This is a genomic window from Dyella sp. S184 (genome assembly GCF_009766065.1).
Taxonomy (GTDB): Bacteria; Pseudomonadota; Gammaproteobacteria; order Xanthomonadales; family Rhodanobacteraceae; genus Rhodanobacter.
In genome coordinates this window covers 787,200-844,870 of the sequence record NZ_LMUE01000002.1, presented here as the reverse complement: position 1 = coordinate 844,870, position 57,671 = coordinate 787,200, and the positions used below count along the sequence as shown (strand labels likewise).

Here is a 57,671-nt window from a genome sequence, read left to right as displayed (position 1 = left end):
ATGAACGCCTCCATCATGCGATCCTGCGGTAAATCGCAATCATGATCGCGCGCGCATTGAGCCAACGAAGCCAACGAGCTTTCATCCTGCACAGTGGGCTTATGTGCGTTCAGTTTGGCGATCAAGCTGTTCCACCACCCATCTTTCAGTGGCAAATGCATGCGCGCATTCATGAAGATCAGCGCCTGCTCGGGAAGAATGGACGATTTCGGCAGCGCAGCGGCTCTTTCCAGCGGGGCATAGGCCAGTTTGGTGAATGGTGACGTGGGGCTGTAATTTGAATAAATGATATAGGTACGACCCAGCTCGTACTGTGCGCGTGGCGACCGTGGTGCGCGAGTCGCCAGATCTTCTGCCAATCGCAATGGGCTACCCCAGGCATAAGCGGTGAGAGCAGTCAATACCGTCCAGCAAAGCATCAGTCCGGCCAGTAGCGCATAGCGGGGAAGAGCCAACGGTAGGGCGTCGCGTGAGTCTTTTATGTCACAGGAACTGCCTTCTGTCGTGACAGCAGCTGCGGCCGTGATCATCGCGTATTGGTCATGGATATCTTGTGGTGTGCCGGTGGCAGCTGAGGCCGCTCCTGCGTGGAGACAAGGCGGCGCGGCGAGCAGCGGCACGATGGCAAGCAACAAGCCGAAGCTGGCGAAGTAATTGCGATGCTCGTAGACCAGTTCCAACGGAATAATAGTGCCAGTAAGCAGCTGGCAGCCGAGAAACAGTGCTATACCGAGCGCCACCAGCGGCCGGCGTGGACGTAACCACAGTATCAGCGGGACCAGCGCCGCAAGAAACACGATGCTGGCAAGGGTCGTCCACGGTGCCAGCAACCCGGTCGATATCCGGAAATCATCGTGATAGAACGACAGCGCATGCGGCGTGGGCATCAAGGTCCATGCGGTGTAATCGACGACGATGCGCGCTTCGCTGAGCAAGCGCGTGCCCAGCGTGAAGTCACGGGTAGCCCAGAATTCCGGTTTCAGCAGACCGGGTAAAAGCCACGCCAGACCACAGGCCATGGGAAGTGCCAAGACCAGCAAGAACAGTGTAATGATGCGGCGGTCGCTTTTTCTTGTTCCCTCCGGGTGATCCATTGGCAGTCTTGGCGATGGGCGCGGCGCCACCTGCCCCTGAGGCAAGTTATGGGGGGCTGATGAACGAAAACGGAATAGCGCCCACTCGATCAGCAACGCATACAGCGGTAGCATCGCCGCCGTTTCTTTGGCCAGTATGCCGAGTACGCTAGGAACGGTAATGCTGATCAGACAGGTAATGAAGCCACGTGTGTCGGATGAAAAGCGCCTCAGTCCTAACCATCCCCTGCGAACATCAGCAGTGTTAGCAGCGGCAGCGAGGGAGGAGGTGAGCATGCGACGGCGCCCGGCGACGTAGCCGATCAGGCCGAGCAGGACAAACAGATTGGCCATGCTCTCCATGCGCTGTACTACGTACAGAACCGCAGTGAGGTTGATCGGCAGCAGCATCCATCCGGCGGCGATCAGTGCGGCAACAGCACTCTCACGCGCGAATATGGGAGCAACTTCAGTCGAGAGCCCTACTGCATGAGCGGCCTCAGCCGTGACAGCATCGCCCTCCATGGTGGCTGGAGCCGCTCCTGCAACCCAAGGGAGTCTCCGCGGGACAGATTGCAGCAGTACCCGCGCCAGAAAAAACACCAATAACCCATTCAGTAGATGGATGATCAGATTGGTCAGCTTCATCCAGTATGGATCGAGGCCAGTAGCAAGATAGTTGGCCGCAAAACTCAACGACGCCAGTGGTCGCTTGAATTCGCTGGAGGGCAACGACAGTGCGACACGCACCAGCGAGGGTAGGCTTACCTCATGCGGTTGCACGTCATGGTTGTCGATGATGTTCGGGTAGTCATCAAACAAAAATGTGCCTGACAGGCCAGGCCAGTACACGGCCGTCGTGACGATGAACGCGGCCGAAAGAATGAATTTGTACAGTGATGAGCGCATCAGTGAGGTGTGCTCTGGTCGGTATTGGAGTTGGTGTTGCTGGCTTTTGCGTCGAGGTTTAGCTGATTGCGCAAGCGAGAAAATTCGTGTGGCCAGTAGTCTTGTCGGGCAAGTACCCATTCATGCAGCATCGGCATGCCAAAACCCGGTGGCATGGCATTTTTTTCTACCTGCCGGTAATGGTCGAGCAGGCGCAAGCCTTGTGCTGGATAGCCGGCAGCACCCAGCGTGGCCGCTGCTTCCAGCGCCATGCCAGGACGCACCTGCAGATCGAGCGCCTGCTGAAAGTCTGCCAGTGCTGCATCCGGCTGGTGTTGCGCGAGTGCGATGCGGCCGCGCAGGAAGGTTAAGTCCTGCTGGGGCCCTGCCGCAGTCAGTTTTGGATTTTGCAGCCCTGCATTGATCAAGCTGAGCAGATCCCCTGGCCCCAGTCCAGGACAGCTCCCTGACATCGCGACTGGCAATGTGCGGTCGAACCAATGAGCGAAGAGGCCGCCGGTGTTTGGGGTGCCCTGCATGGCCTTGCGTGCCGCAGCGATATCATCTGGTCTGATCCCGCCGATCAAACAGCGCGCACCGATCAGGTTGAAAGCGAGCTGCACCTGATCAGGTTGTGAAGTGAGGAGTGTCTCCAGCCGGCGTACCGCATTCTGCGGATGCCCTGTCTGCATTTCGATTTGCGCGGCATTGGCCTGCGCGCGCGCTGAATCGGGATTGAGTCGCGCCCAGACCAGCGATTGAGTTCGCACGTCGCCCCATACTTCGGCACGTGCATGAGTCATCAGCGCCAGCCCGATCGGTAGAACGATCATCAGCCCACGCTTAAGCGCCGGCAATGTACGCGCGTCAGCCAGCCATAGACCAAGTGGCCAGAACATCAGCAGCGCAGGTACATAATTGCGATGCTCAAAGTACAGCTCCAGTGGCAATGAGCTGGATTCGAGTATGTGGCCAGCAAAGTAAAAAAGCACCGCGAGGGCTAATGCAGGATGGCCTCGACGGATACGCCAGGCAGCGCCGATCAGTGTCAGCATTGCGAGGATGGCAGGCAGGGTGGTCGCTGGATGCAGCAAGGATGTCGATGCGACGTACTGATCGTTGAACAAGCCAGTCGAAAACGGCCGTGGCACCCATAACAGCTGGAGGTAGTCCATCAGCACGCGCGGCTCGGTCAGCAGGCGTTGCGCATAGGTCCATGGGCGAAATGCAGGACCGCCAGTAGCGATGCCATGGACGCCTGTCCAGACCACATAGCTGCAGATGACCATGGTCGGAATGACCCCAAAGGCTAACAGGGTTATCCGATGGGCGCGCTGTATCTTGCCCGCCGGGAATAGTTGCCGCGGGGCAAGCACAATCATCTCGATCAGCAATGCATAGAGCGGCAGCAGTGCACCATTGGCCTTCGCCAGTACCCCCAGCAAGGTGAATCCACCCAGACCGAGTACGCTCCAGCTCAGTCCAGCCGTCATTTTTCCTGTTGCCAGCTGTGCACGCCCGTGCAGCCATATCAACAGGCCGGCAAGCACACAGGTACCCGGCAACATGGCTTCACGTTGCACGATGTACAGCGTTGTGGATACCAGCAGCGGATGCAGCAGCCATAGTGCCGTGGCTACGAGGGCGGCGATCCGGTAACGGGGCGCATCGATCGTCAGCATGCGGCCGAGCCTGATGAGCAGGCTGTATAGCAATAAGCCGTTCAACAGGTGCAAGAGCAGGTTGGTGCGCTTGAACAGGAAGGGATCAGCTGGCCAATTCCGCGCGTCGAGCAGGAAGGACAATAGTGTCAGCGGTCGCCCGGTTGGATCGGCGGTGCCCGAGGTGATGTAGCGCCAGAAGACGGGCCAACTATCTACTGGTCCACTGGCACCCAGGGTGGGCAGGTTGGCGAAATCGTCAAATAGGAAGCCGCCATGTAGACCGGGCCAGTAGGCAGCATAAGTCAACGCAACGATCAGCAGCAAAACGAGCAGCGATGATGTAGTAGCCGTTAAGCGGTAGCGCATCAATGGCCCCGGAAATAAAAGAAGGGCCGCGCGTGGCGGCCCTTCAAGATCCTACGATGACAGGTATCAGCCGCCGGTGCGGCAGGATGTCGGCAGATATTTCGCAGGTATGGTGGTAGTGGCTACATCGCACGACCAGGACATGGAACCAGCACTGGTAATGGGAGAGAAAGCGAGAATCGAACCCGAAATCGCGTTGTTGGCTTGTCCGCCGAAGTCAGCTGTGATTACGCCAGTGGTGGCGACAACAGTCACCTGGGTAACATATTTGCCGCTGATGCTGGCAGGGGTAGCTACGCCGATGCTTGCGTTACCGCCTGCTCCGAAGTGGCCCGTGTTGGAGTAGAACTCTGCATCCGCCGTCTGGACACCGCTGCCCAGTACTGCGCCCTCGGAAACTTGCGAACGAACCAGGTAGTCCTGATAAGCCGGGATCGCGATGGCGGCCAGGATAGCGATGATCGCAACAACAATCATCAGTTCGATCAGGGTGAAGCCTTTCTGCATATTCTTCATGGTGGTTCCTCTGTTTCGGTTAGCTAACCTTGGATGATGCCCCCTGAGCCCCAGTCTCGAATCCCCCTAGGCGGAACCGGTACTCCATACTCGTTGGTCAGGAACGACCAGGAAGCTCGCGGCAGAGTCAAGCAGGTTGTGTGCCACAACTGCCGCCGATGTATTCCCGCATATCGCAGGCTTGCCGATTGTGCCTACCGTCACGAAACCCTGCAAGCGGCGTCGTAACGGCCCGGGAGGTCAGTGAAGTGCGATCAGTATTGCAGTGTCATGGTCTGTCACGTTAAGGCAGGTAGTGACGTTTTTTGTCAGTTTTAATGTGTGCAATGCCGATTTTTTGGATGCCTGCCCATATCAAGTGCGGCAGACTGTCGGCAAGTACTTCGCGTTAAGGGTGCTCTTGGAACAGGTCCAGTTAATGCTGCCCGCGCCTGTGATTGGCGACAGCACCAAGTACTGGCTGGTGGGAGTGATAGCGCTGTTAGCCTGCGGCCCGTCAAACAGCGCCGTGATCACACCACCAGTGACGACCACCTTGGAAACGTATTTGCCGTTGATCGACTGGCTAGAAGCAATGCCGGCACTCCGATTGTTGCTTGGGAACCCGCCGGTGTTGGAGTAGAAGTCCCACACCGCTGACTTGACCCCATCGGCCAGTACGAAGCCCTCAGCTACCTGAGCGCGGATCAGGTAGTCCTGATAGGCCGGGATGGCGATGGCGGCAAGGATCGCGATGATCGCCACGACGATCATCAGTTCGATCAAAGTGAAACCGGCGGAAATGCGCTGGCGCAACATGGTGGACTCCCCTGTGAGTACCCCGGGAGGTAGGCACGTTCCATACCAACTCCGGCAGGAAAGGACTGGCGGCAGATGCTGACGCGGCCAGCTGCGTCCGGACTCCCAGACGTGTGATGAAAGTCACAGAGGTACGGGCTTGCTTCCGCGCTTGGTGTTCATCGATGCAAGCCACCGGCAGCCACGGTAGGCGGCGAAGGTGGCCAGCAGGATTTCCAGTGGCCGATAAGGTATCGAGTAGCGTGGCTCCGCCTGCAACACGCTGTATACCGTGGTGACGAACGCCAGCAGCAGGGTTGCTGCCACCAGGGAACGCGGGATCTGCTGCCGGGGCCATAGCGCAACGATGCCGCCGGCAATCATCAGCAGGAAGAGCAGAGGATTGAGCGTGTGACAGACAGCGATAGCCGAACGATAGAGCGCATTATCCTTGAAGGGTGAATTCCTGGTGGGATAAACGTAGATATCGCCCTGGCCCATACGGATATCCCAGTCCCATAGCAGCGCTGGTTTGCTCAGGTACCAACGGGCATATTCAATCGGATGATGACCCATGCGTCGCATGAGCTCGGCCAAGCCTGCTGCAGGATCGGATTGAATCAAGTCACTTTCCTGGCCGATGCGGGTCATCGTGGCAACAGCAAGCGGATCGTTTTTCATCGAGGCTTGATAGGCCTGATGATAAATGGGCCAGGATCCTTGTACGAGATTGTCCAGAGCCCTCCCGGTGGAAGAGTTGCCAGGAGAGTGAGGTAGCAGGGTATTTCGCATCATCCATGCCGCGGGCAGGATCATGGCGCCGGCCAGCAAACCCGCGAACATGGCGGCGCTGATCTGCCGTCGGCATGCAAAATACAGCCCGAGCAGGGGCGCGAACGGCAGCAACACGGCATTGGTCAAGGCGCCAAGGGCAAACCCGAGACCGCTGGCCATAGCCCATGCGGCGCTGCGCCGATGGAGTGCCTGATCCAGCAGAAACATGCCCAACACGCAAAGAAACCCGAAGAGGGTTTCCGTCAAGAGGAAGCTGCCGATGCTGACGCTATGAGGCCAGATTGCCATGAGTATGCCGGCAGCAGCGAGCCATCGCATCGGCATCCATCGACGACCGAGGCACAAGGCGAGCACCACGCTCAGCGCGCTGAGCAACCCCTGCGACATCAATACAGCTGAATACCACGCGTCCCACTGAGGGGAAAATTTCAGCCAGCCGGCCAGAAACAAGGGATAACCAGGGTCGCGGAAACTGTCTCCGAAGGGCGGCGACTGGCTTTCGGGAGCCTTCGAGAAAACTCCATGGTGGACCAGGTTCTGAGCATAACGGTAGTAATCAACTGCATCCGCGCGTGCATTTGGAAGATCTGCTGGCTGAAATACCTGGGCATGTATGAGGTAGTAGTAGCGGAAACCCAGTGAGAAAAGTCCAATCAATAGCAGTAGCAGCCACCATTGCCAGCCATGGTTCTGCCGTGAAGGATCCGTGGCAAATGATTTTTCATCGGTCATTCGCAAGCTTGTCATTCTCAGGGATTCCGTAGTCTTGCCGTGCTTCAAAGGGTGCAGGGAATCACTGGAATGAAGCTATCCGCCGCGGATATGGCTGCTCAGGAAACAGGGGGCGGCGTGTTGCCCATTGTATCTTCTGGCGATGGGCTACCAGGGATCGATGGACAGTATGCGCATTGGGCGTCGGGTCTTCGGCGACATGATAGCCGTGTAGTAGCGATCACCCCGCTGTAGCGGCAATGCCAGCAACGTGCCGCCATCATCGGCCCCGGCCTGGATCTGCTCAAGCTGTTTGCGCTGATAAGTGTTGACGTTCTTGAGCTGCGACAGAGGCTTGGCCCGCTGCATGAGCTTGTCTACGACCTGATCGTACGGCATGTAGAACCTGGGCAACTGATCGAGGTCCTTGCCACCGGCCAGAACTTGTTGCACAACGTCGAAGCCTTTACCTCCCTTCGGTGGCCATACTCCGACCAATAGCGGCCCCGTCCACGATCGTGTGCGAAAGACAGGCTGGTTACCCTGGGCCAGGTCGGTGTCCGTAAGCTCGTCAGCCGACACCAGCACGAGCCGATCGACCGCCGCTACCACAAACACGGGCCGCGCCACGGCGATAACGTGGACGCCGTAGGCGAAGGCGATCGCCTGCATGACCGCTATGACCGAAAGATCCAGTCTTAGTAGACTTCTCGGCTTGTGCGGACTGACTACCAGCAGCGTCAGCAACGGACCTATCCCGATATCGACTCCCATCAAGACCATGATCAGCTTGCTCGCACCAGCTGCGATGAAATACGGCGATGGAAACCACAGAAAGTAAAGCAGTGTGGCAATCGCCAAGGCAAGAACAAGGCTGACCGTCAAATGGATGGTGGCGGCTTTCCAGCGATTCATGGCTCGATATCAGGGCAGTTCAACTTGGTGATAAATATATATCACAACGATTTTCCACGAGCGCATCGACCCAAACGATTGGTGATTGCGCCGTGTGCCTATATGAGTTTGCTCCTGTTTGATGTTTTCTTATGAGCGAGCCAGAGACTTCCACGATAGAACGCAAAAGTGGCCAGCATGAGCTCAAGCGGTCGGCAAGCTATTGAATAGCGTGGTTCAGACTGGAGCGCGGTATATATCGCAGTGACGAAGACCAGCATCAGCGTTGATGCGACCAAGGAATCAATAGGCCGCTGCTGGGGCCATAGCACGATGATCCATCCGGCAATCATCAGGATGAAGAGCAGAGGATTGAGTGCGTGGCAGAGGGCGATGATCGTGCGGTAGACAACATTGTCCTTGAAGGGTGAGTTGCTGGTGGGGTAGACGTAGATATCACCCACGCCCACGCGGATGTTCCAACCCCATAACAGTGCCGGTTTTCTCAGATACCAACGGGCATATTCAAGTGGGTGATTGCCCATCCGTTGTGCGATCTCAGTTGCGCCGGCTCTCGGATCGTAATTGATCAGAGTAATTTCCTGGACGACGCGGGTCATCGTGGCAACAGCAGCCGGATTATTCTTCAACGATGCGTTATAGGTCTGGTAATAATCAGGCCAGGATCCTATAACCAGGGTATCCAATGCCCTTCCGGCGGATGAATCCCCGTAAGAGGGCGGCAACAGGGCATTGCGAACCATCCATGCTGCCGGCAGGATCATGGCTCCGGCCAGCAATCCTGCAAGCATGCGGGCACTTATATATCGCCGATACGCGAAATACAGGCCGAGCAAGGGAGCGAATGGCAGCAGTACGGCATTGGTCAACGCGCCGAGAGCGAACCCGAGGCCGCTGACTGTGACCCATGCGACGCTGCGTCGATGCAGTGCATAGGTCAGGAGAAACAAGCTCAAGAGGCAAAGAAACCCAAACAGGGTTTCAGACAATATGAAGCTGTTCATGCTGACGCTGTGAGGCCAGATCGCCATGAGCAGGCCCGCACCGGCGAGCCAACGCATCGGCATCCATCGACGACCGATGCACAAGGCGAGTACCACGCTTAGCGCGCCGAGCAGGCCCTGCGATAACAATACTGCTGGATACCATGAATCCCACTGGGGGAAAATTTCCAACCAGCCGGCGAGGAACAGGGGATAGCCGGGATCCCGGTAACTGTCGCCAACGAGTGGCGATCGGCCTTCCGGGGCTTTGGAGAAAACTCCATGGTGAACAAGATTTCGAGCGTAGGCATAATATTCGACGCCGTCAGCACGTGTATGGAGCTGATCATAAAAGGGTTGCAGTACCTGGGCATGTGTCAGGTAATAGCAGCGAAAGCCCAGTGAGAAAACACCGAGCAGTAGCAGCAGTAGCCACCAGCGCCAACCTTGATTCAGAAGCGGCGCTGTCTTCCATTGTGTCGATTCGCGTTCTTCATCTGAATCTGACGGGCGCGTGACTGAAACCGTCGAAGGGTGTGCAAGATTCGACTCAGGGTTGATCATGGCCATCTTGGTTTGGTTTGCCGGGCACGAGTGTAACCATAGTCGTTAGGCTTCACATGGAGTCGAAGCTCGAGCTGTGACATGCGGGCACCTTGCGTGATTGCCTTGGCGATGGGTGTCTTGAGTGAGCTAAATGTGCCCGAAGAAGTCATCGTGCAATATGCATTAGGACTAGATGGCTCATCACATGTCTTGGTGCGCTGCGTTCTGAATATGCGATGGGCTTGCGCCAAGGCTGCCTCACGCTTACCGTCATGATTTCGGTAAGCCAAGGAACTCCCATGAAACCTCTGATTGCTGCGCTGCTGCTTGCGCTGGTAGCTGCGCCCGTGATGGCGGGCGATGCCGTGGACACCACGTTCGTCAAGACCCAGGGCCCACATCCGTTCAACGTGCGCGATCTGGTGATGATGCAGCGGGTGAGCGATCCGCAGTTGTCACCGGATGGCCGCTATGCTGCGTTTGGCCTGCGCAGCACCGACTATGCCGCGAACAAGGGCGTCGATGCGGTGTATGTGCTCGACCTGTCGGGCAAGGGCGGTCAGCCGGTAAAAGTGGTTGACAAGGCCGGCTCGGCTCGCTGGTCGGCGGATGGGTACAGCCTTTACTTCCTGGCGCCGGCCAAGGGCGTGGCGCAGTTGTGGCGACTGGATATGGGCGGCAAGAGTAGGCCGGGTTCAACCGAGCTTGATCTGGCCAAACATGCCGCGCCGGTGCAGGTGAGCCATACGCCGCTGGACATCAACGACTACAAGCTGTCGCCGGACGGCAAGCGGGTGCTGTTGTCTTATGAGGTGTTCACCGATTGTGCCACCTTGATTTGCAGCAAGCAGCGCATCGATGCGCGCGACAAGGACAAGGCCAGCGGCACGATTTACACCAAGCTGTTCGTCCGGCATTGGGGCATGTGGGCCAACGGCCAGCGCAATCAGCTGTTTGTCGGCAGCTTCGATGGCAAGGGCCAGCTGCCACTGGAACCGACCCTGCTGACTCGCGGTATCGATGGCGACGTGCCGAGCAAGCCGTTTGGCGACGAGAGCGAGTTCGCGTTCGCGCCGGATGGGCGCAGCGTGTATTTCGATGTGCGTATCGCCGGCAAGACCGAGCCGTGGTCGACCAATTTCGATGTGTATCGGGTGCCGGTGGATGGTTCGGCCACGCCGCAGAATCTCACCGCCGACAACAAGGCATGGGATGGCTATCCGGTGCCGTCACCGGATGGCAAGACGCTCTATTACCTTGCGATGAAGACGCCGGGCTTCGAGGCCGATCGCTTCGCGATCATGGCGCTGGACGTGGCGACCGGTGCGAAACATGAGGTGGATCCGAAGTGGGATCGCTCACCCGGACAGCTGGGAATTTCCGCCGATGGCAAGACGCTGTATGCCACTGCGGATGACAATGGCCAGCACCCGCTGTTTGCGATCGACACGGACAGCGGCAAGGTCACTCAGATGGTTGGCGACGGTGCGGTGGAAGGTTACTCACTGGCTGCCGGCAAGCTGCTGCTGTCGCGCGATGATCTGAAGCGGCCTGCTGATTTATATGTGGCAACTGCGGAGGGTGGGGATCTCAAACAGGTCACCCATTTCAACGCGGAAGTTCTGAAGAACGCCAAGGTCGGCGACTTCGAGTTCTTCACCTTCAAGGGTTGGAACAATGAGATCGTGCAGGGCTACGTGGTCAAACCGGTCGACTATCAGCCGGGCAAGACCTACCCGGTCGCGTTCATCATCCATGGTGGTCCGCAGGGCGTGATGAGCAACGAATGGAGCTATCGCTGGAACCCGCAGACCTATGCCGGCCAGGGTTTCGCGGTGGTGACGGTGAACTTCCACGGCTCCACCGGTTACGGGCAGGCGTTCACCGATTCCATTTCTGGTGATTGGGGCGGCAAGCCGCTGAAGGACCTGAAGCTGGGCTGGAAGGCTGCGCTGGACAAGTACAGCTTCCTCGACAGCAACCGTGCCTGCGCACTCGGAGCCAGCTACGGCGGCTATATGACGTACTGGATCGCTGGCGTGTGGAACACGCCGTGGAAGTGCCTGGTCGACCACGACGGCGTGTTCGATGCGCGCGCGATGTACTACGACACCGACGAGCTGTGGTTCGAGGAGAAGGAAAATGGCGGCACGCCGTTCGATCATCCGCAGAACTACGAGAAGTTCAATCCGGTGAACTACGTCAAGGACTGGCGCGTGCCGATGCTGGTGGTGCACAGTGGCGATGACTTCCGCATCCCGATTACCCAAGGCCTGGGTGCGTTCACTGCCTTGCAGCGCCGTGGCATTCCCAGCGAGCTCCTCACTTTCCCGGACGAGAACCACTGGGTACTGAAACCGCACAACAGCGTGTTGTGGCATGACACCGTAAATGCCTGGTTGAAGCAATGGACAGTGGATGGGAAAGGCGCCTCTACGCCGTAACGGAGTATGCAATCCGTCTTCGTATCCGGAGTAATGGCGAAGATTGGAAACAAAGAAGCGATGCTTGCGTTGAGCAAGCATCGCCTCCTTTATGGGCTCGCAGTAAATCGGCGATGATGTGGGCTGATTATTGCCTTGTTGTGTACGGATGAGCTTGTTTGGCTAGCCTGAGATTGGCTGTAATAGCATTATCCAGTTTTCTTCGCACGGCGTCCCGCTGCCCTGGTGGGAACATCGCAATGCTTTTTTCCGCATAGGCCCGCGCGTCGTTTTCCTCACCGCTTCGTGCAAGCGTTACTGCAAGCAGCATGGGAGGCTTGGCATCGAAGGGTGCCACGATCATGGCTTCACGCAGGGTGGCTTCGGAATCGCCAAATTTGCCTTGCATCGCCAGCATTTGGCCGGTGAGAGTTAGATAAATTCCGAATATGTGTTGGTCAGACTCTATCCGCTGGGTGTTCTTCAGTACATCCAGTGCCTGCTGAGCGCGTGCTGGGTCGTTCTCATTCAAAGCGAGAAAGGCGGCGCCCAACATGCATTCGGTGCAGGGTACGTGCTCCGCCAAAATCTGATCAGTCAGTTTTTGGGCATCTTTGTAATCGCTGTCGCTGATATAGGCATTCAGCAAGCTGCTCTTGGCAAAGATGGAGGTGGGGTTCATGAGCAACGCCCACCGCCAGAGGGCGATGTCGTTGGACCATAGCGGCACCGTCATTCGAATATCGATTATCGACAACAGCAGCCAAAAACAACCGATGACGATTGCCAGAGGGCGAAGCAGCTTGAGCTCCAACGCCTTGATGCTTATGGGCAGGCGGATCAACGGCAGCATGGCGCACATGACCGCGAGCGATGGAAATACATAGCGATCGTGGTAAAGACTCGGCGCGAAAGGTGCAGGGATGATGTGCAGGACTGGCAGCAGCGTAACGGTCATCGCCAGCACTACGCATGCCACCGGCGATGAGCGTCGAATAGCCAGATAAAGACTTGATGACACGATACCGATGGCTGCTGCATCAGTGAGTAGCGATATCGGCGTGACCGCCAGGAATTGCTGAGCACTGTAATCGTGAATGGGGCTCATGCCATGCATCGGCCAGAACAGCATTTCCCAGTAATGCAAATAGGTAAAAGAGACTTCCTGCAAGCGCGAGAAAGCCGACAATGTACCATCCGATCCGGCCCCAACGAGTTGCCCAAGCGCCCAGTGCCGGAAGGCGAGGTAGGCGATACCTGCGACAAGCAAAGCCACATAAACGTGCCAGTTTCGTGCGATGAAAATGCGGACTCTGGATACTAGGCCGTCTTGCGACTTCCACGGCTGACGCGCCCAATCGAACACCGCCAGTGTCAATGGAAAGGCTGCTGCAGATTCCTTTGTACAGGCCGCAAGAAAGAAACAGATTGCGACAGTGACCGCTCGTCGATTAGCGTGCTCGATGCAGGCGTTGGCCAACAAGCCAAGCAACATGAATAGGGTCACAACCAGGTCGAACTGGCAGCTAATCCACGCCACCGATTCGACCAGCACCGGATGCAGCCCATAGAGCAGCATGGGCGCGATCAGCCACAGCGTTTGTTGCTTGCTATCGCGCATTGCCGTTTGACTACATTGCCGCGCAAGCAGTCCTACAAGCAGCGTATTGATCAGGTGAATGGTGATGGACACCACATGCATGGGGCCTGGCGTCACATTGAACAGTCGAAGTTGCAGCGTGAGGAGTCCAATACCTAGAGGTCGAAAATAGTTAACCCAGTTGTTGAAATCCTTGAAGATGTAGTGTTCCCACGCATCACCCTGACGCAGCCAAGCCATCTGGACAAAGTCCGGCACATCGATCCAAACGAATTTTCCGTGGGTGGCCGGCCAATAGATCAGTGCAATCGCGATGAGCGCGATGCCTGCCATGAGGCCAGGTAACTTGTTGCGCATGTTCAATCCGGAAGCCCTTATCTCGTACGTATACTCGCATAAGCTGGTTGGATCAGGATGGAGGGAGGTGTGCGTTGAGGTCTGCCAGTTGGCGAATTTCTGCACAGGCTCAAAGTCCACGCCAACGCGGCATCCAAGGCAGATTCTGATGCCAAATGCTAGGAAGGAGATGTAGGAGTGTGGCTACCAAGCAGCTGCCAACTGAAGGAGAAGGGTGTTGTTGACGATACACGGGGACTGCAGTTTGCAATGGCACGACACAGTCAACGAGTGGTTGAAGCAATGGATGGTCAAGGATGCGACGAAAGCTACAGCTCCATCGAACCGATTCTTTCGCGTACAGATAAAACGGCTGCCTCCAGGCCGCCGTTTTATCTGTACGGTTCGCTCACTTAGTTGTCGGATATTGATGCACTCGTCGAGTTGGTTCCACGCCTGCTGCAAGAGCTCTGTCAAGCACGCTTTGCGCTGAATCGCGCTCGTCAGGTGGGAGCAGGGCCAATCCGGATTTGCCCATTTCGAGGGCCTCTTCCTTCTTGCCGTGATAAGCAAGCGCCGCGGCGAGTGATAGTCGAGGCTGCGGATCGAGGGGATCCATTTTCACAGTGGCGCGGAGGATATTCTCGGCTTCGTCCCAATTGCCTTGCAATACAAGCATCCGGCCTGTGGTAAGGAGGTATGAGTGAAGCATCAGTTTGTCGGTGAGCAACTCCCTGGAGTTCCTTACAACTTCCAGTGCAGTTGTTGCGCGTGCCGGATCGTTTTCGCTGACGGCCAAGATGGCTGCGTTCAGCATGCAAAGGGAGCACGGCACATGATCTTCCTGCAGTCGGTCGATCAACTTATGGGCATCGGCATGATCACTTATGTCGATATACGCGCTGAGTAGATTATTTTTGGCCGTGATGGAGTCTGGATATTCGGTGAGCGCCCATCGCCAGAGGTGTATGTTGTCTGCCCATAGCGGCAAGGTCACGCGAATGTCGATGATCGCGAATGCCAGCCAGAACAGAAAAACTGTGGCCAAAAGTGGATCGCCGAACCTCTGTAGTCTGTTGAAAGTCGGCCCACGCAGCGACAGGCGGGAAAGCATGACGCAGGTAACTGCCAAAGCGGGCATGGCGTAACGTTCATGGTACAGACTGTTGTCGAACTCCACCGAGGCGATATGCAGCACGGGCAGCAGCGCAGCGGTTACGGCTACTACGATGCACCCCGCTGTCGATGCACGTCGTAGCGCGAGGTAAAAACCCGCCACGACGATTCCAATCGCAGCCAAGTCGGTAAGCGCGGAGGGTATGGAGACTATGTTGAATTGCGTTGTGTCGAGCGGGTGAATCGGGCTCATGCCGGACATCGGCCAGATCAGGATCCTCCAGTAGTGCAGATAGATGAAACAGACTTCCTGAAGCCGTTCTAGCAAGGAGGATGAGCTGCCCGAAAATGGATTAATGATTTTCCCGAGGGCCCAATGGCGGAAGCCGAGATAGACGATGCCTGCGAAGAACATGGCAACGTATACCTGCCAGTTGCGGCGGATTAGCGTGGATATACTGGAGAGTATGTCCTCCTCCCTGCGCCTGCAAAGAAGGAGCCAATCGAAAACGACAAGAATCAATGGGAGCGAGACTGCCGATTCCTTGGTGCATGCTGCCAGAAAGAACAGTGTGGCGACCGCAACTGCACGGGTTGTAGTTCCCCGGATACAGGTATTGGCTAGCACTCCGGACAACATAAACATTGTTACGATGAGATCGAACTGGCAGCTGATCCATGCCACCGGCTCGATCAATACCGGGTGCAGTCCGTAGAGCAGCATGACGGCAGCAGGGAGCCATGTGCGATGCCGCTCATTCATCGCAGTATCGCGACAGCGCCACGAAAGAAGGCCCACAAGCAGGGTGTTGATTAGATGTATCCCGAGAGATACCGCATGCATGGGGCCTGGCGCCAAGTCGAACAGACGAACCTGCAACGTGAGAAGTGCCACGCCGAGGGGCCTAAAGTAATTCGTCCAGGTATTGAAGTCCCTGAAGATGTAGTGCTTCCACTCGTCACCATGGCGAAGCCACGACTGCTGATGGAAATCGAGCCAGTCACTATAGACAAAGTTTGCGTGAATCACGGGCCAATAGACGATTGCAACCACGATGATCGCAATGCCTGCAGCACCGTAGGTCAATCTGCCGCGCATAGGTTCTTCCAGTAGGTATCGTGCAATTGGCGACCATTGGCTGCTTGGCGACCGGCGGTGCATTCGCGGTTGATTGATCAGATCATCAGCACATGATGCCCGGCACCAGAGGGCAGGGCAATTGCTGGTATGGCCAATTATCGCGACGAAATGGATAGGCGCATGGCCAGCAGATATCCCGATCAACCAGTTATCGCTGAGCTATCACTCTGCATCACCGGGAAGTTCAAGGCCAACACCGAGCAAGGGCGTTGTCCACAGATGAGTGGGAACGAATATTGACTGGGCTACCGGAGCGACATTTGAAGGGCGACGATTTCCGCATCCAGATCACTCAGGGACCGAGTGCGTTTACGGTGATGCAGCGCCGCCGTATTCCCAGCGAGTTCCTGACCTTCCCGGACGAGAGCCGCTGGGTACTCAAGCCGCGATTAGTGATCTTTCGTCGATTGATCTGTTGGTCGAGCCGATCTGATACCCGAAGCAATGGTGTCGTCGAGTTTCTTGCGTCTTGCGCCGCGTTCATCCAGTGGAAGCAGTACGATTGCAGATTCACCCACAATAAGCGCTTCGTCCTTCCTACCCTGAAGAGCCAGTGCAATCGCGAGCGATAGCTTCGGTTGTGGGTCGAGTGGATCCATCTTCATCGCGATACGCAGGAGCTGTTCGGCATCTTCTAGATGACCTTGTAATACGAGCGTCTCGCCGGTTGCGAGGATATACATGCGCAACATCTTCTTGTCCGTAGCAACTTCCCTGGAAGTCTTGACTTCTTCCAGTGCAACAGCTGCACGTGCAGGATCATTTTCGGTGACAGCCAGGATCGCGGCATTCAGCATGCAATTGGCGCACTGAACATGATCCGCCAGCAACTGGTCGATCAGCTTGTGGGCGTTGGCATAATCCTTCGTATCTATATAAGCGCTGAGCAAGCTGTCCTTTGCCTCGACGGAATCAGGGTTCACGGTGAGTGCCCATTGCCACAGATTCACGTTGTTGGACCATAGCGGCAACGTTGCGCGAATGTCGATCACTGCAAACACAAACCAGAAAAATATGATCGATGCAGACAAAGGGAAAGCAAACCGTGCCCGATTGCAGGCGATCGGCATGTGCAACCGCAAGAGTGGAAGCATGGCGCAAACTACTGCCAGCGCGGTTATCACGTAGCGATCGTGGTAGAGACTACTATCGAAGTTCGCTGAGGCAACATGCAGTACAGGCAGCAGCGCTACCGTCATGGCTACAATCATGCAACCAGTTGTCGATGATCGTCGAAGTGCAAGGTAAAGACCTGTTGCTACGATACCGATCGCTGCTAAATCGACAAGTACGGACGACGGGGAAGCTAGGTTGAATTGCTGCACATCAACGGGATGGATCGGGCTCATTCCTGACATCGGCCAGATCAAGGTCTTCCAGTAATGCAGGTAGATGAAGCAGGCCTCCTGCAGTCGTGCGAATACGGGGAATGAGCTGCCCGCGAAAGGGTTGACGATTTTTCCGATAGCCCAGTGACGGAAAGAGAGGTAAACAATACCGGCGAAAAGCATGGCGACGTATACCGGCCAGTTTCGACTGATAAGGGCGCGGATGGCGGAACCCAACCTCCCATCATGACGTTTGAAAAAAACCGCCCAGTCGAAAACGACCAGCATCAACGGGAACGAAACCGCCGATTCTTTGGTGCACGCGGCAAGGAAGAAAAGAATCGCGACAACCGTTGGTCGGGCACATGCTCCCTTGATGCATGCGTTTGCGAGCAACCCGAGCAGCATAAACATCGTTACGACAAGATCGAACTGAGAGCTGATCCACGACACCGGTTCGATCAGCGCCGGATGAAGCCCGTAAAGCAACATTGAAACGGCGAGGAGATATGTCCGCTTCGGCACACTCGTTATAGCAGCGCCGCAGCGCCATGAAAGCAGGCCCACAAGTAGCGTGTTGAGAAGATGCATCCCGAGGGACACTGCATGCATGGGGCCCGGTGCATCTCCGAACAGACGGACTTGCAGCGTGAGAAGTGCCACGCCAAGTGGGCGAAAGTAGTTTGTCCAGCCGTTGTAGTCCCTGAATATGAAGTGTTTCCACTCGTCTCCTTGGCGCAGCCATGGCATATCGTGGAAGTCGAGCCAGTCGTCCCAGACAAAATTTGCGTGAACAACTGGCCAATAAACGAGGGCAGTCACGATGAGCGCGATACCCGCAACGACATAGGTCAATCTTTTGTGCATCTTGCATCCCTGATTTTTTGCATCATCGCGTGTACTTATTCCCAGTCAGTGGAGAATGGATCAGCTCACAACCACTTCGCGCGCTTGAGTAGTAGGTAGATGCCGCCGACCACGCTCAGCATCGCCACGATGACGGCCGGGTAGGCCCATGGCTGGCTGAGTTCGGGCATATGGGTGAAGTTCATGCCGTACCAGCTGGTGAGCAGGGTGGGTGCGGCGAGCATGGCGGCCCAGCCGGCGAGTTTCTTCATCACTTCGTTCTGGCCGAAGGTGACCAGTGAGAGGTTGACGTTGATCGCGGCGGTGAGCATTTCGCGCATCGCGCTGATCGACTCGTTGACGTGGAAAACATGATCGTAGACGTCGCGGAAATACGCGCGCAGTTCGTCCGGAATCAGGTTCGGGTGGAGTCTTACCAATTGGCTGATGATATCCTGCAACGGCACCACAGCAAGGCGTAGTGTCATCAGGTCGCGCTGCATGTCGTACAGCCGCCGCACTGTGCTGCGATTGAACGTCTCGGCGAAGATGTCCTGTTCCAGCTGCTGCAGTTCCTCGCGGAAATCACGCACGATCGGCAGCAGGTTGTCGACGATGAAGTCGAGCACGCCGTACAGCGCGTAGCTGGGGCCCAGTGCCAGCAGCGCTGGCGTATGTTCGCAGGTGCGTCGCGCCGGTGCGTAGGACAGCGACGCACCGTGGCGGATACTGACCAGGTAGCGCGGGCCGAGGAACAGGTGGGTCTCGCCGAACTCCAGCTGGCCGTCGACCAGCTGAGCGGTCTGCACCACGAGGAACAGCGAGTCGCCGTAGGTTTCCAGCTTGGTGCGCTGGTGCGCGGTATGCGCGTCCTCGATCGCCAGGTCGTGCAGGCCGAACTCTTCCTGCAGTTTCAACAGCAAGGGCTCATCCGGCTCATGCAGGCCAACCCAGACGAAGGTATCCGGCTGTGCCAGCACTTCGCTGATCGCGTCGAGCGTGATCTCGCCGATCCGGCTGCCATCGTTGCGATAGGCGATGCAGTTGACCACCATCGGCGGGTTGGCGGTCGGCAGTGCAGATGTTGGCGGGGTGATCAGGTTCATTGCAGGCATGATGCCCCGCACTGGAAGGCAGGGCAATTGCAGTTGCCTTACGCGCGTTGCGATTTCAGGCGTTTCAGGATTTCATCGCGCGCCTCGCGCAGGATCGAGTCGCGGTCAAGGCCGGCAACGATCTCGGCGACGGCGCGCTTGGCGCCGGCTTCGCCCCAGGACTTGCCGGCGATCAGATAGCGTTCGGCGGCGCGGCCGATCAGAACGGTGGCGTACCAGCCGAGCGCGCCCTGCGCGGCGGCGGTGACCACCACCGACAGGCCGGCGCTGACGCCCTTCAGTGCCGAGGCGACCAGTTGCATGCCCCAGATCGCACCCATCAGTGCGGCGAGTTGGGCCGAGATTACCACCACCAGTCGACCGGATTCGGCACGGGTCAGGGGCAGTCCATACACTCGCGACAGCTGCACCACCATCGCCGCATCCAGGCCGGCGGCGGCGAGCAGGTCGGCGACCGGAATCGGATTCAACGCGACCGCCACGCCCTTGGCGATGCAGTAATGCCGGATCAGTTTCGCGGCGACCGCCTGCCGCGTCTGCGCGATGCGCGCGCTGACCTGGTCGGTGAGCCGGCCGGCGTACAGCCCGGCGTTGATCGCCGACAGCATCTTGCCTTCGCGCGCCGCGATCGCCAGCAGGCGTTCGCGCAGGGCGGCGACATCGGGTGGACGCGCCTGCTCGTGCGCCTGCTCGCGGCCGTGTGTATCCACCTCGATCACCCGCTGCGCGGCGGGATGTGCGGCCACCGCCAGCACGTCTTCCGCGCGGACCAGCCCGCTCACGCGCAGGCGCAGATGCTCGAGCAGGCTGTCCAATTCGTCGCGGCCGTAGCGATCGGCCTTGTTCAGCGCCAGCAGCAGCGGGCGCTGGGTGGCGGCGAGGGTTTTCAGGGCATCGAGTTCCTCGCGGGTGAGGTCGCCGTCGCAGACGAAGATCACCAGGTCGCTGACCTCGGCTACCTCAAACGCCAGCTGCTCGCGTGCCTCGCCATCCAGTTCGTTGATGCCAGGCGTGTCGATCAGCACCAGGCCATCGTGTTGCGCCTCATCGAGTGTCGCGTGCGCGGCGTCGGTGGTGGTGCCGTGCAGGACGCCGACCGCGAATGCTTCACGGCCGAGCAGTGCATTGCCGAGCGCCGACTTGCCGGTGGACACTCGGCCGAATACGGCGATGTGCAGTTCGCCGCGCTCGAGCTTGTCCAGCATGTGTTCGATGCGGCCGAAGTCGGTAGCGAGTTCGCTGCGTACCGAAGCCGGAATGGTCGGATCATCGAGCAGGCTGCGCAGGCTGTCGGCCACCCGCATCGAGCCGACAGCAGGGTTGCGCGGCGCAGGTGTTGCGATGGTGCCGCTGCGCTCGGGCGTGAGCCAGCCACGCAGGCGTTGCCACAGCTTGTCGCCTGCCATCGAGGTGGCCGCTTACTTCGGCGCGAGCTGCAGGTGTGCGTTGATCTTCACGTCGGCACCGATCACCGAGGTATCGGCGTAGTCGCCGGTACCTATGCCGAAGTCGAGCCGCTTCACCGTACCGGCGACATCCAGCATGGCGCCGTTGCCCTGCGGCTTGAACGTCACGTTGAGGCTGACTGGCTTGGTCACGCCGCGCAGGGTCAAGTTGCCGTCGGCGATCACCTGCGCCCCGTTCTGGCGGAAACCGGTGGTGACGAAGTGCGCCTGCGGAAATTTCGCCACGTTGAAGAAATCAGAGCCGGGCAAAGCGCCGTCGCGATCCTTGTCGCCGGTCTTCACGCTGGCCAGGGTCACCGAAACCTCGAATTTCGAGGTGGCGAGTTTCGCCGCGTCGTAGCTGATCGCCGCGGTCCACTGGCCGAACTGGCCATTGAAGGAAGCGCCCTGGAAAGTGCCGCTGAAACCGAGCGTACTGGTCGCCGGCTGCACGGTGTAGTCGGCGGCAGCAGCGGCTCCGGGGAGGGCAAGTGCGAGCAGCAGGATGGCAAGACGGTTCATCAGGATTCTCCTCGGGGAGTGGAGTCGTTGCGCGGGCGACCAAACGGCAGCATTCGGCGCAGCACGTTGTCATGGTCGAATACATGATGCTTCAGCGCCGCACCGACGTGCGCCACCAACACCAGCACCAGCAGCCAGAACAGGTATTCGTGCACGCCATGCGAGAAATGGCGCAAGGCGTCGTTCTTCGCTCCCAGCGCCGGCAGGTTGAACAGCTTGAACCATTGCAGCGGCTTGCCGGTGACGGAGTTGTACCACCAGCCGCTGAGCGGGATCGCCGCGATCAGCACATACAGCATGCCGTGGATGATATGTGCTGCAAGCTGCTGCCAGCGCGGCCCCGGTTCCTCCGGTGGCCGGCCATCACCCCAGCGCCACAGTACGCGCAGCAGGAACAGCGCCAGCACGGTCAGGCCAATCGACTTGTGCAGGGCCAGCCAGTTGATCTTCTGCATCGGCGAATGCGCCAGATCCATCAGCAAGCCGAAGATGCCGTTGCCGATGATGGCCAGCGCGATGATCCAGTGGAAAAACTTGGCGACCCAGCCCCACTGGTGGTCATTGCTGCGCAGACTCATGGTTGATCCTTTGAAGGTGTAACAGCGTGATCGTCGCGGATCGCTTCAAGCTCCAGCCACACGCTTACCTGGTGCCCGATCGAACCGGAATAGGCGGTTATGCCGAAAGCGTCGCGATCCAGCATCGTGGTCGCCGAGAAGCCTGCTACGTCGTGAAGGCCATAGATCGTTCGTCCGGCGCGGTTGAAGGTGAAGGGAATGCTCACGGATTGGCTCGTCCCGCGCATGCTGAGCTGGCCATGCAGCACGCCATGCTGGCCATCCTTGCGTTCGATACGGGTGCTGACGAAGTGCGCATAGCGATCATGCGCACAGTCGAGCAGGTTTGGCTTGCAAACAGCTTTGTTCCAGTCCGCATCGCCCATGTCCAGGCTGTCCAAGTCGATATCCAGCTCGGTGGCTGCCGTACTCCAGTCGCCCGGATCAAAACGCAGCCAGCCTTTGGCGATATGCAGCCGTCCGAACGGGCGCGAATAGCCGTCGTGGCTGACGCTGAAGACGATCTGGCTATGTACCGTGTCGTAGCGATAGCTGGCGCCGGCGGCATGCGCTGATCCCAGTGACAGCAGGATCACCGCAAGCCACAAGAACCAGTTGATTGAACGCGAACGGAGCATGGGACGAAGTCTGGCCGATTGGCGGCGACGGTGCCAGCATCCATTCGGGAACGATTGGTTTCCCTGGTCAACCCAATGGCTGATTGCGCTTCGCCTGTGGCGGGAATTCCATGGTTCCGTGGGAACGACTGAATCTGCTCCTACACAAAGTCCCGCAGGAACGATCAGAACGTGCGCTGCACCGAGTAGTCGGCCAGCATGGCGAGTGCATCGCGATAGACCGAGGCAGGCAGGGTGCCGAGCGCAGCCTGGGCCGCCTCGGCATGCATCACGGCCCGTTCGCGGGTGCGCTCCAGTGCACCGGAGTCGCGGATCGAGGCGATGATACGGTCGAGCGAGTCGAGTCCGCCGTGTTCGATCGCGTGGCGCAGCGACTGCGCCTGCTCCGGATTCGCCTTCTCCAGTGCATAGATCAACGGCAAGGTGGGCTTACCCTCGGCGAGGTCGTCACCGATGTTCTTGCCCAACGTGCCGGCGTCGCTGATGTAGTCGAGCAGGTCATCGGCGATCTGGAATGCGTAGCCCAGTTCCATGCCGTAGCGGCGCAGCGCGGTCACCTGGGATTCCGGCAGCCCGCCGAGGATGCCGCCGAGTTCGGTGGCGGCGGCGAACAGCACCGCGGTCTTGCGTTCGATCACCGCCAGATAGGCTGCTTCGTTCACGTCGGCGTTGCCGATATTGAGCAGCTGCAGTACCTCGCCTTCGGCGATTGTGTTGGTGGTGTCGGCGAGGATGCGCATGATGCGCATGTCGTCGAGTTCCACCATAAGCTGGAACGAGCGCGAATAGAGGAAGTCGCCAACCAGCACACTGGCCGCGTTGCCCCACAGCGCGTTGGCGGTCTTGCGGCCGCGGCGCAGGTCGGACTCGTCGACCACGTCATCGTGCAGCAGGGTGGAGGTGTGGATGAACTCGATGATCGCCGCGAGCTTGGTGTGGCGGTCGCCGCGATAGCCGGCGGCACCGGCGGCCAGCACATGCAGCATCGGGCGCAGCCGCTTGCCGCCGCTGGCGATGATGTGGTCGGCGATCTGGTTGATCAGCACCACGTCTGAGGACAGCCGCTGGCGGATCAACGTATCGACGCGCTGCATGTCGGCAGCAGCGAGGTCGCGCACATGGGCGAAGTCGGCGGGGCGTCGGGCGTCGGCAGGCATCGAGTTCATGGAGGCTTCAAGGCGGCGTATCGGCAAGATTATAGGGCCCTGCAGCAAATTACGCCGTGGTTTGCGTTATGCCTCAGAGCAACCAGTGGACATTTCCCACGAAAGCAGTAGCCCGGGATGGCGTATGCCGCGTGGCCGCGCGTTCCGGTGGCTGCCGGGAGGGGTTTGCAATAGCCGCTGACTGGCCCAATCTATAGGCACCTGCGGTTTCGCGGAACCGTGCCCCGAGTGCCGATCCGATGGCCCATCAGATCATTGCGCTGATCGCCCAGTACGGCCTGCTGCTGGTGTTCTTCAATGTGCTGGTGGAGCAGGCCGGTGTACCGGTGCCGGCGATACCGACCATGGTCGTGGCGGGTGCGCTGAGCGCCAACGGCAAGCTGCCGCTGGCGGGCGTGCTGCTGGTGGTGGTGCTTGCTTGCCTGTTCAGCGATCTGGTCTGGTACTGGGCCGGCCGCCGTTTCGGTGCTGGCGTGATGCGTACGATCTGCCGCATATCGCTGTCGCCCGATTCCTGCGTGAAGCAGTCCGAGCTGCGCTTCCAGCGCTGGCGTGGGCGGATCCTGCTGATCGCCAAGTTCGTGCCCGGCTTGGCCACGGTGGCGCCGCCGCTGGTTGGCGCGATGGGTTTGCGTGCGGGTACCTTCGTCTTGCTGGACGGCCTGGGTTCGCTGCTGTGGGCGGGCGTTGCGGTGGGGCTCGGCTATGCTTTCGCCGCGCAGGTCGACGATCTGCTGGCTGACCTGGCCAGTGCGGGCACGGTCGCGCTGGAGCTGCTACTGGGGCTGCTGGCGCTCTATATCGCGGCCAAGTGGTGGCAGCGCCGGCGGTTGCTGGTGGCCTTGCGCATGGCCCGGATCACGGTGGACGAACTGAGCGAATCCATCGCGAATGGGCAGAATCCCGTGGTGGTCGACGTGCGCTCGCAGGCGGCACGCCTGCTCGACACGCGGATCATCCCCGGTGCATTGCTGGCTGACCTGGACGGTGTCGACCAGGTGCTGCAGGACATTTCACCCGATCGCGAGTTGGTGATCTATTGCAGTTGCCCGAACGAGGTCTCCGCCGCCAAGGCGGCCAAGCTGCTGATGGCGATCGGTTACCGCAACGTGCGGCCGCTGCTGGGCGGCCTCGATGCATGGGATGCGGCGGGCTACACCATCGACCGGCTGCCGGCTGAGCCCGCGGATGGCTCGCTGCGCATGACGGCCTGATCGCCGGTTCTGCGCGGTCGCCCGCAAAACTTTACGCGTTCTATACGCGCCCCGGCCGAATCGCTACCCCTTTCTTATACGGCACTTCCTACAGTGCGCGTCGCCCTTTCATGGAGTCGACGCCGATGGATTTCGTCTACCTGTTGTTCCTGCTCGTGCTGTGCGCGGCCACGTTGGGCTTTGCGCTGCTCTGCGATCGGCTGAGTCCGCGCAAGTAGACCGGTTGCCGCGTCTGCCTTCCCCTTCACTGCATGAGCTCCCAATCATGAATGTCCTGTATGTCCTCGCCGGCCTGATCGCCGTGGCGCTGGCCGGCTACCTGTGTGTGGCCCTGCTCAAGCCGGAGTGGTTCGAATGACCACCAATGATTTCCTGCAGGTTGGCCTGTACCTGGTGGTATTGCTGCTGCTGGTGAAGCCGGTCGGCAGCTACATGGCGCTGGTTTTCGCCGATACGCCGAACCGCGTCACCCGTTTTGGTAGTGGCGTGGAGCGCGTGATCTATCGCTTGTGCGGCATCCGCGATGACGAAGCCATGGGCTGGAAGCGTTACGCGCTGGCGATGCTGTTGTTCAACGTACTCGGCGTGCTGGTCGTTTATCTGTTGCAGCGCGTGCAGCAGTGGCTGCCATTGAACCCGCAGCACTTCGGCGCGGTGTCGCCCGATTCGGCGATGAACACGGCGATCAGCTTCGCCACCAACACCAATTGGCAGGGCTACGCCGGCGAATCGACGATGAGCTACCTGACCCAGATGCTGGGTCTGGCGGTACAAAACTTCCTCTCCGCGGCAACCGGCATCGCGGTGCTGGTGGCGGTGGTGCGCGGCTTCAGCCGGCGCAGCTCGCTCAGCATAGGCAACTTCTGGGTCGACCTCACCCGCAGCGCGCTGTACGTGCTGCTGCCGCTATCGCTGCTGATAACGATGCTTCTGGTGTCGCAGGGCGTGGTGCAGAACTTCAAGTCCTATGTCGATGTGCCGGTGGTGCAAACCACCAGTTACACCGAGACGGTGAAGGACGCCGCGGGCAATGCGGTGAAGGATGCCGCCGGCCATGAAGTGAGCAAGGAAACGCAGGTCACCACGCAGACCTTGCCGATGGGCCCGGCCGCATCGCAGATCGCGATCAAGATGCTCGGCACCAATGGCGGTGGTTTCTTCAACGCGAACTCGGCACACCCGTACGAGAACCCCACGCCGTTCTCCAACTTCATCGAGATGCTGGCGATCCTGCTGATCCCCGGTGGGCTCTGCTACATGTTCGGGAAGCAGGTGGGCGACCGGCGCCAGGGCTGGGCCATCCTCGCCACGATGCTGTTGATCTTCATCCCGCTGACGATCGGCCTGGTCGCGGCCGAGCAGGCCGGCAATCCGGCGCTGCATGGACTGGCGGTGGATCAGCATGCCTCGGTACTGCAGGCCGGCGGCAACATGGAGGGCAAGGAGACCCGCTTTGGCATCGCCGCGTCCGGCCTGTTTGCGGCGATCACCACGGCAGCGTCGTGCGGTGCGGTGAATGCGATGCACGACTCGCTGACCCCGCTCGGTGGCCTGGTGCCAATGTGGCTGATCCAGCTCGGCGAGGTGATCTTCGGCGGTGTCGGCTCGGGTCTGTACGGCATGCTCGCCTTCGCGGTGGTGGCGGTGTTCATCGCCGGGCTGATGGTGGGTCGCACGCCGGAATACCTCGGCAAGAAGATCGAAGCCTACGAGATGAAGATGGCCAGCCTCGCGGTGCTGCTGCCATGTGCGCTGGTGGTGATCGGCACGGCCATCGCGGTCATGGTGCCGGCGGGTGTGGCGGGCGTGGCCAACCCCGGCGCGCATGGCTTCAGCGAGATCCTCTACGCGGTCAGCTCGGCTTCCAACAACAACGGCAGTGCGTTCGGCGGTCTCTCCGCGAACACGCCGTTCTGGAACGTGCTGCTCGGCATCTGCATGTTCCTCGCACGTTTCCCGCTCGCCATCGCGATGCTGGCAATGTCCGGCTCGCTCGCCGCCAAGCGCCACGTACCCGAATCAGCCGGCACCTTGCCGACGCATACGCCGCTGTTCATCACGCTGCTGGCCTGCGTGGTGGTCGTGGTTGGCGCGCTGACTTTCCTTCCGGCACTGGCCCTGGGGCCAATCGCCGAATCCCTGATGTCGGGACACTGAATCATGACCGCACAAACTCAAGCAGCGAGTGGCTTCAGCCGCGAGCTGGTTCTCACGGCGATGGCCGATTCGTTCCGCAAGCTGTCGCCCCGGTTGCAGTTCCGCAATCCGGTGATGTTCGTCGTCTTCGTCTGCAGCGTGCTGACCACGTTGCTGTGGGTGCAGGCGCTCGCCGGCCACGGCGAGGCGCCGACCGGCTTCATCTTCTGGGTCAGCCTGTGGCTGTGGTTCACCCTGCTGTTCGCGAATTTTGCCGAGGCGCTGGCGGAAGGCCGCGGCAAGGCGCAGGCCAATGCGTTGCGCAGTTCGCGCAAGGATGTGATCGCGAAGAAGCTGGCATCGGCCGATCGCAATGCAACGATTACCTTCATGCCGTCCAGTGAACTGCGTACCGGCCATCACGTGCTGGTCGAGGCCGGCGAGCAGGTTCCCGGTGACGGTGAAGTGGTGGTCGGTGCAGCCAGCGTGGACGAGAGCGCGATCACCGGCGAATCCGCACCGGTGATCCGCGAATCCGGCGGCGACCGCAGCGCGGTCACCGGCGGCACCAAGGTGTTGTCGGACTGGCTGGTGGTGCGCATCACCAGCAATCCGGGCGAGAGTTTTCTCGACCGCATGATCGCGATGGTGGAAGGTTCCAAACGGCGCAAGACGCCGAACGAGATCGCGCTGACCATCCTGCTGGCGAAGTTCACGCTGATCTTCCTGCTGGCCTGCGCCACCTTGCTGCCGTATTCGATCTATAGCGTGCAGGCGGCGGGCATCGGCCATCCGATCACTCTCACGGTGCTGATCGCGCTGCTGGTATGCCTGATCCCGACCACGATCGGTGCACTGCTGTCGGCGATCGGCATCGCTGGCATGGACCGGATGATCCGCGCCAACGTGATCGCCACCTCCGGCCGTGCAGTCGAAGCGGCTGGCGACGTAGACGTGCTGCTGCTCGACAAGACCGGCACCATCACCCTGGGCAATCGCCAGGCGGTGGCGTTTTATCCGGCGCCGGGCATCGATGAAAAGATCATGGCCGAAGCCGCGCAGCTGGCCTCGCTGGCCGACGAAACACCGGAAGGTCGCAGCATCGTGGTGCTGGCGAAGGAGAAATTCGGCTTGCGCGAACAGCAGCTCGAGGCGATGCACGCACAGTTCGTGCCGTTCACCGCGCAGACCCGCATGAGCGGCGTCGATTTTGGTACGCGGCAGATCCGCAAGGGCGCACTCGATGCCGTGGAGAAACATCTGGAGGCGCAGAACAGCCACCTGCCGCCGCTGGTCAAGCGCATGGCCGAGGACATCGCGCGGCGCGGCGCCACTCCGCTGATCGTCACCGAAGGTCCGCGGGCACTGGGCGTGATCGAGCTGAAGGACATCGTCAAGGGCGGCATCAAGGAGCGCTTCGCCGAGATGCGCCGGATGGGCATCAAGACCATCATGATCACCGGCGACAACCCACTCACGGCTGCCGCTATTGCAGCGGAGGCTGGCGTCGACGATTTCCTCGCCGAGGCCACGCCGGAAGCCAAGCTCAAGCTGATCCGCGATATCCAGGCGCAGAACCGGCTGGTGGCGATGTGCGGCGACGGTACCAACGATGCGCCGGCGCTGGCCCAGGCCGATGTGGCGGTAGCGATGAACACCGGCACGCAGGCCGCGAAAGAGGCCGGCAACATGGTCGATCTCGACTCTAACCCGACCAAGCTGATCGAGGTGGTGGAGATCGGCAAGCAGATGCTGATCACCCGTGGCTCGCTGACCACGTTCTCGATCTCCAACGACATTGCCAAGTACTTCGCGATCATTCCCGCCGCGTTCGCGACCACCTATCCGACGCTCAACACGCTCAACGTGATGCACCTGGCGACGCCGCAGAGCGCGATCCTGTCGGCGGTGATCTTCAATGCGCTGATCATCATCTTCCTGATCCCGCTGGCGCTGAAGGGCGTGAAGTACCGCGCGCTCGGCGCCGGTGCGCTGCTGCGCCGCAACCTGCTTATTTACGGCCTGGGCGGCATCGTGGTGCCGTTTCTCGGCATCAAGCTTATCGACATGTTGCTGGTCCTGTGCGGACTGGCCTGATTTCTTTTTGCTCGTCATTCCGGCGAAGGCCGGAATCGCTTCTCGGCAGCCTCCTGCATCACCGAATGTGGATCCGGGCCCCGCTGGGATGATGGTTTCTCTTCATGGAGCTATGTCATGCAAACGCTGAAACTTTCTGTATCCCTTCCTGACGACACCCATCCCGACATGGAGCTGCGCCTGTCGGCCAACGACTCCGATTGCGACGTGGTGATCGCGCTGCCGCTGCGGCCGCGCAGCGAACCAGCCACGGTCACCATCGCTGCGGCAAGCCCCCCTGACGGGGCAAGCAGTGTCGAGGACGACTATGTGCTTGGCGGATACGCCGGCATCTGACAGCCGCATCGTGCGGTTTTCATCAACCATCTCAATCGAAGAAAGTCCGGTGTTGCCGGAGTGCAAGGAAAAACCATGCAGTACAAGAAAACACTGGCTGCCGCTGTTTTGTTGGCAATGATTCCGACCGGGTATGCGATGGCAGCGCCACAGTCGGCGGTCACCGCGTCGGCATCGATACCGGCACAAGTACCGCTGGGTAGCAGTAATTGCGACCCCTACAAGAATTTCGACTGCCTCAATGACTACCTGGGAACGAGTTTCTGGATGCGTCTGACGAACTACTACAAGCTTGAGTGGGGCCAGCCAGCCGCCCCCGCGGACCCGAAGGCACCTGCATCGAGGCGCGCAGATTGGGCGCCGGCCGCGCAGACAACACCCCCGATGCCGTTTACCGAGTGGCCCTATGGCGGAACCACATCATTAGGTGTGACGCGCCCGAATTCGGTCGACAGTCCGTTGATGACCGCACTGGGCAACACTGCTTTCGGCGATTGGCTCACTCGGAACAATTTCCAGCTCTATGGCTGGGTCAATGGTGGCGGCAACCTGAGCACGAGTACGACAAAGCCCGGTGGTAATGCGCCAGCGGCGTATGCGTATACGCCTAATACATTGGAATTTGACCAGTTCGTGCTGTATCTGGATCGTTTCCCCGACACGGTGCAGACCGACCACATCGATTGGGGCATGCGCCTTTCGGTGTTGTATGGCGAAAACTACCGCTACACCACGTCGTATGGGTTGGCCAGCTACCAATTGCTGGACGAAAACAAGGTCAATGGCTACGACTTCCCGATGATGTATGGCGAAATCTACATTCCTTGGGTCGCCGACGGTCTGATGCTGCGTTTCGGACGCTTCATTTCCATACCGGATATCGAAGCACAGCTCGCGCCAAACAACTACATGTACACGCATTCGATGACTTATTCGTTCGATAACTACACCAACACCGGTCTGGAAGGTACCTTGGCTGTCAACAAGAACTGGACCGTGCTACTCGGCGTGACGGACGGTACCGAGGCATTTCCGACGCACTTGAATCAAACGCTGAACAACCCGTATCCGAACGTCCCAGGTACCGGCCCCGGCCAAGTTGGATACAACCCGCTCTATCCGAACTCGACCTTCAAGACGGATCCGGGTTCGATGCCGTCGGTGTCGGCATGCGTTCGCTATCTCAGCGACGATGGCAAGACCGCCTTTATGCCATGCGCGGATGCAATCAACTCGGGAAGATATGGTTACAACAATCTGCAGTGGTATGGCTTCACGTTCTACCATACGTTCGATGAGCATTGGCATGTTTCTTACGAGGCCTATGACCTTTTTGAGAACCGCGTTCCCAACGCACTCAATAGCGATGTGCAAACCATCTATGCAAACGGGGGGGCGCCGTTCTCGTCACGATTCATTCCGTACAACGCCCCCGATCTGGCGATCTGCGCCAGTGCCACGCAGTTGACGTGCCGGGCCAGCACGCTGGCCACTGTTGCCTATCTCAACTACAGCCCAGATCCCTTGGACAACTTTTCGTTCCGGCCCGAGTACTTCTGGGACAAGAATGGCCAACGTACGGGCGTGAAAACTCGTTATGTGAACTTCGCATTTGGTTGGCAACACTTTTTCTCGCCGCAACTCGAAGTGCGGCCGGAAATCGCTACGTACCATTCTCTGAACGGCGATGCATTCAACGGAAATTCGAACGCTGGCATTGCTCCGAACAAGTCCCGCGAGACGATTCTGTCTGGTGACATCATCTTTCATTTCTGAGCAGGGTCCGTCTGCGAGACGATGCTGATGACCCGTCAGCTTTTTTGATTTCCAACTGGTGGTGATGCAATGAGCAGGTTGATACGTAATTCATTAATGTTGCTGCTGCTGATGACGTTGATTACCGGGGTCGCCTATCCTCTGGTGGCCACCGGGCTGGCTCAGCTGGTCTTTCCGCAGCAGGCCAACGGCAGCCTGATCGTGAAGGACGGCAAGCCGATCGGTTCCATGTTGATCGGCCAGTCGTTCACCGACCCGAAGTACTTCTGGGGTCGACCGTCGGCGACCACGCCGCAGGCGAACAATGGCGTCAACTCCGGTGGCTCCAACCTGGGGCCGACCAATCCGGCGCTGACCGACGCGGTGAAGCAGCGCATCGCCGCGCTGCGTGCCGCCGACCCAGGCAACACCGCACCGGTGCCGGTGGATCTGGTCACCGCCTCGGCCAGCGGCCTCGATCCGGAGATCAGCCCGGCGGCGGCGCAGTACCAGCTCGCGCGGGTGGCGAAGGTGCGCGGGCTTAGCACGTCACAGGTGCAGGCCTTGGTGAACGAATACACCAGCGGGCGCCAGTTCGGGATGTTCGGCGAGCCGCGGGTCAACGTGCTGCAGCTCAACCTGGCGCTGGACGCGCCGCAGACGCACGGCAGCTGATCGCGCTAACGTAGCGTCATTCACCGAAACTGGGTAGCGCATGAGTGAACCTTCCCGCGAAGCACGTGCCGATGCCCTGCTGAGCACCGAACACGACGAGCGCACCCATCGGCTGAAGATCTTTCTCGGCGCCGCGCCCGGCGTCGGCAAGACTTACGCGATGCTGTCCGCCGCGCGCGAGCTGAAGCGGCAGGGCGTGGATGTGGTCGTTGGTGTGGTCGAGACACACGGCCGTACCGAAACCGCGGCCTTGCTGGAAGGCCTGGAGGTATTGCCGCGCCGCCCGGTGCGTTACAAGTCGTCCGACGGCAGCGAGCGCGACTTCACCGAGTTCGATCTTGACGTGGCGCTGGCACGCAAGCCAGCGGTGCTGCTGGTCGACGAGCTGGCGCACCGCAACCTGCCTGGTGGTCGCCATGAAAGGCGCTGGCAGGACATCGCCGAGCTGCTCGATGCCGGCATCGAGGTGTACACCGCGCTTAATGTGCAGCACCTGGAAAGCCTCAACGACCAGGTACGGCGCATCACCGGCGTCACCGTGCGCGAAACCGTGCCGGACGTGTTCCTTGATCGTGCGCGCGACATCGTGCTGGTCGACCTGCCGCCACGCGAACTGATCGTCCGGCTGAAGCAGGGCAAAGTCTACGTGCCGGAGACAGCAGCGGCGGCGCTCAACGCGTTCTTCTCGCCGACCAATCTGGCGGCGTTGCGCGAGCTGGCGGTGGACACCATCGCCGGCCACGTCGACAGCGACCTGCGCGAGCACATGCTGGCGCGCGGCAGCGCGATGACGGTGCGCCGCCGCGTGCTGGCGGCGATCGACGGCCATGCGCAGAGCGAATATCTGGTGCGCGTGGCGCGGCGTATCGCCGAGCGTCGCGGAGCGCCATGGAGCGTTGCTTTCGTCGATACCGGCGCGCGACTGGATCCTGCACGGCGCGAGCGGCGGGATGCCGCGATGCGGCTGGCGCGCCGGCTCGGCGGCGAGACGATCATCCTGCGCGGCCATGCGATCGCCGATGAACTGTTGGCGCACGCCGATCGCGAGGGCGTCGGCCAGATCATCCTCGGCCGCACCCGCGAGCGGGTGGTGGCGCGCATGCTGGGCCGCTCGCTGACCCAGTTGCTGCTGCGCCGTGGCGCGCATCTTGAGCTGACCATCATCGCCACGCCGAGCGAGCGGGCGAAGGCGCGCCGCCGCTTGCGCCTGCCGCAGCCTTCCGCGCGCGGTTCGCGCAGCGAATACATCTACGCCACGCTCACCACCCTGGTTGCGTTCGGACTGGCGTTTATCGCCGACCGCTATCTGTCGGTGGCGAACCTGTCGCTGATCTTCCTCACCGCGGTACTGGTGGTGGCGGTGCGCACGCGCATGTCGGTGGCCGTCTATACGGCGATCCTGTGTTTCCTCGGCTACAACTACTTTTTCGCGCCGCCGCGCTACACGCTTGAGATTTCCAGCTTCGACGACGTGCTGGCGGTGACCTTGTTCCTGGTGGCGGCGCTGGTCTGCAGCCGTCTCGCCACGCGACTGGCCAGTCAGGTGGAATCCTTGCGTGGCGCGCACGTGCAGGCGCGTGCACTGCTTACGCTGGGCCAGCAACTGACCACCAGCACCGATGCCAGCGGCATCCGTGATGTCGGCAGCAAGGCGTTGGCACATGCGCTGCGTTGCGATGCGGCCATCCTTGCCCGCGATGCGGAGCAGGTGTTGCGGGTGGCGGCAAGCGTGCCGCCGGAACGCGCGCTGTCTGCCCAGGATCTGGCTGCGGCCGACTGGGGCGACCGGCATGGCGAGCAGGCCGGTCGCTATACCGACACCTTGAACGGCGCGCCGAGCTGGGTGCTGCCGCTGGGCAGCGAAAACCATCCGCTGGGGGCGGTAGCACTGCGTTTCGATCCGGCGATGGGCGAGCCCGATCCGGATCAGCGCAGCCTCGCGCTGGCGATGACGCAGGACATCGGTCAGGCGCTGGAACGTGCACGGCTTTCCGATGAACTCGAAGGCGCGCGCGTGCAGGGCGAGACCGAACGCCTGCGCAACGCGCTGCTGTCGTCGGTGTCGCATGACCTGCGTTCACCACTGGCCTCGATGATCGGCGCGGCCGGCACGCTGATCAGCTATGAACAGAAGTTGCCGCCGGAAGAGCGCCGCGAATTGCTGGAGGCGATCCTCGGTGAAGGTCAGCGGCTGGATCGCTATATCCAGAACCTGCTCGACATGACCCGGCTCGGCCACGGCACGCTTAAGCTCAACCGCGACTGGACCGACAGCGCGGAGATCGTCGCGGCATCTGTGACGAGGCTTCGCAAGTTGTTTCCCGATCTGCGCGTGGAGACGGTGGCGCCATGCGAGCCCGTGCTGCTCTATGTGCATCCGGCGCTGATCGAGCAGGCGCTGTTCAACATCCTGGAGAACGCCGCGCGCTTCTCGCCGCCGGACGAGCCGGTGCGGGTCAGTGTGCACAGCAACGGCGAACGCCTGCTGATCGACGTCAGCGATCGCGGTCCTGGCATACCGGAAGAGGAGCGGGCGCTCATCTTCGACATGTTCTACTCGGTATCACGTGGTGATCGGGCTCCACAGGGCACCGGACTGGGCCTGGCGATCTGCCGTGGCATGATCGGCGCGCATGGCGGCAGCGTGGAGGCCTTGCCCGGCGACGGCATCGGCACCACCATCCGCATCAGCCTGCCACTGCCACCGCCGCCCGACACGAGTCCATGACCTCAGCCGCTCCACGCATCCTGGTGATCGACGACGAGGCGCAGATCCGCCGTTTCCTCGATATCGGCCTGCGTGCAGAAGGTTATGAGGTGCTGCTGGCGGCCAATGCGGCGGACGGGCTGGCGCTTGCCGCCACGCAATCGCCCGATCTGGTGATCCTCGATATCGGCCTGCCCGATCGCGAAGGCCACGACGTGCTGGCTGAACTGCGCCAGTGGAGCCAGGTACCGGTGCTGATGCTGTCGGTGCGCGATGCCGAGGACGAGAAGGTGCGCGCGCTCGATCACGGCGCCAACGATTACGTGACCAAGCCGTTCGGCATCCAGGAGCTGATGGCGCGCCTGCGCGCCCTGCTGCGCAACCGCCCCGGCGAGCCGGAGCTGCCGCCACGCTATGACGACGGCCATCTCGCGGTCGACATGGCGCGCCGCGAAGTGCATCTGGACGGTGCGCTGCTGTCGCTCACCCGCAAGGAATACGCCGTGCTGGCCCTGTTGCTGCGCCACAGCGGTCGCGTGGTGACCCAACAGCAAGTGTTGCGCGAAGTGTGGGGCGCCACCCATGTGCAGGACACACACTATCTGCGCATCGTGCTCGGCAAGTTGCGCCAGAAGCTCGGTGACGATCCCGTCACGCCGCGCTGGCTGAAGACCGAACCCGGGGTGGGCTATCGGTTTCTTGGCGGCGGTTGAAGTCGCAGAAACGGGTATCCGCTGGCGGCCAGGAATATTTCAGGCCTGCTTTTTAACACGCGATGCGCCGGGTTGCGTGCGCGCCAGTTTCTCCAGTTCTTGTAGCAACAGCGCAACCGGCGCTTTAAGCCGCGGCGGCAACGGGCGATGGATGAGCCATGCAACGATATTGGACTTGAAGTCGCTTACGCTAAGCACCTTTAGTTTCTCTCGGTACGCACTCGTTGCGAGCAGGTCGGCGGTAATCATGCCGACACCGGCGCCACGCGATACCAGGGACAGTTGCAGGTCGGCGCCGATCGCTTCCACCGCGACGTCGAAAGGCAGGCCTTGCGCTTCCATCGAACGGCGCAGTGCGGACCGCATGCCGCAACCGTTCTGGCTGAGAACCCAGGGAAAGGCGGAAAGGTCCTTCAGGCTGACCCGCGTGCGCAGATTAAGGGCGGGTGATGCGACAACCTTGATCGGCTGGCGGCTGAATGCGTGGGCAGTCATGCCAGCCGGTGGTGCCGTGTTTTCCGCGAATCCGACGACGACAGCATCCAGCATGCCTTGCTCTATATGTTCGACAAGGCTCTGCGACCAGCTGGTCTGGATGCGCAAGGTGAGTCGCGGGAAGCACTTGCGTAGGCAATCCACCGGTGTGGCAAGCGTCATGTCGGCAAGATAGGGCGGCATGCCGAGCCGCAGCTCGCCGGATGGCTCGACATCCTCGCGGACCAGCGCCATCAGGTCCGCCTCGGCCTGCAGCAGCTGGCGTCCCTTTTCGTAGACCTCGCGTCCAGCTGCGGTTGGACGCAATGGCTTGGACTGCCGGTCCAGCAACTCGACGCCAAGCAGCATCTCCAGGCTCTGCATTCGACGTGTCACGGCGGGTTGCGTGAGATGCATCGTCGCGGCCGCCTGCACGATCGAGCCGGTTTCGACGACGGCAATGAAAGCGCTTATGTCACGGGTGTTCATCGGGCTGGCCTGTCCAAGGATATTGATTAATACGCATAATAACTATGAGTATTATTCAATTGCTGCATTATCTGTGTGTATTTAACATCGAAAGCCTCTTGCTTGGAAAGGCCTTCACGATGCGATTCGACTCTCCGCACCATCTCGCCATCGGGGAGGCACTTGCGCCGATAGCCCCATTGACCGGCCCCTTGACCGCGCTGTTCGCTTTCGCCGTGAGCATCATCATCATCAACCTCACCGCAGCGCAGCCGTTGACGGGGCCCGTCGCCCGGGCATTGCACCTGCCGGCGTCACTCACGGGATTGATCGCGATGCTTCCGCAGCTCGGTTATGCCGTGGGCATGCTTTTCCTCGTGCCGCTCGCCGACCTGCTGGAAAATCGTCGGCTCACCGTCATGACGCTGGCTTGCTGTGCGTTGATGCTCGCACTCGCCGCTATGGCGCCGACAGCGTCACTGTTTCTGTTCGCTGTCTGCCTTGCTGGCACGACATCGTGTGCGATCCAGATCCTGGTGCCCTTGGCGGCGGCGATGGCGCACCCGGATCATCGTGGCAGTGCGGTGGGCAATGTCATGAGCGGGGTCATGCTTGGCATCCTGTTCTCGCGGCCGCTGGCCAGCGTGGTGGCAGGCACATTGGGCTGGCGGGCGTTCTACGGCATTCTCGCGGGGCTCGATGCGCTGCTCGCCATCGCGCTGTGGCACTGGCTGCCGTTGCGCCAACCAGCAAGCGGCCAGACGTATCGGGCACTTGTCACATCGCTATGGACGCTCTGGCGGCGCGAAGCAGTGCTGCGTCGTTATGCATATTCCGCTGCCATCGTGATGGCCGCCTTTGGCGCTTTCTGGACCGGGATAGCCCTGCGTCTGGTGCAGGCACCATTCTCGCTCGGCAGTAACGGCGTGGCGTTGTTCGCACTTGCCGGCGTGGCGGGTACCGTTGTTGCGCCATTGGCCGGCAGCGCCGGCGACCGTGGTTACAGCGCAGTCGGCATGCCCATCGCGCATGTCTGCCTGCTCGCCGGAAGCGTGCTTGCCGGTATTGCCGGCACAGGCTGGCTTGGCCTGAACATCGTGGCGCATCGGGATCTGGCGCTGGCTTTGCTCGTGGCCTCTGCGATCATCATCGATGCAGGCGCCATTGGTGACCAGACGCTCGGTCGACGCGCCATCAACATGCTTGACCCGGAAGCGCGCAGCCGCTTGAACGGTCTCTTCGTCGGCGTGTTCTTCATCGGGGGCGGCATCGGTGCAGCAAGCGCCGGAGTGGTTTGGGCGGTCACCGGATGGGCCGGTATCTGCATGCTTTGTCTGGTCTTCAGCGTATTGGCATTTATCCGCGACATGATTGCGCGGCGCAGCCCGGTTATGAACTGAGGCAGGCAGCCGGGGTGGATGCAATGCGAAAATCAGCTTGCAGGGCGAAGCAGATTTTGGTGCGATACACGAGGTTCCACGCCAAGCGGTCAAAGGTGCTGCATCAGATGATGTAGCGTCCGTTGTGCAGTGCCGGCTGCTAAGGTAGATCCTGTCGGGGCGCGTTGAAGCTGCGCGTCGGTTTGATCGAGTAATGGCACGCCGGCAGCTTTTACAAGACGTCTACATAAACCACACAGGCGAGGGGTTGTCCGATGTCTTCCGAGTCTGATCCGTTGCCGGTCACCTCGGCCACGAATCGTGGGATCACTATTGTTGCCAGTGCCACCGTGCTGGCGCTGCTGTACTTCGGCAGGGAAGTGCTGGTTCCGATCACCCTCGCACTGATCCTGAGCCTGTTGATCGCCCCATTGATGCGTGGTTTGCGCCGGCTCGGGCTGGGTCACACGCCGTCCGTGCTGATCGCCGTGCTTGCGCTGGCCATGTTCCTGGTGGGACTGGCGACGGTGATGGGCTCGCAGGTCGTGCATCTGGCCAGGAGTCTTCCGCAATACGAGGCGACGATCCACGCCAAGGCCCAGACGCTGCGCAGCATGACCATCGGCCGCATGGAGCTGATGCAGGGCGAAGCGGGCAAGATGATGGGCCAGTTCAACGATCGCAGCACCGACGAGCCGGCGGCATCTGCCGACGTTCAACAGCGCCTGGCTTCTTCGACCAGCATCATCCCGGTCGAAGTGCATGCACCACCAGCGGGTCCGATCGCGGTGATCACGCGGATCCTCTCATCGATCTGGGTGCCACTGCAGACGGCGGGCATCGTACTGGTCGTCCTGCTGTTTGTCTTGCTGGAGCACGAGGCCTTGCGCGATCGCTTTATCCGCCTGGCCGGCGGCACGGATCTGCGCGCCACGACGGCGGCGATCAACGATGCCGGCGAGCGCCTGTCGCGGTTTTTCGTCTCGCAGTTCGCGGTCAACTTTGGTGTGGGTGCGGTGATCTGGTTGGGGCTGGTGATCATTGGCCTGCCCGATGCGCCGTTGTGGGCGGCCCTCACGGCCGTACTGCGGTTCGTACCTTATGTCGGGGTCTGGATCGCGGCGATTCTCGCCACCGTGCTCGCGGCGGCGGTCGGTCCGGGCTGGTCGCTGATGCTGATGACCCTGGGCCTGTACGCCGTGGTCGAGACCGTCGCCGCGCAACTGGTGGAGCCACAGTTGTATGGACATAGCACGGGGTTGTCGCCGCTGGCGGTGGTGGTCGCGGCGATCTTCTGGAGCTGGCTGTGGGGGCCGATCGGTTTGATCGTGTCGACGCCACTGACCCTGTGCCTGGTGGTCGCTGGGCGCCATGTCAGGGCACTGAACCTGCTGGACATTCTGCTCGGCGATACGCCGGCGTTGACGATGCCGCAACGGTTCTACCAGCGAGTGCTCTCGGGCGATGCCGACGAGATCATTGCCGACGCGCGCATCTTCCTGAAACGCAAATCGTTCGCCGCGTACTGCGATGTGGTCCTGCTGCCGGCCTTGCAGCTCGCCCGCATCGATCTGACCCAGGGTGCGATCAGCCCCGGGCAGCAAGTCAAGGTTCGTAGCGCGATCGTGAGGGTCATCGATGCGCTCGGCAGCGAGACGCGCCAGCGTTCCCGCTGGAATCGTCGTGTTTCCGTCCTCGACGATTCCAGTCTCGGCCATCTTCTGCGTCAGCAACGCGTGGACGCCAGTGGCCGCTGGCAGGGGCCACTGGCTGTGGCCCCGGGATCGGTGGTGCTTTGCGTGGGCCTCGGCTCCACTGTGGATGATCTGGTCACGGAAATCCTCGTCCGCATCCTGCGCGACCTCGGCATCGACGCACGCCACCTTACGATGGATGACATCGAAGCCTTTGAGGCCGAGCCGCCACCGGAAGCCACACCGAACGGGGTCTCGATGGTCTACATCGTCAGCGCTGTCCCGGCCGGGTATCGGGAGCGTGGGGATTCGGTGGCGATGGAAATGCGCCACCGGTTTCCCGAGGCATGCATCATCGCCGTGCAACTTCCGGAACTGCTGGCAACAGCGGAGCCCGTCACGGTCAGCCCCGATGTCAATCAGCTGGCAAGCTCGTTCGAAGAAGCGGCGCAGCATGCGATTGCCCGCTTCCCGGATGGTACCCGGAGCCCTCGACGATAGGGTCTGAGGCCGTCTGCCAGAGGCTGTGGTGTAAGGGTACGTGATGCTCAAGCGGCCGGCCATCCAAGCAGTTCTTTCACATAGTGAACTGGACAATGAGCCTGTGACCCAACGGCGATCATGCCTGATTCCGAGGCATCGAATCGGCAAATTGGAAGCCACATCGTCGAAGCCTCAGGCCGATCGCAAATGAGCAAGAAGTCTCCAAGCCCTTTACATCGTGATGAAAAGCTTGCCGAGCTGCGCAATCTCAAGATGGCGAAGTCTGCGCATGCCTATGTGCGCGGCAATACGGTTCAATTCTATGAGTGGCTTGAAGCGTCCGATCGCGTGCTGCCGCAAGGTCCTCCCGTATGGATATGTGGTGATTGCCATGTCAGCAATATTGGCCCCATAGCGGACGCAGACGGCAACATTAATGTCCAGATCCGCGATCTGGACCAGACGGTCATCGGCAATCCTGCCCACGACCTAATTCGGCTTGGGGTCTCATTGGCGATGGCGGCGCGCGGGTCCGACCTGCCTGGCGTGGTAACTGCGAAAATGATGGAGCAGCTCACTCTCGGTTACGAATTGGCACTTGGCGGAAAACCCGGTAGCCGCAAGACGATATGCAAGCGGCCGGACACGATCAAGCCGGTCATGCGGCGCGCCATGCGGCGCAAATGGAAGCACCTGGCCGCCGAACGCATCGAGGGTCTTGAACCCAATATCCCGCTATCGAAAAGTTACTGGCCTATCTCAAACGCCGAACGAACGGAGCTCAAGGCGCTCATGGCTACCGAGGAAGTTCGGCTGCTTGCCACTTCATTGAGCCATCGCAATGCGAAGGACAAGGTGGAAATGCTGGACGCAGCGTATTGGGTCAAAGGCTGCAGTTCGCTCGGGCTTCTCAGGTATGCCGTTCTGCTGAGAGTCGGTGAATCGAAGGACCCGGAAAGCAGCCTCTGCCTGATCGACGTGAAGGAAGCCGTTCGCGCCGCCGCGCCGAGGGCGAAAGGGGCTCGAATGCCAAAGGACAATGCATCACGAATCATCCAGGGAGCAGCCCACCTGGCGCCCAATCTCGGCGAAAGAATGCTTGCCGGACGCATTCAAGGTAAATCGGTATTTCTGAGGGAGTTACTGCCGCAGGATCTGAAAATCGACATTGAGCATCTGAATCATGACCAGGCGATGGAGGTGGCCGCATACCTGGGCAATATCGTCGGGCGAGCGCACGCGCACCAGATGGAGAACGATGATCGGGAGCGATGGCTGCAAGAGCTTGGCCGCAATCGGCCGAAAACGATTGATACGCCATCCTGGCTCTGGAAGAGCGTGGTCGAACTGGTGAAGGCGCACGAAGGTGGCTACCTTGAGCATTGTCGTCTGTTTGCAAACCCGGTTTGAGCTCGCGGAGCTCCTTAACTCAGATCTCGATCCATAACGTAATGCGAGCTCTTCAAAGGGCGCATGCCAAGCCTGAGCTGGCCACCGCATTCGAGCATGCATTCGTCTGGGTCGAATAGCGCCTAGGCGACGCCCTTTACCTCATGGTCGAACGCACGCCGTCGTCCGTCGACGCCCTCGATGGTAATCAGCGCACTGTCGCCGCGTTGCTGTGCCTTCAGGGCTCTGTCGACGGCGAACCTGATGGCATCAATACGGGTTTTGAATTCGGGGTGGCCGTCGTTGCTCACTTGCACGGCCCACCTGCCATTCGCGGGTGAATAGGGGATATCGAAGATGATCATGGGTACAGCTTGCCCTTGTTGCGGTGACAGCGTTGTAAAAGTTGACGGAAGATCATGGCCGACGTTCCCACTTGGGAATGTTCTTGAATGGTCGCGATCTGCTTCAATGCAACGATGACCCGCCCTCAGCAGCTGTCCATGAAACGAAATCTATCCCACTGGCTGCTCGCGCTGTTCTTCATGATCGCCGGAATGTTCCATTTCCTGTTCATCGCCAACTACGAAGGCATCATGCCGCCGTGGCTACCCTGGCATCGTGCACTCGTCATCGTCAGCGGCCTGTGCGAGGTCGCCGGTGGTCTTGGCGTGCTGTGGCATGCCACACGCAGTTATGCACGGTACGGCTTGATCGCGCTGTGCCTGGCGGTATTTCCCGCGAATGTTCAGATGCTGCTGAATGCCCAGGTTGCGCACGCATCTGCCTTGTGGCTGACCCTGCTATGGATACGCTTGCCGTTGCAGATCCTGCTGATAGTGTGGATCTGGCGCGCGACGCGTCCACGCGCAGAGTGAATTGCAGGAATGCGAGGCACGCCCGCTTATGGAATATGGCATCGCCCGTCAAGTGGCATCTTCATGGCCGCGTCGAGATCGGCGCGGCTTACATTCTTGTCCTGCGCCGGGTCGAACACGATCTTCGCGCGCACGTTGCTGCCGCTGTCGCTACGGATGTTGGCCAGCCCGACGAAGCGCAGCAGTTCGCGTGTCCTGGCGTCGTAGGCCACGTCGATGTGCGGCAGGGCGAAACCGATGAAGCTGGCCAGGCTCAGGCGGTACTCACGCGCGTTATGGCCGTTCACCTGGGTATCGGCCATCCGCTTCACGCTGAAGTTCAGCGTGCCCAGCCGGCTGGGGATCAGGAACGGCACCATGTCACTGCCGTTCATTCCCAGCTTGTCCCAGTGGTCGCGGATATAGGCGTCGAAGCCGGCATCGATCACCGGCGTCGGCGACATGGCCAGCGCCGCCGTGCGTTCGCTGGCGGCAGTGTTGTCGCGCACGAACACGGTGCGTTTGCCGCCGGCGCTGCGCACACCTTCGCGGTAGCCATGACGCGCGTCGTCCAGCTGGAAATCCGGCGCCTGCGCGCTGCCGTCGTCGTGCATCAGCTTGCGTGCGAACGGCTTGCCGTCCGGGCAGCGGTAAAGCACCAGCCGGGACGGATTGCCGCCGTCGTCGTACAACCAGTGCGATTCGAGGTACATCAGGTGCTCATCCGAGCCGGCGAAAGCCTTGCCTTCGGCCTGGTGAACCGCATCGGCAGAGGTGGGTGCTCCGGCCAGTGCGCTTAGGGAGGCGGCCAACGCCAGTGTCAGTCCAAGCGCACAGGCGCACCGATGGTGTCTCATCGTCAAGGCAATACTCCCGCAGCCATGGGGTTTGCCGCATCCGGGCGTAAGCGCCCGTCGCGGCAGGGGTTGCAGGAGTAGATACGGCTGGATCCGGCCCGTGGATGCACGGGCGACGGGCAAGCTTCGCCAGAACCCGTGCGGTGCTTGCCTTCCGCAGAAGACGATCCGCGTCGGAGTCGACCCACGCCGGAGCAGGGTTTCCGAGGTGGACTCGGTGGCCGGCGAGGTTATGATAGTCAGCCAGATTCACCATTCCGGCCGTAACTACCCCTTACGTACGGCCGGCTCAACAGAGGACATCCCATGGCACGTGGCATCAACAAAGTGATTCTTGTCGGCAACCTCGGCAACGACCCCGAGGTGCGTTACACCACCAGCGGTACCGCGATCGCCTCGCTGAGCATCGCCACCTCGGAAAGCTGGACCGACAAGCAGAGCGGCGAGAAGCAGGAACGCACCGAGTGGCACCGGGTGAAGATGTTCGGCCGGTTGGCCGAGATCGCCGGCGAGTACCTGAAGAAGGGCCGGCAGGTCTATATCGAAGGCTCGCTGCGCACCGACAAGTACACCGACAAAGCCGGCGTCGAGAAATATTCGACCGACATCATCGCCAGCGAGATGCAGATGCTCGGCGGCAATGAGGGCGGTGGCGGCGGTGGTGGTGGCCAGCGCGAGCGCCCGCAGGCTAGTGGCGGTGGTCAGCGCCAGGGTGGCGGCAACTATGGCGGCTCCTCACGCGGCAGCGATGACCATGGCAGCCAACAGCGGCAGGCGCCACCGCCGGCTGACAGTGGCTTTGCGGACGATGAAATTCCGTTTTAGCGAACACCTATAATTTTGTTGTGTTGTTATAAGCCCTCGAGAAATCGGGGGCTTATCTTTTCCAGACTGGGCGTTTTCACATCGTTTCTGGCATCGAGAGTTCGTTAAATTGAAGCCGCGCATTCAAAAGCCGACATAGCATGCCGCCCCTTCAATGACGGCGCTTGTGACGTCCGGGGTTTAAAGCCACGTGTGCTACTCAGAATAAGGACATCGATTGCCGGCGCCCTGCAATTACAGTCTGGAGCGAGTCAACTTGGCTCGTGCGACTTTTCGTTTGCCTGGTTCCGTTCGCCTGCTTCGCTGCCATTCTTGACTTCGTCTTTGGAGTTCAATGCCGGGCGTTTCGATGCAGCTGAACCATTGCCGGAATTTCGAATTTCATTGCGCTCCGCACCCCACTCAAGATCGCCATCAAATATGGGTGGCACCGAATACTGCGTGTTGTGTTCTGCGCGGGCGTTTCGTTCGTTCATGTGCGCCTCTCTGTCGATCGCATGCTGAGGATGGGCGACGATGCCGGAATGCGTATCAAAGTGGGGTGATCTCTTAAGTCCCACGCATTCACCAACAGTGAACGTCCAGTGTTCTCTGGAGGTGATCACTGGTTGTCGTATTCCTGCGGGCTCACGACCGATCTGGGGTATCCAGACCACGGGGCCTTATCGGTACAGGCTCCGAACCAAAAGTGGTGGGCATCGACGGATTCGTGCGACCCAGCGTGATGTTTTTGGAGGCCCGGACATGGCGGTTCGCGTAGGTCCAGATTTCGCCCGTCTCCGTGATTAGAACGGTCCAATAAAGATCGGATTCGGGGCCATAGTCAATGACGAAATGAGCGAATCCTTCGCCCTTCGGTGTGTTCATTGGAATGGGTGGGTCAAGTTGAAGCATCGCAATCTCTCCTCGTGTCGCGCACGATGCTTCCGAGCTCGTGAAGTCTTCGCGAACAGAGCGGCCCGGCAATAAAATTGCCTAGCGCGATTAGTACGCTTGAACTGTCAACAGAGCGCAAGAGGCAATGTGCAAGTCTGTGAGCGGATGCCTGTATAAGCGAATAGTGTGAAGCGACAGCCGGGCACCGGCCTGCCTTAGGTTCGGAATATGGATTCGGGCGTGGGATGGGTCGTTCTGATCGTTGACGACGATTTTTGCGTGCGTGAATCCATCCAGATGCTGCTATCAAGCCAATCAGGTGCCCAAGTGCTTTCTGCGGATGGGTTCACTCAAGCGTGTGACTTTCTGGCTGCTTACCATATCGATGTTCTCATCGTGGACGGTCTATTGGCCGGCCCGAAGTCGGGCATTGACTTGGCTCATATCACGGAGCAAATGCAGCCAAATGCTGCGATCCCGATCGTATCAGCCGATGCAAGAAGCGAAATGGCCAACTTTCCGGCAAGGGCGATATTTCTGCGGAAGCCGTTCGGATCAGAAAAACTGCTTCACGCCATCAAGCAGGCACGTGCTCAGGTGAATGCTTACACCTGATGATCGACGTTCATCGATGCGTGTCGCATTTCTTGACAGGGAATGCATGAACGCGCGCATGCTTCACATCGTCAGCTTCACGGGTCCGAGACGAATCACCTTTTATATTTTCGCCACCGCACACTCGCGGTTTTAAGAGGTCGAGAGTCATGGACAAGAACAGAACCGAAGGCACCAAGCATGAAGTCAAAGGCGCCATCAAAGAAGTGGTCGGCAAAGTGACTGGCAACAAGGCGAAAGAAGTAGCGGGAAACGTTGAGAAGAATGCTGGCAAAGTCCAGAACGCCGTCGGCAAGGCTGCTGATCGTGCCCGCGATGAAGCCAAGAAGCGCTGAGTCAGTCGCACCGCAAAAAAAGCCGGTCGAAGTCTGACCGGCCTTTTTCTCTTTCTGAATTCCCTTAACTCAATCGGCTTGTCGGGCGCGCTGGGTATTTGCGCAAGTGATAAACACGATGAATGTGGGAGGCGCCCAACGAGCCGCCAATCGCTGCCGCGAGCAACGCGAGGAAGCTGCTGATGAAAGCAATCCACAACATCATCGCCAGATAGTGCGCCGTTCGATCCGCAGTCATCTTCGCTTCGGCTCTGGCCAAACCGATCTGTGGGGAAAGACGCTGCAACGCTTGCGCGGCACTGGCCTGTGTCGTTCCTGTGTCCGCGGCGAGTAGCGCGCTGGCCGTATCGTCGTGATTGGCGATCAATGCAGCGACGATCGGAGCCGATCCACCATGCTCGCGGCCGGTCAGTTGAAACGCGATATTGGCATCCAGGACTGCGACCGCACCTCCACCTGCCATGGCGGATGGATTGCTGCCGCGCGCGTTGTCCCCGTCCGCGTGCATGCCCATCATGCCGCCGTGGCCGGACATGGAATGTCCCAACCCCAAGGCAAGCCAAAGGGCCGTCATGGTGACGGAAAGGCCCCAGACCGTAACGCCATGAAGTGCGCCCATGGTGTCATCGTTGCGGCCGTCAAACCAACTCGCGAACATCCCGCCTAAAAACAGCGCGGCGACCCAGGTGATGATCATCCAGATCGCTGTGCCGATACCGATGCCCTTGGCACTTCCCGCAGCATTCCATGCATCAAAACTGGAAAAGCCCAGCGCAAGACCTGCTACGTAAAGTAGCCCAGCAACGCCAGTAGCGACCAGCCAACCCGCGATCACCGCCCGAAACTTCATGGTCGGATGCGGGTTTCGCTTATCAATATTTACAGAACTCTCTGGTACGTATGACATGTTCGTCTCTCCAATGGTGAATCGGCTATAGCGTCATGCGCCTTATTGAGGAACGCGGTTCAGGCGCAACCGCGCAAGAGAGCGAACAAAATCAATAGCGGAATGGGAACACCCATGAGCCACAGCAGGACATATCCAATGCCACCTTTTTGCGTGCCGGGCTCGGAGCCAGTTGGTCGATCATTAACGCCCATGGTGTTGTTCCTCATAATTGGAAGGTTAGCCGACCAAACGAGACGTCCCCGTCCCAGCTTCGGCGCGTGACCTTATTGCGCGGGATGTGGACTGGCTGTGACGTCTCCGAGATGAGGAAAATCACGACCGTATTGCGTCGCAGTGCTTCAAATCATTTCACCAATGTCGAAGAGAAGAGGCGTTGCTTTCTTTGCTGACGTTGACACCGCCGACCTGGTTCGGATGTCAGATCGAGCGCCTTTCACTCGCAGACCACTCATGCGGCAAAAGTGGTGGCGCGTATTTGGCGCCATGCAGCATCACGCCGAACTAACAGACCGTAGCTTTGAATTCGCACAAGTCCGTGCTTTGCCTTCAGCCCGGTCCGGCGATTCGACTACGTAAACGCCGGGGTCCGGGTAGGTGCGGCGCGACTCGAACTAGCGCCCAACCGGAGCACTACGTGGCAGCAAAACGTACAAAGGCCGACACATCGGCTAACGCTTCCCGTCCAGCGTCATTGAGCAAGACCCCGACTGGAATTAAAGGGCTCGACGCGATAACGCTTGGCGGATTTCCGAAAGGTCGGCCCACCTTGTTATGCGGTGCTGCAGGCTGCGGCAAGACCCTGTTCGCGATGACCTTTCTGGTCAATGGGGTCAACAAATTCGGCGAACCCGGCGTGCTCATGAGTTTTGAGGAGCGTGCGCGCGATTTGGAAACCAACGTAGCATCGCTTGGCTATGACGTTGCAGAGCTCGTCGAGCGAAAGCAGTTGGTCATCGATCACGTCTACATCGAGCGGGCCGAGATTGAAGAAAGCGGTGAATACGATCTGGAAGGCCTTTTCGTACGGCTCGGCTACGCGATCGATTCCATCGGCGCAAAACGCGTGGTTCTCGACACCATCGAGGCCTTGTTCTCGGGACTGGATGACACGGCCATTCTGCGTTCCGAACTGCGCAGGTTGTTCGCATGGCTCAAGGACAAAGGCGTCACGGCGATTATCACCGGCGAGCGCGGCGAGGGTCAGCTGACGCGCTATGGTATCGAGGAGTACGTATCCGATTGCGTGATTCTCCTGGACAACCGCGTAGAAGATCAGGTCACCACGCGGCGCCTGCGCGTTGTGAAATACCGCGGCTCCTCCCATGGTACCAATGAATATCCCTTCCTTATCGACGAACATGGCATCAGCGTGTTGCCGATCACTGCGGCGGAGTTGGGACACAAAATTTCGCGCGAATCGGTGTCCACCGGTGTGTCCGGTTTGGACGACATGCTAGGCATTCGCGGTTACTTTCGCGGATCCAGCATTCTTATATCGGGGCTTGCCGGCACGGGAAAATCGACTTTTGCCTCGGCATTTGTCAACGCGGCATGCGAACGCGGTGAGCGGTGCCTTTTTTTCGCCTTCGAGGAGTCACCGGACCAGATCGTGCGCAACATGGCATCGGTTGGCTTCAAGCTCGATCAGCACATCGACAGCGGGCTATTGGACTTCCGGGCGGCGCGTCCAAGTCTTTATGGCTTCGAGATGCATCTGGCACGTATGAACCGCGACATTGAGGACTTCGCGCCGCAGGTCATCGTGGTGGATCCGATCTCCGCATTTCGCGGCCCATCTTCCGAAATCCATTCGACACTGATTCGACTAGCCGATATCTGCAAGAGCAAGGGCATCACCGCCCTGTTCACGAGCCTGTCCTCATCGGGCGAGCAGATGACCGAGAGCGAACGTAGCGTGTCATCGCTGATGGATACCTGGATCTCGCTCAAGGACATGGAGGCGAACGGCGAGCGCAATCGGGTGCTCTATCTGCTGAAGTCGCGTGGTATGAACCACTCGAAACAGCTGCGGGAATACCAGTTGACCAACCATGGGGTTCATATGGTTGACGCATATGTTGGTCCGGATGGCGTATTGACGGGTACCGCCCGTATTGCACAGGAAGCACGCGAACGTGAGGCAGGTCTATCGCGTAAGCAGGCTACAGAGCGGAGGCGACGCGAGGTAGCGCGTAAGCGTGCCGCAGTCGATCGGCAGATCGCCGAGTTGCGTGCCGCACTTGAAACCGAGGAGGCGGAAATGGCCACCTTGATCGAGCAGGAAGAGGCCCGTGAGCTCGCTCATGGAACCGAGCGTTCCGAAATGGCGGCGATCCGTGGGGTGCGCTCATGATCGTCACAAAAAAGGACGATGGTTACGTCGCTGACACTCCGAATGGTCTTTCGGAATCGGAATCAGGAGAATACAACCTGCGCCTCTACGTAGCCGGTCAGACGCCGAAGTCGTTGGCCGCAATCGCCAACCTCAAGAAACTCTGCGAAAACAATCTCGCCGGTCGTTACACGATCGACGTGGTTGATCTCCTTGTCACGCCACAGCTCGCGGCGGGTGATCAGATCGTGGCGTTGCCAACCCTTGTGAGACGTCTTCCGCCACCGCTCAAGCGTGTAATCGGGGATCTCTCGAATACCGAACGAGTGCTGGTTGGTCTCGATATTCGACCGAAGACCGGGAGCTCCACATGAACCAACACGAAGATGCGGATCTGCCGCAGGGCCCATACAAGCTGCGGCTTTTCATCACCGGGTCGACGCCACGTTCAACGCGGGCGATCGAGAACATGCGCCGCATCTGTGCGGAAAATCTTGAAGGCCGCTTCGACCTCGAAGTGGTGGATGTCTATCAGAATCCCGAGGCCACCAAAGAGTTGCAGATCATTGCAACGCCGACACTGGTGAAGATTCTTCCAGAGCCATTGCGACGGATTATTGGTGATCTCTCGGATCGCGAGCGCGTACTCGCCGGCCTCGATCTTGCGCCGCTTGGCGAGAACGACCAAGCTCATCCATGAACCGATACCCCGAATTCGCCGGCATCGATCATTCCCAGTTTGTCGAGCTGCAGGATCGGTTGCGCGAAGCTGAGGAAACGCTGGAAGCCATACGTAATGGCGACGTCGATGCGGTGGTGGTGGGCGGTCCCAGTGGTCAACAGGTCTATACACTGGAGAACGCCGATCGCCCCTATCGCGTGCTGATCGAGCAAATGCAGGAAGGAGCTGTGACGCTGAGCGATGAAGGTCTCATGCTCTATTGCAATCATCGCTTTGCCACGCTCGTTGGCGTTGGTCGCGAGACCCTGATCGGCGAATCCATCGAACGTTTTCTGTTGAGCACGGATATCTTTGCGTTCCGTCATCTGATGGCAAGTAGTCGTGGTCTTGGTCGCTCCGCCGAGTTCACGCTGCTCGGGTCGAATGGGTTGGTCCCAGTCAACGTGTCTATCGCCGATCTCAAGGTCGACGAACAGATGCCCAATGTATTGTGCGGCGTCATCACCGACCTCACCCATAGTCGTGAGCGCAGCCATGAACTGGCAGCGGCAAATATGCGGCTGGCCACAGAAATAGATGAGCGCCGCCGCGTCGAAGACAGTCTGCAGCTTGCACTTGATGCTGCAGACATGGGGCACTGGGACTTGGACCTCATGAGCGACACCGTGACGCGATCAACGCGTTACGACCAGATCTTCGGTTACGCAGATACCGTGAAAGCCTGGGGGTTGCCAATGATGCTCTCTCAGTTTGTTCCTGAAGACCGCGAGGCAGTGCGCGAAGAATTTCTGAGCGCCCAAAGCTCCGGATCGGTTGAAATCGAGAAGCGCATACATCGTCTGAGCGACGGCGCAATCCGCTGGGTGCAGATCAAGGGCCGTACTTTTTACCAGAATGACAGAGCGATCCGCATTAGTGGCGTTATCTCTGACGTCACCGAACGCCGCCTCGTTGAAGAACAACTCCGCCAATCGCAGAAAATGGAGGCCATCGGCCAGCTTACGGGGGGCATTGCGCATGATTTCAATAACCTGCTGATGGTCATCGGCGGCAGCATAGATATGCTTGATCAGCGTATCGAAAAGGATGAGAAGACTGTTCGTTATCTCGCTGCCGCGCGGCACGGCGTGACGCGTGGCGCAACACTCAACCAGCAACTCCTCGCGTTCTCGCGGCGCCAAGATCTTCGCGCAGAGGCGATCTGCGTCGAGGATCTTCTCGACACGTTCGGAAACCTCCTCGACCGGGCAGTAGGCGAAGCGGTGACTGTGCACATCGAGAAAGCGTCTGATAAATGGTATTGCCGCACAGATCCACATCAGCTGGAAACGGCAATCCTCAATCTCGCCATCAACGCGCGTGATGCGATGCCACAGGGCGGCGCGCTAACGCTGAAAACCGCGATCCGAAAACTTGACGCGAGAGCCGCCGCCAACGGCGCCAACCCGGGGGATTATGTCGTTGTCTCGCTCACAGACACTGGCATAGGTATGACGGCCGATGTCATCAACCGTGTGTTCGAGCCTTTCTTTACAACAAAGGAAGTCGGGAAGGGCACCGGACTAGGGCTCAGTCAAGTTTATGGCTTTGCGCGCCAGTCCGGTGGTTTCGTCGCTATTGAAAGTCATCTGGGCGTGGGCACTACTGTGCATATCCATCTTCCAAGCACAACGAAGCCTGAAGCGTCTAAAACTACGGTGGCTCCTTCGGTTGAGGTCAAGGGCAAGGGGATTGTCCTCGTTGTCGAAGACGATAATGACGTGCGCGCGGTGGCACGGAGCCTCTTGGAAAATCTGGGGTACTCGGTTCTGGAAGCCGAGAATGGAAGCGACGCAATGAAGCTGATTGATGGCGGCGAACGCGTAGACCTGGTCTTCACCGACGTCATCATGCCCGGCGAGATGAATGGCATCGATCTGGTGTACGAAATGAAGGCCAAGCACGCAGCGATTCCGGTGTTGCTTACTTCCGGTTACACGGCCCAGAGAATCGCGATGGGAGAGTTGGCGCAAGGCCTGCAACTTTTGCGGAAACCCTACAGTCAAGTTGACCTCTCGCTAGCTGTGCAGACGGTGATGAATGACCCCACCTAATTGTCGCGTGGAATTCACCGGCCTCTGGGCCTACTGCACGAGAGTGAGTTACTAGCTCGTTCTCCATCTTTCTTTCCATTTTACATCGCCCACCCTAATGAGTCGCCGCGCGCCGACGCTGGCGGAAAGACTGAGAATTGACCATGACAAATATTTCAAAACCTTGCGTTCTCGTAGCCGAGGACGAGCCGTTGGTGGCGATGCTTCTCGAGGATTTGCTCGATGCTTCTGGCTATCGGGTGCTGATTGCAGAACGCCTCGACGCTGGCCTCTTAATCGCCAAAAGTGAAGCCGTCAACGTCGCTATTCTCGATGTAACTCTTGGGAGAGCAGATAGCTTCCCGATTGCCGACGCACTGCATAGTCGCAATATTCCTTTCCTGTTTGCATCTGGCCACGGGAGAGAAAGCATCCCCGAGCGCTTCGATGGGGCAGACGTGCTACAGAAGCCCTATGACATGAAAGGGATCAAATCCGCGCTAGAGAAGCTTGTTCCGAAAGCTTGAGTGCGCCTGCCATCAGCATTCCAGCTTTTCAACGAAATCATCCTGAGCTAAGCCGGTATTCGGTCACCTGACTATATGGCGCTCCCGGTTTCAGGATGATGCTTGGGAAACTTGGCTGATTGGGAGCGTCGGGAAAGCCCTGTGGCTCAAGACATAGCCCCGAAGCATCCCGCCTTCAGGGCTTGCCCGTCGTAGAACTGCAGTGCTGGTTCTGTCGTCCAGATCTTGAGGGTGACGCCGTTGATGAGGCTCATCAGACTGGCGGCATGATCAAGCGATAACAGGGCGCGCCCCTTCAGGCATCTGCCAGTTTGTGCGACAACTCACCTAAATTCCGGCCCGTGCTTCCAAAGCTCGCTCAGTGGCTTGCGCGTGGGGCCGCACACAAAGATATCGGGGTGATCCAGGCTTTCCTCATTGGCCGCGCCCAAAGCGTTGGCCGTGTGGCCAGCAAGGTGACAATCGGTGAAAAGCTCATCGGCGCGCTCGTGTGAACTCCCCAGCACGATAAATGTGGTGGGTGGCGTCTGCGGATAGCCGCGCAGCCATCCCGTATTGACCGCGGTGATCGGCATGGGCAGGTGGTAGTGCTGACCCAGTAGAGCAATGGAGCCGTACTCGCCATAGTTGCCCACGATAATGCCCAGGTTGGCTTGTTGTTCGGCAGGCAAGGCATCACGAATAGCTGCCACTCGCGCGACGATTTCGTCCCAGCCGATTTCTTCGCGGAGGTCGATATTGTTTTGGAGCGCAAAGTCGCGCAACGGGCCGCTTGATGCGATGGGCACGATGCGAAGCGTCGCATAGATGCCGATGGCGAAGACGCCCATAAATACCAGCGTGGTGATCCCGACACGCCATGCGTGGTGCAGCGTTCGCAACCATCGCTCGCCCACAACGGACCCCATGGCCAGCAGCATGGGGTAAGCACCGCCGGTGTAATAGAAACGCCCTTGGGCCAACAGGAACAGCAGCACTGGCACCACGTACATCCAGGCAAGCATGCGATAGCGGCGGTCGTTGAAGCATGCGAACAAACCCGCCAGCCAGACAGGTACGGCGAACAGGTTGGCATTCAACAGGAACTGATCGCGCAGGAAGCCGTCGGCGCGCCCTTGATGTACGTCGCGCGCATGGATGCCTTGCAGAAAATGGTAGGAAACGAAGTCGTGCCGGATGAGCCAGGCGAGGTTGGGGGCAAATATGAGTAGCGCGATGCCGCCGCCGGCCCAGAACCAGCGATTCGTGACATATCGCCGTGCGTCGGTGAGCAGTACCCCCATCAGCACGCCAGCGAGCTCGAACGCGATCGAATACTTGGTCTGCAGGCCAAGGCCGGCGACTATGCCAATCGCCACCCACCAGCGTGGCTCATCGTCGTGCAACAGACGAATCACGCACCAGGCGATAAGCACCCACCACAACAGGTCGAATGAGGAGTACTGGAATTCCGTTGCCCAGAACATCGGCAATGGCGACAGCGCTACCGCGATGGCCGTAAAGGTCTGTGCCAGCCGCCCACCCCCCAGATCGCGAGCCATGAGACCGCTGGCGAGAATCACCAGGACTTGCGCGAGCACCGAAAACAGTCGCAGGCCCATGAGTGACAGGCCAAACATCTTGAGGCCCAGGTACTCCAGTGCAGCGGTCAAGGGTGGATAAGGCACAAAGCCCCAATCCAGATGCTGTGCATCGCTCAGGAATTGCCATTCATCCCGGTGAAAACCGTACTGCCCGTTGGTCAACATGTGGGCTGCGCCGAAGAGCACGGCTATGACGAGCACCGGCGTGACACCTCCGCGGTAGCCGGGTATCACGTTCTGAACTGGAGCACCGGTCACGGTCATGGACGCACCCTTGAGGCGGATCGACTATTCGCCCGATGCCTATTCGGACACCGGGCGGTGATTCTTGTACTTCCCTAAGATAGCCAATGTCGCTTTCGACCCAAAGCGGACGTCATTCAAGGTAGATGCGAGTATGCCGGGATGCCGTCATGAACTGGGGTAGATATGCGGAACGCTCGTCTTTCCGTGGTTTGCTTAAACTTTCCTTTCGTGCTGCCCCATAGCTGCCGTCTTGGCTCCTGAGACAGGGCAATGCTTTAGTTGAAAGTCACGGAGACGTCGCGGCTGATATTCAACACGGCACGACACGTGTAGTCGCCGGAGAATGCGCGCCCATCTGAGCACCACATACGATCAGCCATGACCATATCCTACGTCGATCCAAAGCTCGTTTTCGCCTGGCAAGCAGCGCATTCCATCGCTCGGAGTTCCCCGCCCCCTGTTCACGATCGCGGGGGCTTCCGAGTAGATACCCACTCGGAAAAGGAAGTGAAACGCTGGGTATTCCCACAGCTATGTGATGGGTTGCGCGCAATCGCACATGACATTACGGCTCCACGACATTACTTGAAGCTGTGCGGCCCTGACGAGGAGTTGCGAAGTGCACTGCCAGCTCGCTGGGAGGTTCAGCCGGCGAACTATTTTATGATGGCGGCAGTGGCAACCCTCGATACAAAGCCTCTGCCGAATGGGTACAGGATGGAGTTTCATCAAGCCGGGCCTGTCACCCGAGCTTGCATCATCGCGCCGGATGGCGATCTGGCCGCAAGCGGGTGCGCGGCAGAAACTGCAGATGTCTTCATTTATGATCGAATCGAAACTGCGCAGGATCATCGGCGGAAAGGATTGGGTGTCGCGGTGATGAGTGCTCTTGGAACTGCGAGAAAATCCCTCGTAAGTCCACAGCTCCTAGTCGCGACGGAAGACGGCCGCAACCTTTATGTGAACCTTGGTTGGACGGTGCTCGCACCATTCGCTGCTGCAACAATTCCGGAAAGTTGAGCCTGTATGCGGACTGATCTTGCAGTCAGGCCACGCTCACTTCCAGTAGAAGCATTGGACTCGCCGCATATGGCATAGGCCGTGATGGGTGGCCATTCCCTGCTTTACGGGCGCCTTTTGAAGTATCGGGGCAGGGTCAGGGCGACGGATATCTGACCTGTCGTTGGCCATGCCGGTAAAACAGCAGCCCGATACCGATCAGCAGCGCCGAGCCGCCTACCACCTTGAGCAAGAACAGGCTGGGATTGCTGCTGTCGGCAGGTGGAATCATCGAGGTGATGATCGCCAGCAAGGTGATCGCGAAACCGGTCAGCCCGGCCAGCCAGCAGCCGAAGGTGCCGCCGGGCGACAGGTTGACACCTTCATTGCGGCCGGCGGCGCGACGGCGCAACAGCGGAAACGCCAGCAGGATGTACAGCAGCGGCAGCAGCGACATGATGACGGTCATGTCGATCAGGATGATGTAGGCCTCATGGATGCTGGAGCCGGACAACGCGGCAACCAGCACCAGCGAGGTCAGGATACCCTGGATGATCAAGGCCACATGGGGCGTGCCATACCGGGGATGCAGGCGGCCCAGCGCCGCAGGCAGGTAGCGATCGACGCCGACGACGAAGGGCAGGCGCGCCGTACCCGTGACCCAGGCGGAGATGGAGCCGATCGTGCCGATCGTGACAAGCGCCGCCGTCAACGCCCCGAACATGGGCAGGCCGATCCGTTCACCGATCGCGGCCAGCGCCTGCGGAATGCCGGCGATGACGTCGATCGTCGAGGTGGGTAATGCAATCAGCAGGGATGCCGTGCCGGCGATATAGATGGCCGCAATGACGACGCAGGAAATCAGCGTGGCGCGCGGAATCTGCCGGCGGGGATCCTTGATTTCGCCGCCGAGTATCGGCCCGAGTTCGAGGCCCTGGAAGGCGAGGGCGATCGTCGCGAAGGTTGAAAAGGTCGCGAGCTTGCCGAAGTCGGGTATCGCGTTCGCCGAGGTAATCGTCGTGGCAGGACCGAAGCGGTACGCAGCCAGCGCACCGGCGCCGAGGATGAGTGCCGCCGCAAGCCAGGTGGCGATGCCGCCGATGTTCTGCAGCCACTTGGCGCGTTCGAGGCCGAGGATGCCGAGCCCGGTGGCGGCCCATAGCACGACCAGGCAATAGACCAGGTTGTAATGGGTGTCGCCGGCATGGGCCAGCCAGTGATCACCGCCGATATGCAGAAAGACGCCGGCGCTGAACAACAAGGCGGCCGGGAAAAAGACCAGGTTGGAGACCCAGTAAGTCCAGCCGGCGATGAAGCCATGCACATCGCCGAACGCGGTCTTCGACCAGAGGTACAGGCCACCTTGCCCGGGCACGCGGGAACTCAGCTCGAGCACCGCCAAGGCCAATGGGATGAAGAAGCCGATGAGTCCCAGCAGCCAGAGGGTCAGGCTCGAAGGCCCCACCTGCGCCGCCACCGACAGCCAGCGCAGCCCGACGATCGCCGCGATGTTGAACAGCACCAGATCCCACGTGCCGAGCACGCGGTGCAGGCCTAGTTCATTCTTTGTTGCCGGCGTTGTAGCCATCGTGCGCTTTCCCCAGATGTGCGGTGTACCCAACAAAAAAGCGCAGCGCTTGCAGGAAGCTAACACGCCCCAGCTCGATGTCCCGATGGCGGCAAGGGCTGCGGCAGGTTCGGTCACCCGCCGCGCACCCAGGTCATCGCCGTACCCTCGCTGGAATCAGAAGGCGGTGTCTTCCGCTGCCCGCCTGCTGAAACCGGACGATGCCGCCGAGGGGTTGCTGCCGATCTCGCGCAGCGGCAGGCCGACCATCAGGTTGCGTTCGATCTGCTCCAGGGAGACGTTCTTCGTTTCCGGGATCAGCACGAAGGTGATCACCAGGAACACCAGGTTCAGCGCCGCGTACAGCCAGAACGTGGCGGCGTTGCCGATACCGTTGAGCAGGGTCAGGAAGGTGGCACCCACGATCATGTTGGCGACCCAGTTGGTGAAGGTCGAGCAACCGATGCCGAAATCGCGACCCTTCAACGGCTGCACTTCCGAACACAGTGCCCAGATCAGCGGGCCCGCAGACATCGCAAAACCGACGATGAAGGTCAGCAGCATCGCCACCGTGAAAATCTGCTCGCCATGTGTGGCGATGCCCAGATGCATCATCGTGCCGACCAGGCCCAGGCCCACCGCCATCACGCTGAAGCCGGTGTACAGGATCGGCTTGCGGCCCCAGCGGTCGACCAGGCCGATCGCGATGAAGGTGGCCAGCACATTGGTCAGGCCAACTACCGCCGTGAACCACATCTGTGCCGACGTGGCGTAGCCCATGTCCTGGAAGATGCGTGGCGCGTAGTACATCACCACGTTCATGCCGGTGAACTGCTGCATTACCTGCAGCAGCACACCCAGTCCCACCGAACGGCGGAAATTGCGATTCTCCAGGAACAGGTGCCAGCCGCGCTGCGGCGTCTTCAATTGCTCCTCGATGTCGGCCACTTCACGCGCGACATGGCCGGCATCGCCGCGCAACTTCTGCAGTACGTCGATGGCCTCCTGCTTGCGCCCGCGCATCATCAGCCAGCGCGGGCTGTCCGGCAGCAGGAACAGGCCGAGCAGGAACAGGATGCCGGGAATCGCGATGATGCCCAGCATCCAGCGCCAGTTGCCGCTGTAGCTGAGGGCGGTGTCGGACAGGAACGCCACCAGGATGCCGATGGTGATCATCAGCTGGTACAGCGAAATCATCGCGCCGCGGATATGTTCTTCGGCCACCTCGGCCAGATACAGCGGCGCAGTGAAGGTGGCCACACCGATCGCCAGGCCCAGGATCACCCGCGCTGCGATCAGTGTCTCCGGCGACCATGCCGCACCGCTGAGCAACGAGCCGGTCACGAACAGCACACCGCCGAGGATCAGCGAACGCTTGCGCCCCAGCGTCGCGGACATCCA

At 59.8% G+C, this 57,671-nt stretch carries 47 protein-coding genes (2 of these 47 cut by a window edge); 23 read left to right on the top strand and 24 right to left on the bottom strand.

Going from position 1 to position 57,671, the window contains the following annotated elements; genetic code table 11:
* From GSQ75_RS03565 to GSQ75_RS03535, 7 genes are all read right to left on the bottom strand, one after another.
* A protein-coding gene (locus tag GSQ75_RS03565) for a hypothetical protein (RefSeq protein WP_158753134.1) crosses the window boundary here: on the bottom strand, nt 1-1,982 show its 5' portion. The gene continues 286 nt to the left of window position 1, outside the view; the window shows 1,982 of its 2,268 coding nt (coding positions 1-1,982); its start codon is at nt 1,980-1,982; the stop codon falls past the left edge of the window.
* A complete protein-coding gene (locus GSQ75_RS03560; RefSeq protein ID WP_158753133.1) occupies nt 1,982-3,991 on the bottom strand; it encodes a tetratricopeptide repeat protein in 2,010 nt (669 codons plus the stop codon). Before GSQ75_RS03560 ends, GSQ75_RS03565 begins: the two co-directional genes overlap by 1 nt.
* A gap of 66 nt (nt 3,992-4,057) precedes the next feature.
* Entirely contained in the window at nt 4,058-4,507 is a 450-nt protein-coding gene (locus GSQ75_RS03555) for a pilin (protein WP_158753132.1), read from the bottom strand.
* A gap of 354 nt (nt 4,508-4,861) precedes the next feature.
* Nucleotides 4,862-5,305 (bottom strand): pilin, encoded by a 444-nt coding sequence (locus GSQ75_RS03550; RefSeq protein WP_158753131.1) that lies wholly within the window; start codon nt 5,303-5,305, stop codon nt 4,862-4,864.
* Between the two features lie 123 nt (nt 5,306-5,428).
* The gene (locus tag GSQ75_RS03545; RefSeq protein ID WP_158753130.1) at nt 5,429-6,811 is read right to left on the bottom strand and encodes a hypothetical protein; all 1,383 of its coding nucleotides are present in this window, start codon (nt 6,809-6,811) and stop codon (nt 5,429-5,431) included.
* Nucleotides 6,812-6,958: 147 nt separating this feature from the next.
* Nucleotides 6,959-7,705 (bottom strand): TfpX/TfpZ family type IV pilin accessory protein, encoded by a 747-nt coding sequence (tfpZ, locus tag GSQ75_RS03540; RefSeq protein WP_158753129.1) that lies wholly within the window; start codon nt 7,703-7,705, stop codon nt 6,959-6,961.
* A 98-nt stretch (nt 7,706-7,803) separates the two neighbouring features.
* A complete protein-coding gene (locus GSQ75_RS03535; protein ID WP_158753128.1) occupies nt 7,804-9,258 on the bottom strand; it encodes a hypothetical protein in 1,455 nt (484 codons plus the stop codon).
* 275 nt (nt 9,259-9,533) lie between these two features.
* Between GSQ75_RS03535 and GSQ75_RS03530 the strand changes: the two genes are divergently transcribed.
* On the top strand, nt 9,534-11,678 hold the full coding sequence (locus GSQ75_RS03530) for a S9 family peptidase (protein ID WP_158753127.1): 2,145 nt from the start codon (nt 9,534-9,536) through the stop codon (nt 11,676-11,678).
* A 127-nt stretch (nt 11,679-11,805) separates the two neighbouring features.
* Here the strand turns inward: GSQ75_RS03530 and GSQ75_RS03525 are convergent, their stop codons facing one another.
* The 9 genes from GSQ75_RS03525 to GSQ75_RS03485 all read right to left on the bottom strand — a co-directional run bounded on the left by GSQ75_RS03525 (nt 11,806) and on the right by GSQ75_RS03485 (nt 23,467).
* Nucleotides 11,806-13,614: a hypothetical protein gene (locus tag GSQ75_RS03525; RefSeq protein ID WP_158753126.1), complete on the bottom strand. Its 1,809-nt coding sequence runs from the start codon at nt 13,612-13,614 to the stop codon at nt 11,806-11,808.
* Nucleotides 13,615-14,002: 388 nt separating this feature from the next.
* On the bottom strand, nt 14,003-15,808 hold the full coding sequence (locus tag GSQ75_RS03520; protein WP_158753125.1) for a hypothetical protein: 1,806 nt from the start codon (nt 15,806-15,808) through the stop codon (nt 14,003-14,005).
* 431 nt (nt 15,809-16,239) lie between these two features.
* On the bottom strand, nt 16,240-18,045 hold the full coding sequence (locus tag GSQ75_RS03515; RefSeq protein WP_158753124.1) for a tetratricopeptide repeat protein: 1,806 nt from the start codon (nt 18,043-18,045) through the stop codon (nt 16,240-16,242).
* A gap of 65 nt (nt 18,046-18,110) precedes the next feature.
* Nucleotides 18,111-19,130: a magnesium and cobalt transport protein CorA gene (locus GSQ75_RS03510; RefSeq protein ID WP_158753123.1), complete on the bottom strand. Its 1,020-nt coding sequence runs from the start codon at nt 19,128-19,130 to the stop codon at nt 18,111-18,113.
* Nucleotides 19,131-19,177: 47 nt separating this feature from the next.
* Complete coding sequence (locus GSQ75_RS03505; RefSeq protein WP_158753122.1) at nt 19,178-20,545, bottom strand: GTP-binding protein; 1,368 nt, start codon at nt 20,543-20,545, stop codon at nt 19,178-19,180.
* Nucleotides 20,546-20,557: 12 nt separating this feature from the next.
* Nucleotides 20,558-21,106: a YceI family protein gene (locus GSQ75_RS03500; protein WP_158753121.1), complete on the bottom strand. Its 549-nt coding sequence runs from the start codon at nt 21,104-21,106 to the stop codon at nt 20,558-20,560.
* The gene (locus GSQ75_RS03495; RefSeq protein WP_158753120.1) at nt 21,106-21,684 is read right to left on the bottom strand and encodes a cytochrome b; all 579 of its coding nucleotides are present in this window, start codon (nt 21,682-21,684) and stop codon (nt 21,106-21,108) included. The genes GSQ75_RS03500 and GSQ75_RS03495 overlap by 1 nt, the downstream gene beginning before the upstream one ends.
* Nucleotides 21,681-22,301, bottom strand: coding sequence for a YceI family protein (locus GSQ75_RS03490; RefSeq protein WP_158753119.1), 621 nt, complete (start codon nt 22,299-22,301; stop codon nt 21,681-21,683). The genes GSQ75_RS03495 and GSQ75_RS03490 overlap by 4 nt, the downstream gene beginning before the upstream one ends.
* 164 nt (nt 22,302-22,465) lie before the next feature.
* Entirely contained in the window at nt 22,466-23,467 is a 1,002-nt protein-coding gene (locus GSQ75_RS03485; RefSeq protein ID WP_158753118.1) for a polyprenyl synthetase family protein, read from the bottom strand.
* A gap of 239 nt (nt 23,468-23,706) precedes the next feature.
* On the opposite strand from GSQ75_RS03485, the gene GSQ75_RS03480 reads away from it, so the two are divergent.
* From GSQ75_RS03480 to GSQ75_RS03440, 9 genes are all read left to right on the top strand, one after another.
* Nucleotides 23,707-24,681, top strand: a complete 975-nt coding sequence (locus GSQ75_RS03480; protein WP_158753117.1) for a VTT domain-containing protein — start codon at nt 23,707-23,709, stop codon at nt 24,679-24,681.
* Nucleotides 24,682-24,946: 265 nt separating this feature from the next.
* Nucleotides 24,947-25,039, top strand: coding sequence for a K(+)-transporting ATPase subunit F (gene kdpF, locus GSQ75_RS03475; RefSeq protein WP_077442052.1), 93 nt, complete (start codon nt 24,947-24,949; stop codon nt 25,037-25,039).
* Nucleotides 25,036-26,838, top strand: a complete 1,803-nt coding sequence (kdpA, locus tag GSQ75_RS03470) for a potassium-transporting ATPase subunit KdpA (RefSeq protein WP_158753116.1) — start codon at nt 25,036-25,038, stop codon at nt 26,836-26,838. Before kdpF ends, kdpA begins: the two co-directional genes overlap by 4 nt.
* A gap of 3 nt (nt 26,839-26,841) precedes the next feature.
* On the top strand, nt 26,842-28,914 hold the full coding sequence (gene kdpB / locus GSQ75_RS03465; protein WP_158753115.1) for a potassium-transporting ATPase subunit KdpB: 2,073 nt from the start codon (nt 26,842-26,844) through the stop codon (nt 28,912-28,914).
* Between the two features lie 117 nt (nt 28,915-29,031).
* A complete protein-coding gene (locus tag GSQ75_RS03460; protein ID WP_158753114.1) occupies nt 29,032-29,250 on the top strand; it encodes a hypothetical protein in 219 nt (72 codons plus the stop codon).
* A 75-nt stretch (nt 29,251-29,325) separates the two neighbouring features.
* Nucleotides 29,326-31,026 carry an outer membrane beta-barrel protein gene (locus GSQ75_RS03455; RefSeq protein ID WP_158753113.1) on the top strand — a complete coding sequence of 567 codons (1,701 nt, stop codon included), beginning with the start codon at nt 29,326-29,328 and terminating at the stop codon, nt 31,024-31,026.
* 69 nt (nt 31,027-31,095) lie between these two features.
* Nucleotides 31,096-31,680, top strand: a complete 585-nt coding sequence (kdpC, locus tag GSQ75_RS03450; RefSeq protein WP_158753112.1) for a potassium-transporting ATPase subunit KdpC — start codon at nt 31,096-31,098, stop codon at nt 31,678-31,680.
* 40 nt (nt 31,681-31,720) lie between these two features.
* Entirely contained in the window at nt 31,721-34,408 is a 2,688-nt protein-coding gene (locus tag GSQ75_RS03445; protein WP_158753111.1) for a sensor histidine kinase KdpD, read from the top strand.
* Nucleotides 34,405-35,100, top strand: a complete 696-nt coding sequence (locus GSQ75_RS03440) for a response regulator (protein ID WP_158753110.1) — start codon at nt 34,405-34,407, stop codon at nt 35,098-35,100. Before GSQ75_RS03445 ends, GSQ75_RS03440 begins: the two co-directional genes overlap by 4 nt.
* 39 nt (nt 35,101-35,139) lie before the next feature.
* Here GSQ75_RS03440 and GSQ75_RS03435 read toward each other — a convergent pair whose 3' ends face one another.
* Nucleotides 35,140-36,063, bottom strand: a complete 924-nt coding sequence (locus tag GSQ75_RS03435; RefSeq protein ID WP_158753109.1) for a LysR family transcriptional regulator — start codon at nt 36,061-36,063, stop codon at nt 35,140-35,142.
* A 119-nt stretch (nt 36,064-36,182) separates the two neighbouring features.
* Between GSQ75_RS03435 and GSQ75_RS03430 the strand changes: the two genes are divergently transcribed.
* From GSQ75_RS03430 to GSQ75_RS03420, 3 genes are all read left to right on the top strand, one after another.
* Nucleotides 36,183-37,442, top strand: coding sequence for an MFS transporter (locus GSQ75_RS03430; RefSeq protein WP_158753108.1), 1,260 nt, complete (start codon nt 36,183-36,185; stop codon nt 37,440-37,442).
* Between the two features lie 254 nt (nt 37,443-37,696).
* Nucleotides 37,697-39,616: an AI-2E family transporter gene (locus GSQ75_RS03425; protein WP_158753107.1), complete on the top strand. Its 1,920-nt coding sequence runs from the start codon at nt 37,697-37,699 to the stop codon at nt 39,614-39,616.
* A 189-nt stretch (nt 39,617-39,805) separates the two neighbouring features.
* Complete coding sequence (locus GSQ75_RS03420) at nt 39,806-41,008, top strand: DUF2252 family protein (protein WP_158753106.1); 1,203 nt, start codon at nt 39,806-39,808, stop codon at nt 41,006-41,008.
* A 122-nt stretch (nt 41,009-41,130) separates the two neighbouring features.
* Here GSQ75_RS03420 and GSQ75_RS03415 read toward each other — a convergent pair whose 3' ends face one another.
* On the bottom strand, nt 41,131-41,352 hold the full coding sequence (locus tag GSQ75_RS03415; protein ID WP_158753105.1) for a hypothetical protein: 222 nt from the start codon (nt 41,350-41,352) through the stop codon (nt 41,131-41,133).
* Nucleotides 41,353-41,490: 138 nt separating this feature from the next.
* On the opposite strand from GSQ75_RS03415, the gene GSQ75_RS03410 reads away from it, so the two are divergent.
* Complete coding sequence (locus tag GSQ75_RS03410; protein WP_158753104.1) at nt 41,491-41,865, top strand: DoxX family protein; 375 nt, start codon at nt 41,491-41,493, stop codon at nt 41,863-41,865.
* A gap of 26 nt (nt 41,866-41,891) precedes the next feature.
* Here the strand turns inward: GSQ75_RS03410 and GSQ75_RS03405 are convergent, their stop codons facing one another.
* Nucleotides 41,892-42,707 (bottom strand): hypothetical protein, encoded by an 816-nt coding sequence (locus tag GSQ75_RS03405; RefSeq protein WP_158753103.1) that lies wholly within the window; start codon nt 42,705-42,707, stop codon nt 41,892-41,894.
* Nucleotides 42,708-43,007: 300 nt separating this feature from the next.
* On the opposite strand from GSQ75_RS03405, the gene ssb reads away from it, so the two are divergent.
* Nucleotides 43,008-43,526, top strand: a complete 519-nt coding sequence (gene ssb / locus GSQ75_RS03400) for a single-stranded DNA-binding protein (RefSeq protein WP_158753102.1) — start codon at nt 43,008-43,010, stop codon at nt 43,524-43,526.
* Between the two features lie 251 nt (nt 43,527-43,777).
* On the opposite strand, the gene GSQ75_RS03395 is transcribed toward ssb, so the two are convergent.
* Nucleotides 43,778-44,002, bottom strand: a complete 225-nt coding sequence (locus GSQ75_RS03395) for a hypothetical protein (RefSeq protein WP_158753101.1) — start codon at nt 44,000-44,002, stop codon at nt 43,778-43,780.
* Nucleotides 44,003-44,630: 628 nt separating this feature from the next.
* Here GSQ75_RS03395 and GSQ75_RS03390 point away from each other — a divergent pair.
* Both GSQ75_RS03390 and GSQ75_RS03385 read left to right on the top strand, forming a co-directional pair.
* Nucleotides 44,631-45,017: a response regulator gene (locus GSQ75_RS03390; RefSeq protein WP_158753100.1), complete on the top strand. Its 387-nt coding sequence runs from the start codon at nt 44,631-44,633 to the stop codon at nt 45,015-45,017.
* Between the two features lie 149 nt (nt 45,018-45,166).
* Nucleotides 45,167-45,352 carry a CsbD family protein gene (locus GSQ75_RS03385; protein WP_158753099.1) on the top strand — a complete coding sequence of 62 codons (186 nt, stop codon included), beginning with the start codon at nt 45,167-45,169 and terminating at the stop codon, nt 45,350-45,352.
* 64 nt (nt 45,353-45,416) lie between these two features.
* Here the strand turns inward: GSQ75_RS03385 and GSQ75_RS03380 are convergent, their stop codons facing one another.
* Nucleotides 45,417-46,259 (bottom strand): hypothetical protein, encoded by an 843-nt coding sequence (locus GSQ75_RS03380; RefSeq protein ID WP_158753098.1) that lies wholly within the window; start codon nt 46,257-46,259, stop codon nt 45,417-45,419.
* Nucleotides 46,260-46,896: 637 nt separating this feature from the next.
* On the opposite strand from GSQ75_RS03380, the gene kaiC reads away from it, so the two are divergent.
* The 5 genes from kaiC (at nt 46,897) to GSQ75_RS03355 (ending at nt 51,875) form a co-directional block, all read left to right on the top strand.
* Nucleotides 46,897-48,615 (top strand): circadian clock protein KaiC, encoded by a 1,719-nt coding sequence (kaiC, locus tag GSQ75_RS03375; protein WP_158753097.1) that lies wholly within the window; start codon nt 46,897-46,899, stop codon nt 48,613-48,615.
* Nucleotides 48,612-48,968 carry a circadian clock KaiB family protein gene (locus GSQ75_RS03370; RefSeq protein ID WP_158753096.1) on the top strand — a complete coding sequence of 119 codons (357 nt, stop codon included), beginning with the start codon at nt 48,612-48,614 and terminating at the stop codon, nt 48,966-48,968. The genes kaiC and GSQ75_RS03370 overlap by 4 nt, the downstream gene beginning before the upstream one ends.
* Nucleotides 48,965-49,294 (top strand): circadian clock KaiB family protein, encoded by a 330-nt coding sequence (locus GSQ75_RS03365; RefSeq protein ID WP_158753095.1) that lies wholly within the window; start codon nt 48,965-48,967, stop codon nt 49,292-49,294. The genes GSQ75_RS03370 and GSQ75_RS03365 overlap by 4 nt, the downstream gene beginning before the upstream one ends.
* On the top strand, nt 49,291-51,369 hold the full coding sequence (locus GSQ75_RS03360) for a PAS domain-containing sensor histidine kinase (protein WP_158753094.1): 2,079 nt from the start codon (nt 49,291-49,293) through the stop codon (nt 51,367-51,369). The genes GSQ75_RS03365 and GSQ75_RS03360 overlap by 4 nt, the downstream gene beginning before the upstream one ends.
* Nucleotides 51,370-51,512: 143 nt before the next feature.
* Nucleotides 51,513-51,875 carry a response regulator gene (locus tag GSQ75_RS03355; RefSeq protein ID WP_158753093.1) on the top strand — a complete coding sequence of 121 codons (363 nt, stop codon included), beginning with the start codon at nt 51,513-51,515 and terminating at the stop codon, nt 51,873-51,875.
* Between the two features lie 323 nt (nt 51,876-52,198).
* Here GSQ75_RS03355 and GSQ75_RS03345 read toward each other — a convergent pair whose 3' ends face one another.
* Complete coding sequence (locus tag GSQ75_RS03345) at nt 52,199-53,722, bottom strand: glycosyltransferase family 39 protein (RefSeq protein ID WP_158753092.1); 1,524 nt, start codon at nt 53,720-53,722, stop codon at nt 52,199-52,201.
* Between the two features lie 360 nt (nt 53,723-54,082).
* On the opposite strand from GSQ75_RS03345, the gene GSQ75_RS03340 reads away from it, so the two are divergent.
* The gene (locus tag GSQ75_RS03340; protein WP_158753091.1) at nt 54,083-54,724 is read left to right on the top strand and encodes an N-acetyltransferase; all 642 of its coding nucleotides are present in this window, start codon (nt 54,083-54,085) and stop codon (nt 54,722-54,724) included.
* A 136-nt stretch (nt 54,725-54,860) separates the two neighbouring features.
* On the opposite strand, the gene GSQ75_RS03335 is transcribed toward GSQ75_RS03340, so the two are convergent.
* Nucleotides 54,861-56,291, bottom strand: a complete 1,431-nt coding sequence (locus GSQ75_RS03335; RefSeq protein ID WP_158753090.1) for an APC family permease — start codon at nt 56,289-56,291, stop codon at nt 54,861-54,863.
* A 156-nt stretch (nt 56,292-56,447) separates the two neighbouring features.
* Nucleotides 56,448-57,671: the 3' portion of a sugar porter family MFS transporter gene (locus tag GSQ75_RS03330; RefSeq protein ID WP_158753089.1), read on the bottom strand. The gene runs 222 nt beyond the window's last position; only the last 1,224 of its 1,446 coding nucleotides appear in the window; its start codon lies beyond the right edge, outside the window — the gene reads right to left on this strand; its stop codon occupies nt 56,448-56,450.

What these genes read in the sequence shown, in the direction of transcription:
- GSQ75_RS03560 (WP_158753133.1), bottom strand. Translation starts at nt 3,991, where the DNA reads ATGCGCTACCGCTTAACGGCTACTACATCATCGCTGCTCGTTTTGCTG.
- GSQ75_RS03555 (WP_158753132.1), bottom strand. Translation starts at nt 4,507, where the DNA reads ATGAAGAATATGCAGAAAGGCTTCACCCTGATCGAACTGATGATTGTT.
- GSQ75_RS03550 (WP_158753131.1), bottom strand. Translation starts at nt 5,305, where the DNA reads ATGTTGCGCCAGCGCATTTCCGCCGGTTTCACTTTGATCGAACTGATG.
- GSQ75_RS03545 (WP_158753130.1), bottom strand. Translation starts at nt 6,811, where the DNA reads ATGACCGATGAAAAATCATTTGCCACGGATCCTTCACGGCAGAACCAT.
- tfpZ (WP_158753129.1), bottom strand. Translation starts at nt 7,705, where the DNA reads ATGAATCGCTGGAAAGCCGCCACCATCCATTTGACGGTCAGCCTTGTT.
- GSQ75_RS03535 (WP_158753128.1), bottom strand. Translation starts at nt 9,258, where the DNA reads ATGGCCATGATCAACCCTGAGTCGAATCTTGCACACCCTTCGACGGTT.
- GSQ75_RS03530 (WP_158753127.1), top strand. Translation starts at nt 9,534, where the DNA reads ATGAAACCTCTGATTGCTGCGCTGCTGCTTGCGCTGGTAGCTGCGCCC.
- GSQ75_RS03525 (WP_158753126.1), bottom strand. Translation starts at nt 13,614, where the DNA reads ATGCGCAACAAGTTACCTGGCCTCATGGCAGGCATCGCGCTCATCGCG.
- GSQ75_RS03520 (WP_158753125.1), bottom strand. Translation starts at nt 15,808, where the DNA reads ATGCGCGGCAGATTGACCTACGGTGCTGCAGGCATTGCGATCATCGTG.
- GSQ75_RS03515 (WP_158753124.1), bottom strand. Translation starts at nt 18,045, where the DNA reads ATGCACAAAAGATTGACCTATGTCGTTGCGGGTATCGCGCTCATCGTG.
- GSQ75_RS03510 (WP_158753123.1), bottom strand. Translation starts at nt 19,130, where the DNA reads ATGAACCTGATCACCCCGCCAACATCTGCACTGCCGACCGCCAACCCG.
- GSQ75_RS03505 (WP_158753122.1), bottom strand. Translation starts at nt 20,545, where the DNA reads ATGGCAGGCGACAAGCTGTGGCAACGCCTGCGTGGCTGGCTCACGCCC.
- GSQ75_RS03500 (WP_158753121.1), bottom strand. Translation starts at nt 21,106, where the DNA reads ATGAACCGTCTTGCCATCCTGCTGCTCGCACTTGCCCTCCCCGGAGCC.
- GSQ75_RS03495 (WP_158753120.1), bottom strand. Translation starts at nt 21,684, where the DNA reads ATGAGTCTGCGCAGCAATGACCACCAGTGGGGCTGGGTCGCCAAGTTT.
- GSQ75_RS03490 (WP_158753119.1), bottom strand. Translation starts at nt 22,301, where the DNA reads ATGCTCCGTTCGCGTTCAATCAACTGGTTCTTGTGGCTTGCGGTGATC.
- GSQ75_RS03485 (WP_158753118.1), bottom strand. Translation starts at nt 23,467, where the DNA reads ATGAACTCGATGCCTGCCGACGCCCGACGCCCCGCCGACTTCGCCCAT.
- GSQ75_RS03480 (WP_158753117.1), top strand. Translation starts at nt 23,707, where the DNA reads ATGGCCCATCAGATCATTGCGCTGATCGCCCAGTACGGCCTGCTGCTG.
- kdpF (WP_077442052.1), top strand. Translation starts at nt 24,947, where the DNA reads ATGAATGTCCTGTATGTCCTCGCCGGCCTGATCGCCGTGGCGCTGGCC.
- kdpA (WP_158753116.1), top strand. Translation starts at nt 25,036, where the DNA reads ATGACCACCAATGATTTCCTGCAGGTTGGCCTGTACCTGGTGGTATTG.
- kdpB (WP_158753115.1), top strand. Translation starts at nt 26,842, where the DNA reads ATGACCGCACAAACTCAAGCAGCGAGTGGCTTCAGCCGCGAGCTGGTT.
- GSQ75_RS03460 (WP_158753114.1), top strand. Translation starts at nt 29,032, where the DNA reads ATGCAAACGCTGAAACTTTCTGTATCCCTTCCTGACGACACCCATCCC.
- GSQ75_RS03455 (WP_158753113.1), top strand. Translation starts at nt 29,326, where the DNA reads ATGCAGTACAAGAAAACACTGGCTGCCGCTGTTTTGTTGGCAATGATT.
- kdpC (WP_158753112.1), top strand. Translation starts at nt 31,096, where the DNA reads ATGAGCAGGTTGATACGTAATTCATTAATGTTGCTGCTGCTGATGACG.
- GSQ75_RS03445 (WP_158753111.1), top strand. Translation starts at nt 31,721, where the DNA reads ATGAGTGAACCTTCCCGCGAAGCACGTGCCGATGCCCTGCTGAGCACC.
- GSQ75_RS03440 (WP_158753110.1), top strand. Translation starts at nt 34,405, where the DNA reads ATGACCTCAGCCGCTCCACGCATCCTGGTGATCGACGACGAGGCGCAG.
- GSQ75_RS03435 (WP_158753109.1), bottom strand. Translation starts at nt 36,063, where the DNA reads ATGAACACCCGTGACATAAGCGCTTTCATTGCCGTCGTCGAAACCGGC.
- GSQ75_RS03430 (WP_158753108.1), top strand. Translation starts at nt 36,183, where the DNA reads ATGCGATTCGACTCTCCGCACCATCTCGCCATCGGGGAGGCACTTGCG.
- GSQ75_RS03425 (WP_158753107.1), top strand. Translation starts at nt 37,697, where the DNA reads ATGTCTTCCGAGTCTGATCCGTTGCCGGTCACCTCGGCCACGAATCGT.
- GSQ75_RS03420 (WP_158753106.1), top strand. Translation starts at nt 39,806, where the DNA reads ATGAGCAAGAAGTCTCCAAGCCCTTTACATCGTGATGAAAAGCTTGCC.
- GSQ75_RS03415 (WP_158753105.1), bottom strand. Translation starts at nt 41,352, where the DNA reads ATGATCATCTTCGATATCCCCTATTCACCCGCGAATGGCAGGTGGGCC.
- GSQ75_RS03410 (WP_158753104.1), top strand. Translation starts at nt 41,491, where the DNA reads ATGAAACGAAATCTATCCCACTGGCTGCTCGCGCTGTTCTTCATGATC.
- ssb (WP_158753102.1), top strand. Translation starts at nt 43,008, where the DNA reads ATGGCACGTGGCATCAACAAAGTGATTCTTGTCGGCAACCTCGGCAAC.
- GSQ75_RS03395 (WP_158753101.1), bottom strand. Translation starts at nt 44,002, where the DNA reads ATGAACGAACGAAACGCCCGCGCAGAACACAACACGCAGTATTCGGTG.
- GSQ75_RS03390 (WP_158753100.1), top strand. Translation starts at nt 44,631, where the DNA reads ATGGATTCGGGCGTGGGATGGGTCGTTCTGATCGTTGACGACGATTTT.
- GSQ75_RS03385 (WP_158753099.1), top strand. Translation starts at nt 45,167, where the DNA reads ATGGACAAGAACAGAACCGAAGGCACCAAGCATGAAGTCAAAGGCGCC.
- GSQ75_RS03380 (WP_158753098.1), bottom strand. Translation starts at nt 46,259, where the DNA reads ATGTCATACGTACCAGAGAGTTCTGTAAATATTGATAAGCGAAACCCG.
- GSQ75_RS03370 (WP_158753096.1), top strand. Translation starts at nt 48,612, where the DNA reads ATGATCGTCACAAAAAAGGACGATGGTTACGTCGCTGACACTCCGAAT.
- GSQ75_RS03365 (WP_158753095.1), top strand. Translation starts at nt 48,965, where the DNA reads ATGAACCAACACGAAGATGCGGATCTGCCGCAGGGCCCATACAAGCTG.
- GSQ75_RS03360 (WP_158753094.1), top strand. Translation starts at nt 49,291, where the DNA reads ATGAACCGATACCCCGAATTCGCCGGCATCGATCATTCCCAGTTTGTC.
- GSQ75_RS03355 (WP_158753093.1), top strand. Translation starts at nt 51,513, where the DNA reads ATGACAAATATTTCAAAACCTTGCGTTCTCGTAGCCGAGGACGAGCCG.
- GSQ75_RS03345 (WP_158753092.1), bottom strand. Translation starts at nt 53,722, where the DNA reads ATGACCGTGACCGGTGCTCCAGTTCAGAACGTGATACCCGGCTACCGC.
- GSQ75_RS03340 (WP_158753091.1), top strand. Translation starts at nt 54,083, where the DNA reads ATGACCATATCCTACGTCGATCCAAAGCTCGTTTTCGCCTGGCAAGCA.
- GSQ75_RS03335 (WP_158753090.1), bottom strand. Translation starts at nt 56,291, where the DNA reads ATGGCTACAACGCCGGCAACAAAGAATGAACTAGGCCTGCACCGCGTG.